The sequence below is a fragment of the Sutterella sp. AM11-39 genome, assembly GCF_003472385.1.
GTDB lineage: Bacteria > Pseudomonadota > Gammaproteobacteria > Burkholderiales > Burkholderiaceae_F > Duodenibacillus > Duodenibacillus intestinigallinarum.
The window spans coordinates 1-57,671 of sequence record NZ_QRLV01000008.1; the positions used below are offsets into that span (position 1 = coordinate 1).

Consider the following 57,671-nt stretch of genomic DNA (forward strand, 5'->3'; position numbering starts at 1 on the left):
ATCGGATCTTTGGACTTCCCGCGGCAGTGCTGGCAAACGTGTCCGTCTCGGAAAAGTACGTATTCCCGCACGTTCCAGAATCCGAGCTGTTCGCCTTGTTGGTACGCCGCTTCGGCAATGTCCGGGTTCTTCAGCAGTTGCGTGTCAAACGCCGCTGTTTCGACGGTTATGGCAGTCACCGGCAAGACCCGCATGACCGCTTCTACGCGCGACATGTGCGCCGCAATGCAGTTTTCCACCGAAGGAGCTAGCCAGCCTTCGCGCTTGCTTGCTACCCTGTTGTCGAAACGAGGCGCACGGTAGCGCGTCTTGCGGCTGCGGCGAGAGCAGCGCAGGGCAAGACGGGCAGACAAAAGATCCGTGATGTCTTGACGCAGTTCTACTTCCGAAGCATAGAGTTCGGCCTTTTCGGTTGTGGCCGAAAGACCAATGTGCTTGTAGCCGGAATCCACGCCAAGCGCTACAGGCTGCTTTGCTTCGCCCGTTGCGATCGTAAGTTGAATCGTAAAAGGCGTGCGTCTTTTGACGATTGCTTTCTTCTCTTTGAGAAGCAGCCTTGCTTTTGCCGGTGAGCACGGCATCAACGGTTGCCCTCGTTTGTTTAAAACAAATACTCTCAAGATTTGACTCCTCGGTCTTGCGACCGGTTGAAATCCTTCGCCAATGTTGGAAGGGGTTTACCTGTTCACGGCACCGCTCCTACCTCTCAGAGCTTTTAACCGCGAACCGCAGAGCGCGGGACTAGGATTGACATCCCGCGGTGCCTATGCATTCCCATTCAACGTAGCCCGCCTTTGGGGCGGCCTGAGGCTAGTCAACCAAGGCTTTTATCAAGCCTCGCTCTTTAGAGCGGGGTAGTTGACTTACTTTTCTTTGCGTACGGAAATTTGGCCTTGACCTTTTCAAGCATGCGTCCTGCTGCTTCCTGTTCGGCCACTCGACGACTCTTACCCTCTCCCACTTCTTCAAGTTCGGCCTTGGGTACGGAACAGGCACAGACAAAATGCTGGCAGTGCGCCGCGCCCGTCACCTTGATGATTCGGTAGGAAGGAACCGGAAGTCGACGCGCCTGCAGAAATTCCTGAAGCAGCGTCTTGTGGTCCTTAGCAAGACGTTCGCCCGACATCGCCTTCGCGGAAAGAATCGGCTCGTACAGACGCAAAATGACGTGCTGAGCCTCTTCGAAGCCGCCGTCAAGAAACACCGCGCCGAAAACCGCTTCGCAGGCGTCGGCAAGAATAGAGGGGCGATCGGCGCCGCCCGTCTTGAGTTCGCCCTCGCCGAGATAGATGAACTGCCCGATCTGAATCTGCGCGGCGATCTCGTCGAGCGCCTTTTCACAAACCAGATTGGAACGCACGCGCGATAGCACGCCTTCGGTGAAGTGACGATCGCGTAGGAAAAGCGCGTGACCGATGACGCAGTTCAAAACCGAGTCGCCCAGAAATTCAAGGCGTTCGTTGTGCTCGGAAGCAAAACTGCGGTGTGTGAGTGCTCGCTTTAGTAGCGCCTTGTTTTTGAACTGATACCCGATGCGAGATTCGAGTTCTTCGGCCGGCAGAAGCACACGTGTAACCTGAGCTGACATAGTTCTTCTCGCCTTATTTGATCGAACCGACGCGGCTCATGTCGCTGAAGTTGGCCCAGATGAGAACGGCTTTGCCTACGATCATGTCGTCGGTCACAAAGCCCCAGTAGCGGCTGTCCTCACTGTTGTCGCGGTTGTCTCCAAGCACGAAATACTGATCCTGCGGCACCTTGCAGGTAAACCCGTTGCTGAAGTAACGGCAAGCGTTGCCCACGCGCGGATAGGGCTGACCGCGCAGTCCCGCCGGATAGCGGTTGTCAACGGCTAAACGATGTTCGTGTTCGCCGAGCTTTTCCGTACGTTCCTGCAGAGTCACCATCGAGAACGGATCAACCCAATCACCCACAAGCGTCTGCTTGACCACTTCGCCGTTGATGCGCAGTTCCTTGTTGACGTAGGACACGGTATCGCCGGGCAGTCCCACGACACGCTTGATGTAATCCATCGATTCATCCATCGGATAGCGGAACACCATCACGTCGCCTCGCTGCGGGGTGCCGACGTCAATGATCTTTGTGTTGGCAACCGGCAGACGAACGCCGTATGTGTACTTATTCACCAGAATGAAGTCGCCGATGTAAAGGGTCGGCAACATAGATCCCGAAGGAATGCGGAAGGGTTCAAAAAGGAAGGAACGCAACAGGAACACGATCAGAATCACCGGGAAGAGTCCTGCCGTGTAATCCAGCCACCAGGGCATGCGTGTGTCACGCGCATACATATCGTTGCGCGCCTTGATGACGCTTGTCTCACCGCGATCGATGGCTTCGCGGTTGGCGGTCTCAAATTCCCGTGCCTTGGCATCGGCCTCAGCTCGGCGGCGCGGACGGAAGTAAAACTTCTCGGCAATCCACATCACGCCGGTAAAGACCGTCAGAAGAAACAAAATCAGTGCAAAGTTCATTTTTTCGAGCTTTCGAAAGCGATCTGCCGCAAGCGGTCAAGCACCCCGGCAGAATGATTTGAATTCTGAACAAAAGCCGGCCAACGATGTAAACGCACCGTTGCCGGCCTACCTTTTTATTTGTCGTCGACCTGAAGAATGGCAAGGAAGGCTTCCTGCGGAATTTCCACGCTGCCCACCTGTTTCATGCGCTTCTTACCAGCCTTCTGCTTTTCCAAGAGCTTCTTCTTACGCGTAATGTCGCCACCGTAACACTTGGCAAGCACGTTCTTTCTTAAGGCCTTCACATTTTCGCGAGCAATGATGTTTGCGCCAATGGCTGCCTGAATCGCCACGTCGTACATCTGGCGCGGAATGAGACTGCGCAGGCGGCTAACGATCTCGCGGCCGCGAAACTGTGCGTTCGTGCGGTGAATGATGGTGCTCAACGCATCCACGCGATCGCCGTTGATGAGCATATCGACCTTGACGACGTCGCTTGCGCGGTACTCTTTAAACTCGTAGTCCATGGAGGCGTAACCGCGGGTTATTGACTTCATACGGTCAAAGAAGTCGAGCACGATTTCAGCCAGCGGCAGTTCGTAGGTCAGGTGAACCTGACGTCCGTGGTAGGCCATGTTGATCTGCACGCCGCGCTTTTCCTGACACAGCTTCATCACCGCGCCCACGTAGTCGTTAGGCACAAAAATCGTCACAGTGTCGATCGGCTCGCGAATCTCGGCAATCTTGTCAACCGGAGGCAGCTTGCTCGGGTTTTCCACGCGCACGACTTCGCCGTTGGTCATCAACACTTCGTAGACCACGCTCGGTGCCGTCGTAATGAGGTCCATGTCGTATTCGCGCTCGAGACGCTCCTGCACAATGTCCATGTGCAACAGCCCGAGGAAGCCCGCGCGGAAACCGAAGCCCAGGGCCTGAGAGACTTCAGGCTCAAACTGAAGCGCCGCATCGTTGAGCTGCAGCTTCAGAAGCGCTTCGCGCAACGCGTCGTATTGATTGGACTCCACCGGATACAGACCGGCAAACACCTGGGGCTTGACTTCCTTAAAACCGGGAAGCGGCGCCGAAGCAGGATTTTGAGCGTGCGTAAACGTATCGCCCACGCGCGCTTCCTTGAGTTCCTTGATGCCTGAAACCACAAAGCCCACTTCGCCGGGCTTGAGGCAGTCGCGCACCTGCGCCTTGGGCGTAAAAACGCCGACCTGCTCGACGAGGTGAGTGGCGCCGGAAGCCATCAGCATCACCTTGTCCTTCGGACGGATGACGCCGTTGACGACTCGAACGAGCGTGACGATGCCCACGTAGTTGTCAAACCAGCTGTCGATGATGAGCGCCTGCAGCGGAGCATTTTCGTCGCCTTTGGGAGGCGGCACGTCGCGCACGATGCGCTCGAGAATATCGTCGATGCCCATGCCGGTCTTGGCCGAGCATTCCACCGCGTCGGTGGCATCAATGCCGATGACGTCCTCGATTTCTTCCTTGGCGGCGTCGGGATTGGCGCTTGCCAAGTCCATCTTGTTGAGAACCGGCACGACTTCAACACCCAGATCGATAGCCGTATAGCAGTTGGCCACCGTCTGCGCTTCCACGCCCTGAGTAGCGTCGACCACCAAAAGAGCTCCTTCGCAGGCCGACAGAGAGCGGCTCACCTCATAGGAGAAGTCGACGTGCCCCGGGGTGTCGATCAAATTGAGTTCGTAAATCTGACCGTCCTTGGCCTTGTACTTAAGACTGGCCGTCTGAGCCTTAATCGTGATGCCGCGTTCGCGCTCGAGATCCATGCTGTCGAGCACCTGTTCGCTCATCTCTCGATCGCTCAGACCACCGCAACGCTGAATCAAACGGTCAGCCAGCGTCGACTTGCCATGATCGATATGGGCAATGATGGAAAAATTACGGATATTGTCCATTGAAAATTACGTTGGGTTTATCGTGGGATACAGGCCGATCGATCGAGCATTTCCAAGGACTCGTGAGACGATCCTTTCGCGCGCAAAGCCAAAGGCGCACCGTCACACCAAGCCTCGCGACCGACCTTTTGGGAAATGTTGGCGCATTTTATCATGCGGCTTCATACGAAAAAGACGCAAAACCAACGTCCGAAACGCTTGTTACGAGAAGCTTTCGGTTTGTTTCTGAAAAAGATTTTCGAGCACCGGCATCTTTGTTTTTGGGGGCTATTGCGCTAGACTCAGTTTCCTTTTCATTTCCGCTTCTAATTTTTTGACCGTGAGCTCAGAAATCCGTCTCGACAATGTCCGCAACGAACTCATCCGTGTGATGAGCGTGTTGGTGCAGTGCACCTCGCATATGCAGGCGCAACCCCATGAGGCTCGCCTCAGAGAACTGTGCGATGCCGTTCTCACTGAAGGCGAAGACGGCGACATTGAGGCGGCGCTCGCTCACTTCAAGGCCGAAGAGCCCGGCGGATACGGCTATGAGAAGCTTCTTACCATTGCGGAAGACTGCGCGGAAGCCGTTGTCGACGAGCGCGGTAGCGCCCTGCTTTTGCTGATTCCGATCATGGCCTGGAGCCGCTACCGCAACTATCACGGCGTGCTCGACGAAGATGTGCTCGAAAAAATCGCCGATTGTGTGCGCAAGAGCTTTTCCTCACCTAAGGCAAACGTCGTGATGGGTTCGCACATGCTCTCGGCCGATCATCTCCCGGAAGCGTTTCGCGATGTGCGCGGCCTTCTCGAACGGATGCGCCGCCTCAACCACGGCGACGTATACGACATCAGTTCTTTGGTGCGCGAAGTGCCGCCGCCCGACTTTGCCGACAGCCGCTACATCCTTTGCTCCGTCTCAGCTCAGAACACAACCGACCTGTTCCGCAGCACCGACGACGGCCTCGTTGAGGTAGCCCGCGGCATGATGGATTTTTGCCTGCAGGTGCACGAACTGCTCGAGCTCACCATGATCGGTTCTGTCTTCGAAGTGCAGCCCGTCGGCGGTTTTTATCAGAGCTGGCGCGAATCTGAAACCACGATGCGTTCCTGGGGCCTGAAGTCGCTCGTTGACTTTGCGGGCAGCATGGGTTACGAACCCAACCAGCTGATCGCTACGCTCGGCCTATTCGTTCCCAATTCGCGCGAACAGGACAAGATGAGCGAACTGCGCATCGGCCTTACCCCCAAAAACGAGCGCGATCACGTCATCTGCGGCGTCGCCTGGCCCGTGATTCCTGAAGAAGTCGATGCATTTTCAGGTACGGCGCGCGACATCCTCGAGAGCAAAGGTCTGAAGTACATCGTCGAGCATGAACAAAGTTTCTCGCTTGAGTGGTGCGAAGACTGCGGCTCCCCTCTTTACGCCACCCCCGACGGTCTGGTGGTGCATGTGGAATTGTCCGGAGCAGACGCCGTTTCCGAGTTTGCGCCCACGCTCAACTAAAACAACTTCAACCGACAGAAAAAAGCCTGAAGGCGAGGTTTGTCCCGCATTCAGGCTTTTGTGATCGGCCGACAGTCTCGTCGGCCGTCGTTGCAGCGATTTAGGCCTTTTCGACCTTGAACTCGAATCCGTTCTCGCCGTAGTCGCACACCACCTTGTCCTTAGGTGCCGCGCGGCCCTCGAGAAGAAGTCGAGCCACCGGGTTTTCAAGCTTGTCCTGTACGGCGCGCTTGAGCGGTCGAGCACCGTAGACCGGATCAAAACCGGCCTGGGCGATCGCCTCGAGCGCCGCGGGCGTCACTTCGAAGGTGATGTCCTGCGCGGCGATCCGTTCGGCAAGCTTTGCCACCTGAATTTTGGCAATCGACTTGATGGCTTCGTCGTCAAGAGCATTGAAGACCACAATTTCATCAATACGGTTGATGAATTCGGGACGGAAATGCGCCTTGACTTGTTCCATCACGGCTTCCTTGATCGCTTCCGGCTGAGCGTTCGCCTGCATCTGCTGGATTTCGCCCGAGCCGAGGTTGGATGTCATCACGATGACCGTGTTCTTGAAGTCCACCGTGCGGCCCTGTCCGTCGGTCATGCGGCCATCGTCAAGAACCTGCAGCAAGACGTTGAACACGTCGGGATGCGCCTTTTCGACCTCGTCGAGCAAAATCACGCTGTAGGGCTTGCGGCGCACGGCTTCCGTCAGGTAGCCGCCCTCTTCATAACCCACATATCCGGGAGGCGCACCGATCAGACGAGCCACCGAGTGCTTTTCCATGAATTCGCTCATGTCAATTCGCACCATCGCCTCATCGCTATCAAAGAGGAAGTTGGCTAGCGCCTTCGTGAGTTCTGTCTTGCCCACGCCCGTAGGGCCGAGGAACAGGAACGAACCGTAGGGACGGTTGGGATCCGAAAGTCCGGCACGACTCCTGAGAATCGTATCGGTCACGCAACGCACGGCCTGGGACTGTCCCACGACACGCTTGGAGAGAGCCTCGTCCATGTGCAAAAGCTTCTGACGTTCGCCCTGCATCATCTTGCTCACCGGAATGCCGGTGGCGCGACTCACGACTTCGGCAATCTCTTCGGCGCCCACGCTCGTGCGCAACAGCTTGGGCTGCGTCTCAAGCGTCTTTTTCTCGGTGCTTTCGGCTTTCTTGAGTTTTTCCTCGAGCTTGGGCAGAACGGCGTACTGCAGTTCGGCCAGACGTTCGTAACGGGCCTCGCGGCGGCAGGCGTCCATTTCACGGCGCACGCGGTCAATCTCGTCGCGCACGTCCTTTTCGCCGAGAGCCTGGCTCTTTTCAGCCTTCCAGATTTCTTCGAGATCGGAATACTTGCGCGAAAGCTCTTCGATTTCCTTTTCAATGGCGCTCAGGCGCTGACGGCTCGCGTCGTCGGTTTCTTTTTTCATCGCCTCGCGTTCGATCTTGAGCTGTATCAAGCGGCGTTCGAGCTTATCAAGCGCTTCGGGCTTGGAGTCGATTTCCATCTTGACACGGCTGGCAGCCTCGTCAATTAAGTCGATGGCCTTATCGGGCAGGTAGCGATCCGTGATATAGCGGTGCGAGAGCTCGGCGGCCGCCACAATGGCCGGGTCGGTGATTTCAACGCCGTGGTGCGCTTCGTACTTTTCCTGCAGGCCGCGCAAAATGGCAATCGTATCTTCCACGCTCGGCTCGTCGACGAGCACTTTCTGGAAACGGCGTTCTAGAGCCGCGTCCTTTTCGACGTACTTACGGTACTCATCGAGCGTCGTCGCTCCGATCACGTGCAGTTCGCCGCGCGCCAGAGCGGGCTTGAGCATATTGCCTGCGTCCATGGAGCCTTCAGTCTTGCCCGCACCCACCATTGTGTGCAGCTCGTCGATGAAGAGAATGATGCGGCCTTCGGCAGCTGTGATTTCCTTCAGAAGCTTCTTTAGGCGCTCTTCGAACTCGCCGCGGTACTTGGCGCCGGCAATAAGGCCCGCCATGTCAAGCGAGAGCACAGCCTTACCCTTCAGACCATCGGGCACTTCGCCGTTGACGATACGCTGCGCCAAACCTTCAACCACAGCCGTCTTGCCGACGCCGGGCTCGCCGATCAGCACCGGGTTATTTTTCGTGCGGCGCTGAAGAATCTGCATCGTGCGGCGGATCTCGTCGTCGCGTCCGATAACGGGATCGAGCTTACCCAAACGAGCGCGCTCAGTGAGGTCAACCGTATACTTCTTGATGGCATCGCGCCCGGTTTCACCTTCGGCGTCCGTGACGCTCTCGCCGCCGCGCACGGCTTCAATGGCTGCTTCGAGAAGCTTTTTGGTGACACCGGCCGAAGCCAGAATGCGAGAAGCTTCCATATCGGCGCCGGCCAAAGCAAGCAGGAACATTTCCGTCGAAATGAACTGGTCGCCGCGCTGCATCGCCTCCTTTTCCGTGAGATTCAAGGCGCGGATCAAGTCGCGGCTGACCTGTACGTCGCCCGACGTGCCCGTCACCTTCGGAAGGCGCTCCACCGCAGCTTGGGCCTCATCGCGCACACGCTTGGCGTTGCCGCCCGAGCGCTCGATCAAGCTCGAGGCACTGCCTTCCTGATCGTTCATCACGGCCAGCAGCAAATGCACCGGCTCGATGTACTGGTTGTCGTGAGCAAGCGCCAAGGACTGAGCTTCACCCAGGGCCTGCTGAAATTTCGTTGTCAGTTTGTCTTGTCTCATCTAATCCAATTCCTTACTTCTGTCGAGACTTCATCACCTCGACGTTAATGGCTATGTGGGGTTGGTTTTTCCTCATTTCAAGGAATGCAATTCCGAAAAAGTTTCTGAATTTTTCTCGGTTTCTTACCCTAATACTGTGCACAGGCCTTTGGCGGGGCTACAATGGATGGCAGTTTTTCCAATTTGTATAAAAAGATCGGCCAATCGCGCGTCACTGCGAGGGGCTGTTCGCTCATTACGAAAGGAAGATGAAGTGACTGTCAATCGTCGTACTTTGATCGGCACCGTCTGTGCCATCTCCGTTTTCGGTGTTCCGCTGATTTCCTCGGCCCAGACCGGAACCCGCTCCAATCCCATCAAGATCGTCGTTCCCTACCCGCCCGGAGGCCCTCTGGACGTTTCGGCACGCGCCATTGCCGAAGCAGTGCACGCTGACCTGGGCAACGTCATCGTCGACAACCGCCCGGGCGCCGGCGGCAACCGCGGCGTGACCTATCTCGCGCAGCAAAAGCCCGACGGCATGACGTTGTGCGTCGGAGCCGTTGCCACACACGCCGTCAACCCGAACTTGTTCAAGAAGCTTCCCTACGACCCGATCAAAGACTTTGAGCCGGTTACGCTCATCGCTCACGTTCCCAATGTGCTTGTCGTCACACCGGAATTTCAGCAACGTACCGGCATCAAATCCGTCAAAGATTTGATTGCCTACTGCAAGGCAAATCCCGACAAGCTCAACTACGCCTCCGGCGGAAACGGTTCGGCCGGTCACATGGCAGGCGAACTTCTCAAAGCCAAAGCCGGCATCAAGATGGTGCACGTGCCCTATGCCGGTGCCTCGGCCGCTCAACTTTCCGTTCTTGCCGGCCAAACCGACCTCATTTTCGACAACCTCTCGTCGGCCTCCGCCAACATTCAAGCCGGCAAACTGGTTCCGCTTGCCGTCACCACCACCAAACGCGCAGAAGCACTTCCCGATGTGCCCACTATGGTCGAAGCCGGCGTGGCAGGATTTGACATCTCGACTTGGTACGGTTTGTTCGTGCCAGCCAAGACGCCTCGCGACATTGTCATGCACCTCAATAGCGTAATTACCAAGGCGCTTGCGAGCGACGACATGAAGAAACGTCTGGCACGTCTGGGGGGCGAATCTGCACCATGCAAACCCGAAGAGTTTGCCGCTTTGATCAAGACGGAATTGGCGAAATACGCCGAAATCGTCAAAGCCTCCGGAGCTCGCGTCGACTGATCAAAAGTTCACGGAGCATCCCGGCCGGCGTTTGATTGTCGTCGGCCGGGCATATGTGCGCGGGCGCCGTACGTCATAGAAAAACAAAACGGCGCCTTTCCTCGGTCACTTCAAGCACTTTTATGGTTGTAGGGAATCGCAAAGACTTCTGGTCGGGCATCCTTTTTGCTCTACTCGGCGTCTTTTTCATCGTATTTGCCCAAGAGCACGAACTCGGTCAAGCATCCCGCATGGGGCCCGCCTACTTTCCGACGGTTTTGGGCATTCTGCTGGCAGCTATCGGACTTATCGTCGCTCTTCTCGGTTATTTTCGTAAAGCCCCCATCACGGAAACCGGCGAAGACACCGGCGAGATCATGCCGTTTCGTTGGAATGTTCTGTTTTTGATTCTGGGCTCCATTCTGGTCTTTGGGCTAGCTTTGAATACTTTCGGACTGATGCTCTCATTGGCGGCCATGATTTTGATCGCCGGACTTGCATCACCCGACTTTCGTTTCAAAGAAACACTCGCCATCATCCTTGTAATGGATCTGTTGGCATGGCTTATTTTCGTCTACGGCGTCGGGATGCTTGTGCCCGTCTGGCCCGTCTTCATGTAAGTAGGAGCCGGAAATGGATCTGGGACTCATCTCGAATCTGATGTTGGGCTTTGACACCGCCCTTTCACTTCAGAACATCCTCTACTGCACGATCGGCGTGACCATCGGCACGTTGATCGGAGTGCTGCCCGGCATGGGACCGGTTGCAACGGTAGCCATGCTGCTTCCGGCAACGTACGCTCTCCCGCCAACTTCAGCATTGATCATGCTCGCCGGCATTTATTACGGTGCTTCCTATGGCGGGTCAACCACCGCTATTCTGGTCAACATTCCCGGCGAAGCATCTGCCGTCGTCACCTGCCTGGACGGACATATGATGGCCAAACGGGGACGCGCAGGTTCTGCGCTTGGCATCGCTGCACTCGGCAGCTTCTTTGCCGGGTGCGTGGCCACGCTTCTGATTGCCGCTTTTGCGCCCCCTCTAACCGAGCTCGCCTTTCAGTTCGGACCGGCCGAATACTTCAGTCTGATGGTTCTCGGTCTCGTAAGTGCTACGGTACTTGCCACAGGTTCGCTGCTCAAGGCCATCTGTATGGTGTTGCTGGGCTTGCTTTTAGGGTTAATTGGCACAGACGTCAATTCCGGAGCTTTCCGTTTCACCTTCGGTCTGGATGAACTGCAAGACGGCATTGATTTCGTACCATTGAGCATGGGCTTGTTCGGCTTTGCTGAAATCATGCGCAATTTGGAAGGCGATATGAGCAGATCGCTCGTACCGAACAAAGTGAAGAATATCCTTCCGTCCTGGCAAGAAATCAAAGTATCCATGGGTCCCATTGTTCGCGGTACCGCTCTGGGGTCCATTCTGGGAGTACTGCCGGGAGGCGGCGCTCTTCTGAGTTCTTTTGCAAGTTACACGGCTGAAAAGAAACTCGCTGGCGACAAAGCAGATCCTCCGTTCGGCTACGGCAACATCCGCGGCGTTGCCGGTCCCGAATCAGCCAACAATGCTGGTGCACAAACGTCGTTTGTCCCCATGCTCACGCTCGGCATCCCTTCCAACGCCGTAATGGCTCTGATGATCGGCGCCATGATGATTCACGACATTGTGCCCGGACCTCAGGTTATGCAGTCTGACCCGGGGCTTTTTTGGGGCTTGATCATTTCCATGTGGATCGGCAATCTGATCCTCGTGGTTCTAAACCTTCCGATGATCGGAGTGTGGGTACAGTTGCTGCGTGTGCCTTACCGCTGGCTCTTTCCTGCAATTCTGGTCTTCTGCTGCATCGGCGTGTATTCCATTAACAACAACGTATGGGATGTTTGGATCGCCATCTTCTTCGGTTTCGCGGGTTACGTTTTCGGTAAGCTCGGCTGTGAAACCGCGCCATTGGTTCTGGGCTTTATTTTGGGACCGATGATGGAAGAAAATCTCCGCCGCGCCATGCTTTTGTCTCGCGGAGATCCCTCTGTGTTTGTATCCAGTCCGATTTCGTGCGGACTGCTCATCGCTGCTGTCCTAATGGTCTTTTTGGTTGCTGCCCCGGCCTTCAGAAAGACCCGTGAAGTCGCATTTAAAGAAGACTGACGGCACAACCGCTGTATCAGACTTGAAGGTTGGAAAAGTTCTTCGCTTTTCCGACCTTTTCTTTTTTAGCGGAAGCAAAGGCTAGAATCCGCCTGCGTTCGATTTTTTTATCTTTTACTTCAATGTCTCCGCATTCTGCCTGCGTCTTCGAAATCACCTGCTCCCTACCCCTTGCGAGCGAATCCCTGCCCGATGCTTTTACACAGGCTCCCTGCGCACGCATGAAAGTCGCCAGACAATTCGTGGTGCAAAAGGGCATGATCCGCCAAGGCTTCAAGGGGCGTGCCGGCCTCGGCATTTTCGAAGAAAACGGTCGCACCTGGGGAATGCTGGTGTTGGAGCCAGCTGCGCCGCTTTTGTTTGCGCCTCCCGCTAAGCTGTCAGCCAAACGCCTGTGGCCCGGCATGCAAGAAGAAGATGTTCCCAATATCGAATTGATCAACGGCAAGGGCGAAGCTAAAGCTCTCAAGACACGACTGGACGAGATTTTCGAGCCGTTTCCGCAGCGAGACTATTTCAGGGGCGGACGCGAGCAGGCCGAACGTCGTGCGTTGTGGCGCCGTGTTTTGACCGATGCTCTCACGAGTCCCGTTGTGCGTATTGTCCAAGAACTCAACATTCGTCACCGCGACGCTCGACTGACGGAACTCAACGAATGGTGGTGCGGCAAAAGCCCTACGTTTGAATGCCGTTGGGATCAAACGTTCTATGCGCCGCGCTCAGGAGCTCGATTTCTGCTCGAGTGGATGCTCATCGGGCGTCCGCACTGCGAAAGCTCCCCCATGCAGACCGAGGAGTCCGCGCCGCGCCCCGTCGTTCTCTACAGCGACGACGACATTTTGGTAATCAATAAGCCTGCTCGTTTGAGTTCCGTTCCAGGCGTCCGCGAGAAAGTCTGCGCCAAGACCATGCTAGAACGCCAATACGGCGAACTGCACGTCGTGCATCGACTGGACCTAGACACCTCGGGCCTGCTCGTTTTCGCTCGTAACAAGCGATCGCTTGAACATCTCAACAAGTCGTTTCGCGAGCGTGACACGCACAAGATCTACGAGGCACGCCTCGAAGGAGTCATCAGCGAACAGCAGGGCCGCATCGAACTCCCTCTGGCACTCAATTGGCTCGATCGTCCGCGGCAATGCTCTCTCACTGAAGATGGCGGCGGAAAGGCGTCGGCCACAGAATTTGTCGTGATCGGCACGCAGCAGACTGCGGGAGGACTGAAAACTCTCGTGCGCTTGAGCCCTGTCACGGGCCGCACGCACCAGCTGCGTGTGCATTGCGCCAAAGGGCTCGGTTGCCCCATTGACGGCGACCCCTTTTACGGTCATCCGGGGCTTGAAGGCGAAACCGATGCCACACGCCTGTGTCTGCACGCCGCAGAGCTCACCTTCGTACATCCGACTTCCGGCGAACTGGTTACTTTCAAGGCGCCGGCCGATTTTCCGGATTTCTGACAGCCAAAAAGATGTGTTGCGCAAACAGATTCCCGCATCGAAAATTTTTGCTATCCGAGCGCCTGCGCTATGATTAGAAAACCGCCTGTCGGTCGAGCCTGTCAGTAACACGCTCACGCCGTCAGTCCTATCCTTTTTTGTAAGACAAGAATGTCAGATCAACCACATCCTGGACCGGAAACTTTTCTTTCCCGCAAGGAGCACATCTGATGCGCGCCGCTGTTGAACGTGTGCTGCACGATGTGTGGTCGCACCGCGGCATTGCCGCCTCTCTACTCTACCCTTTTTCGCTTGTCTACCTTGCCATCGCACGACGCCGGGCAGCTAGGACTACACCTGTTGAACTGCCGGTGCCCGTTGTCGTTGTCGGCAACATCTACGTCGGCGGCACGGGCAAGACTCCCATCACGATCGAGCTCGTCCGCGAACTGAAGGCCGCGGGCTTTACGCCCGGAGTCATCAGCCGCGGATACGGGCGCGCCAGCAAAGAGCAACACCTTGTCGAAGACGACTCTCCGGCAAGCACCGTCGGCGACGAACCGCTTTTGATTCGCCGCGCCACCGGGGTTCCTGTCGCCGTGGGACGCGACCGCGTGGCCGCAGGGCGTCTACTGATCCGGAGCAATCCGAGCGTTAATGTGATTGTCAGCGACGACGGTCTGCAGCATCGGCGCCTTGCGCGCGACGTTGAACTTGCCGTCGTCGGTGCTCGAGGGCTGGGCAACAGCTGGGCGCTTCCCGCAGGCCCCCTGCGCGAACTCCCCTCGCGTCTGGACTCTGTTGATGCCATCGTTCTGAGCGCTACCGAAGATACTATTGAAAGTCGTACGCCTCGCTTTGCCGCCACTTCCCAGCTCGGGGATGTCGTGCGTCTGTGCGACGGCCGCCGCCGCTCAATCGAGGACATTTCGCACCGCATCGCCGAAAAAGAAGCCAAGGTACTTGCTGCGGCCGGCATTGCCGCGCCCGATCGCTTCTTCAATATGCTTGCCGCTCACGACATCGTCGGCAAGAACTTGGGATTGGGCGATCACTTTGCCTTTGATACGAATCCGTTTGCGCAGTCCGACGCACGCTACATCTTCATCACCGGCAAGGACGCGGTCAAAGCCATGCAGAACGCTGATATCAAGAACGACCGCCGCATTTGGGTCGTCGAGTACCAAACACAACTTGACCCCTACCTCATCCAGTTCGTAGTGGAAAAGCTCACGGATGCGGCCGAACGCAAACACATTGACATCGTACCGCCCACGGAAGAAATCACGCACTGAATCAAACCATGAAACGCGCTTGCTTGAGTATCGGTCTTGCCGCCTGCTGTCTTCTGGCCGGCTGCTCCACGCAGTCAGTCCGGGCACCCGCGTACAACATCAAACCCGGCAACGTCTGCGTCATTCAAGATTCAAGCAACCGAAAGGTCGCCTACAACTCCGTCATCAAAGGTCTCAAGCGCAAGGGTTTTTCCGTGAAGCGCGTCGGCGCGGGACAAACGAAAAACTGTTCCCGCGTCTTTTCCTGTCAGTCGATTTCCCGCTGGCAGATCGCCAACTACACCTCCAACATTCATCTGCAATACTGGGAGCACGGCAAGCTTGTAAGCGAAGCCAAGTACGATGCGCCGACAAACGAAATCAACATCTCGAAATTCATCAGTACGGAAGATAAGATCTTTCAACTGCTCAATGAGATGCTTCCCGGCACACGCACTCTTCCGAGCAAATACAACTCCCGCTGACGAACGCTTCGTCAGCCGAACATTGAAACGACAATATTATGGACAGCCGCCTTACCGAAGTTTTGGTCTGCCCCGTCTGCAAGGGGCCTCTTCATTTTGATCAGCAGAAGTCTGAAATGCAGTGCGCCAAATGCGCGCTCGGCTTCCCGCTTGACGGAGAAATCCCGGTGATGCTCACCAAGGAAGCGCGAGAACTCACGCCCGAGGAACAAGAAGCCGCTCGTATCAAACCCGCCAACTAACGAAGGACTTGCCATGGGCTTTGTAGTAATCGTGCCGGCGCGCATGTCGTCTTCGCGCCTGAAGGAAAAGCCGCTTGCCGACATCTGCGGCAAGCCGATGGTTGTACGTACCGCCGAGCGCGCTCTCGGGTGCGGTGCCGATGCGGTTTTCGTCGCCTGCGACTCACCGGCCATCGTCAAGGCCTGCGAAGAACACGACATCAAGGCGCTTCTGACGGATCCGAACTGTCCGACCGGCACCGATCGTCTCGCCGAAGCCGCCGCGGCTCTGGGCCTAACCGACGACACGATCGTCGTCAATGTCCAGGGCGATGAACCTCTGATTCCCATCAATGTCATACGCGCCGTTGCCGAAGACCTTGAAAAGCACGACGATTGCGCCATTGCCACCGCTGCGCACCCGATATCCGACGCCGAGCACTTCTTCAATCCGAACGTAGTCAAGGTCGAAATTGACGCCAAGGGTCGAGCGCTTACCTTCTCCCGCGCGCCGCTTCCTTGGCCGCGCGACGCATTTCGTAGCGACAAGTCCGTGCTGCCCGAAGGTTTGCCCGCCTATCACCACATCGGGCTTTATGCCTACCGTGCAGGCTTTTTAAAGGCGTTTCCTAAGTTAGCTCCCGCCCCCATCGAAAAGTTTGAGTCGCTGGAACAGCTGCGAGCCCTCTGGCACGGGTATCGGATCAGCGTACTGATTCTCGACGAGAACCTGCCTTCGGGCGTGGACACCGCCGAAGATCTGGAGCGCGTACGTTCGGTGTACGCCGAATCTCTCAAAAACTAGTTTTTTTGGTTCCGAAAAGCCGCGTTTTGCCTCGTCCGAAAGATGTAACAAAGGTTTCGCTATTGTTTTGCAGAATGTTTCAATTACAATTTCCGCAGTGCAAGAAAAATTGTGAGCTTGTCGCGATGCGGCGGGCAAAACGGCGCGACCTTCGGGACTCGCCGAATTTTTCTTGAAAGAGTTTCCGACGTAAATCTGTCTTTTACTGGTTTTACGTTGAATTAATTGGAGATTTTTCATGCGTTTGATCCTGATCGGACCCCCCGGCGCCGGTAAAGGCACCCAGGCCAACTACATCAAAGAACACTTCGGCATTCCGCAGATCTCGACGGGCGACATGCTTCGCGCCGCCGTCAAGGCAGGTACCGAACTCGGCAAAGCCGCCAAGGTGATCATGGATCAGGGCGGCCTCGTGAGCGATGACATCATCATCGGGCTTGTCAAGGAACGTCTGCTTGCCGACGACTGCAAGAACGGCTTTCTTTTCGACGGCTTCCCGCGCACCATCCCGCAGGCTCAGGCTCTGCAGGACGCCGGCGTGCCGATCGACTTCGTGCTCGAAATCGCCGTGCCCGACTCCGAAATTGTCGAACGTATGTCCGGCCGCCGCGTGCACCCCGCTTCGGGTCGCAGCTACCACGTCAAGTACAACCCGCCCAAGGTTGCCGGCAAGGACGATGTGACGGGCGAAGACCTCGTACAGCGTGACGATGACCGCGAAGAAGTCGTGATGAAGCGTCTGTCTGTCTACCATGCTCAGACCGAAGCACTCGTCGACTTCTACAGCAAGCTCGCAGCGTCCGGCGAACCCAACGTGCCGCAGTACCGTAAGGTCAACGGCGTCGGTTCGATTACGGACATCCGCGATGCGATCTTCGAGGCGCTGAAGTAAAAAATTAAAAGGGAACACGATGTGTGAAATCACCGTGTTCCCTTCTTTTTTTGTTTTTTCTTTAACACTTTTGGCGTCGGCTTGACCCTCCTCGGACGTTGAGTCGACACCCGGAGCTTTCAACATCATGACTACAGCTTTGTGGCTCGCCATTGCCGCGGGCATCATCGCCGTGATTTTCGGTCTTGTCTCCCGTAGCTGGATTCTGGCCCGCGATCCCGGCAATCCCCGCATGCAGGAAATCTCGCACGCCATTCAGCAGGGTGCAACGGCCTATCTGACCAAGCAGTACACGACCATCGCCATCGTCGGCGTGGTTCTTTTCCTTATCATCGCCTTCGTTCCCGCACTGGGCTTTAAGACGGCAGGCGGCTTTGCCGTCGGCGCCATTCTTTCCGGCGCTTGCGGCTTCATCGGCATGAACGTTTCCGTCAAGGCCAACGTTCGCACCGCTCAGGCAGCCAGCCAGGGCATCGCCGAAGCTCTCAACGTCGCCTTCAAGGGCGGCGCCATCACGGGCATGCTCGTGGTCGGTCTGGGCCTTCTCGGCGTGGCCGGCTACATGGCTGTGCTGATCGGCACGGCTGCTCCCGACGCCAACCTCTACGACACGATCAAGCCGTTGATCGGTCTGGCTTTCGGTTCGAGCCTGATTTCCATCTTCGCTCGTCTGGGCGGCGGCATCTTCACCAAGGGCGCCGACGTCGGTGCCGACCTTGTGGGTAAGGTTGAAGCCGGCATTCCCGAAGACGACCCCCGCAACCCCGCCGTGATCGCCGACAACGTGGGCGACAACGTGGGCGACTGCGCCGGTATGGCTGCCGACTTGTTCGAAACCTACGCCGTGACCATCGTGGCCACCATGATGATCGGCGCGCTTTCGGCAACGGGCGACACCATGCGCATGGTTGAATACCCGCTCGTCTTGGGTGCTGTCTCGATCGTCGCTTCCATCATCGGTACGTTCTTCGTGAAGTACCTGCCCGGCAAGAAGATCATGACGGCACTGTACCGCGGCCTTATCGTCGCCGGCGTCATCGCCGCCGTTGCCTTCTGGTTCGTCGGCGACTTCGTCTTCTCCGATCCCAAGATGCTGCCCGAAGGCGTGACGACCACGCACCTGTTCGGTTCCGCTCTGATCGGCCTCGTTCTGACTGCCTTGATGGTCGTGATCACCGAGTACTACACCGGTACGGAATACAAGCCCGTGCAGACGGTTGCCGAAGCTTCCACCACCGGTCACGGCACCAACATCATCGCCGGTCTGGCCGTCTCCATGAAGGCCACCGCTCTTCCGGTTCTCGCCGTGGTTATCGCCATTCTCGTGAGCTTCTCGCTTGCCGGTCTTTACGGTGTTGCCATCGCCGCAACCTCGATGCTGACTATGGCCGGCATCATCGTTGCTCTCGACGCCTATGGCCCGATCACGGACAACGCCGGCGGTATTGCCGAAATGTCCGAACTCGATGAAAAGGTCCGCAACGTGACCGACCCGCTTGACGCAGTCGGCAACACGACCAAGGCCGTCACCAAGGGCTACGCCATCGGTTCGGCCGGTCTGGCCGCTCTGGTGCTCTTTGCCGACTACACGCACGCTCTGAAGCAGCAGTTCAACATTGACTTCCAGTTTGACCTTTCCGACCCGTACGTGATTGCCGGTTTGATCATCGGCGGTCTGATTCCCTACCTCTTCGGCGCAATGGCTATGGAAGCCGTCGGCCGCGCTGCCGGCTCCGTGGTGATTGAAGTCCGTCGCCAGTTCAAGGAAATCAAGGGCATCATGGAAGGCAAGGCCAAGCCCGATTATTCCAAGGCCGTCGGCATGCTCACCGGCGCTGCCATTAAGGAAATGATCATCCCGTCCGTTCTCCCGGTCATCGTCCCGATCCTCGTCGGCCTCATCCTCGGCCCGAAGGCTCTCGGCGGCGTGCTGATGGGTACGATCGTCACCGGTATCTTCGTGGCCATCTCCATGACCACGGGCGGCGGCGCTTGGGATAACGCCAAGAAGTACATCGAAGACGGTCACTTCGGCGGCAAGGGCAGCGAATCTCACAAGGCTGCCGTGACGGGCGACACCGTCGGCGACCCCTACAAGGACACCGCCGGCCCCGCCGTCAACCCGCTCATCAAGATCATCAACATCGTGGCTCTGCTCATCGTGCCGCTGCTGACGATCTAATCTCCGTCTTCTGACGTCGATTCACAGGCGCTCCTTTCTTCGAAGGAGCGCCTGTTTTGTTTGTACGTATTTCTCAAGACAAACGTACGGTCGGCGCCGCGTAAACTATGTCTCGTTTCGATTTCTCGGAAAAAACATGGCTTCGCTTCTGTCCGACCTTCAGGCGTGTCTCGGCTCCGATCGCGTTCTCACCGACGCAATGGCCCTAGCTCCGCTTTTGCTTGATAATCGCGGCCGCTGGCAGGGCCGCGCGCTGTGTGCCGTCTTCCCCTCCACAACCGAAGAAGTCTCGGAAATCATGCGCATCGCCTGCCGACACAATGCGCTCGTGTTTGCTCAAGGCGGCAACACGGGCAACGCCGCGGCGGCTACCCCCGTCGTGAACGACACGGATGTCTCGCGAACCGTTTTGCTCTCGACAACCCGTCTGCGCCGCATCGAGAAAATCGACACCGTCAACGACTCGGTCGTCGTACAAACAGGTGTTCCGGTCGCAGCCGTCAGAGAAACGGCCGCTCTGCAAAAGCGTCTTTTTGCACTCAGCCTTGCCAGCGACGGAACGGCTACCGTGGGAGGCGTTCTTGCGACCAACGCGGGCGGCGTACATGTTCTGCGATACGGCAACGCCAGAGACCTATGTCTGGGACTTGAAGTCGTTCTTTGCGATGGACGCGTGCTCGACCTGATGCGAGGCCTGCGCAAGGACAACACCGGCTACGACTTAAAGTCGCTTTTCATCGGAAGCGAAGGAACGCTTGGCATCATCACAAAGGCAGTACTGAAACTGCATCCGCTTCCGGCTTCGCGCAAGGTGCTTTGGCTGTCGCTGGATTCTCTGCGCAAAATCGAACCGCTTTTCTGCGCCTTTCAAAAACAGGCAGGTCATGCCCTGAGCGCCTTTGAAATCGTTCATCAAACGCCGCTGCAGCGTGTTGCGCAGGTCTTTCCCGAGAAAGTCAAAACCATCGATACACACTCGCCCTGGTCGGTTCTCGTTGAACTTTCCTATTCCGACACCCAAGATGAAACTCAAAGTGCCGACCTTCTCGAGTCGCTGCTTGAAGGACTTCTTGAACAAGGAATCATCACCGACGCCGTTCTCTCGCAAAGCGAGATCCAATGCGAGGCGCTTTGGGCAGTGCGCGAAGCAGTCCCTGAAGCGCACAAGAAGACCGGAGGCAACGTCAAGCACGACATCAGCGTGCCGCGAAGCCGCCTTGCGGAGTTCGTCGAACAAACCAATGCAGCGCTCGCAAAGCGTTTTTCCTGGATCGAACCGAGTGTTTTCGGTCATTTCGGAGACGGCAATCTCCACTACAATATGGGCGTCGTTCCGGGGCAGGATCCCCGGCTTTGTTTTGCCTTTGAAAAGGAAATCAACGCCATCGTCTACGAACATGTAGCGCGATTTAACGGCTCGGTTGCCGCCGAGCACGGCATCGGGCGCATGAAACGCGACCTTATTGAGCAAACAAAACCGGCAGATGAACTGCAGTTGATGCGCAAATTAAAGCGCATTTTCGACCCCGACAACCGACTCAATCCGGGCGCCGTTGTGTCGCCCTAAAACTGATCTTGCTACGGAGCGCGAAGAAAAATGAAGACGTCTCGCCTTTTTCTGAAAGCCACTTCCGCTGCATTTGCCGCAGCCGTCCTGTTGAGCGGTTGCGCGACGCATACTGTTGACTACCAGCCCAAAGCCAACTACAAGGAATTCACCGACGCAACGTGGCGCCCCGAATCGAACATTCGTCCGCCCTTCCGCAGCACGGAAATTCCCGTTGACTCCGTTGCAGCCCTGCAGGAAGGCATCTACGCCTTCTACGACACGCACCGCAGTTTCTTTCAACTGCAACCCGCTCAAACGGGCAGCTGGACCGTCAGTGAAACCGTAACGCAGGCCGGGGAACGCTGCTTTACCTGGGGCCAGGGCGCCGTGCAGCTCATCCGTAACTCCAGAGTGCTCAACAACGAAGGACCAATGGTTGCCTCCCGTCTGCCCGACGGCCGCATCCTTCTGCAGAATTCCGGTCAGGCGGTCTTTAACCTTGCCGTTGAACTTCGCGCCTACAACATCTCAGGCAAACCCATCCGTCACTTCCTTCGCAACGGCAACAACCAACCTGATTCGCTCGCCTGGTTTGTGCCGGCCGACGCCAAGTTCCCGCAGGGCTCCGTAGCGTATCTCGCCACCTACTGGCTCGGCGACGATGAAATCGTGCAGCCGTCGCGCTCGGCCTTTACGGGCGCCCGCAATCTCGAAAGCATGATTGCGCGCTACACGGCCAAGACTACGCCCTACTGCATGAGCTACGTGAGCCATTTGGAAGCAACGCCCTACGGTCTGTCCTTTGAGCGTCCCGTGCGCGAGCGCGGCAAGAACCGTGCGTCGGCTCCTCAAGGACGCTTCATTCTTTCACAGGTTCAGCGCAGCAATATGTTCTGCGAACGACTGTCCAACGGCGCACAAAAGGGCGGCTCCTGGAAGATAAGCCGCATTCAGGGAACGCGTGTTCTTGAACTCACCGAAGACGCCGACGTGCCAAGTTCCGACATCGGCATTCAGCCGATCAACAACGACGGCATTGACGTGGGCTTTGCCGAAATCGTGCGCGGCAACAAAGGCCAGTCACGCATGCATGTGGTTCCTGTTCGCATCGTGCGCAACAACCAACCGGTCACCGACTTCCGCCTGAAATTCAACGCCGCAGCCGCTCAGGCGATCGCTGAGGTACTGCCCGAAGCCGATGCTTCCCGCCGCGCTCATGATGAGAGGAACAAGCTTACCGGCAAACGCTAACCGAATCTCAACATCGGGCGGTCGCAAGACCGCTCGCTTTTTTAGGAAATTTCGTCTATGTCAGCACAAATCCTCGACGGCAAGGCTCTTGCCGCTGAAATCCGCTCCGAAGTGAAAACACAGGTTGCCGCGCTTGCCGAAAAGGGCGTTTCCACGGCGCTGGCCGTGATTCTCGTCGGCGACGATTCCGCCAGCCAGGTTTATGTGCGCAACAAAATCAAGGCTTGCGCGGATACGGGCATCCGTTCGCTCGAATTTCGAATGCCTGCCGAAACGACGCAGCAGCAGCTTCTGGCAAAGATTGCCGAGCTCAACGCCGACGAAAGCGTCGACGGCATCCTGGTTCAGCTGCCGCTGCCCAAGCAGATCAACGCCGACGCTGTGATCGCGGCAATTGACCCTGCCAAAGACGTCGACGGCTTTCACGTAGCCAATGCGGGTGCTCTCATCACCGGCAAACAGGGCTTTGTCCCGTGCACGCCGTTCGGTGTGATGCGTTTGATTGAAAAATCGGGCGTCAATCCCCGCGGCAAATCCGCCGTCATTGTCGGACGCAGCAACATCGTGGGCAAACCCATGGCCTTGCTGCTTCTGGCTGCCGACGCCACCGTCACTGTCGCGCACAGCCGCACGCCCGATCTGAGCGCCGTCACACGCAACGCAGACATTCTGGTGGCCGCCGTAGGCCGCGCCAAGCTCATCAAGGCCGATATGGTCAAGCCCGGCGCCGTCGTGATTGACGTCGGCATGAACCGCGATGAAAACGGAAAGCTTTGCGGAGACGTGGATTTTGCTGAAGTAAAAGAAATCGCCGGCAGCATCACCCCCGTACCGGGCGGCGTCGGTCCCATGACGATTGCCATGCTGATGCAAAACACGGTGCTCGCCGCTCAGATGCGCCGCGGCATTTCTTTGTCTTGATGTTCCTTTAGCCTTTTTTCAGTTGTCATGACCAATCCCTTGATCGATCAGGGCTCTCTTTTAAACTGGCCCGCCATCAAAACCGAACACATAACGCCGGCTTTGGACGAGCTGCTCGCCAAGGCAAACGAAGCCGTTGCCAAGGTCACGGCGCCCGAGACGCCCGCCACCTGGAGCGACGTCGTCGATCCGCTCGAACAGGCGCTTGAAAAGCTCTCGCGCGCCTGGTCGGCCGTGGGCCACCTCTCGGGCGTCATGGACAGTGAAGCGTTGCGAGAGGCATATAACGCCAACCTGCCGCGCATGACGCAGTTTTATATCGAGCTCTCCCAAAACGAAGCTCTCTTTGCCAAATACAAAGCGATTGAGAGCTCGGAAGGCTTTGCAGCCTTGAGTGAAGGATGTCAGCGCATCATCAAGCGTGAAATCCGTGACTTCCGTCTTTCGGGTGCGGAACTTGCCCCCGAACCTAAGGCTCGCCTCAAAGCTCTCGGCCAACAGGACGCGGCCGACAGCCAGAAGTTCAGCGAAAACCTCCTTGACGCCACCAACGCCTTTGCGCTGGACATAGAGGATGTTTCCGAACTCGATGGCATTCCGTCGGATGTCGTCGACATGTACGCCGCCGCAGCCAAAGCCGCGGGACTTGAAGGCAAGTGGCGCATTTCGCTGCATATGCCCAGTTATTTGCCCGCCATGCAGTACGCCAACAACGCCGCACTGCGTGAAAAGCTTCACCGCGCCTATTCGACTCGCGCCTCTGAATACGGCCCGGCTGAGCGCGACAACACGCCGCTTATCCGATCCCTACTCAAAAACCGCCGCGAAGAAGCGCTGTTGCTGGGATTTAAGAACTACGCCGAAGTCTCGCTCGTTCCCAAGATGGCTGATTCTCCGGCCGCAGTTGAGGCGTTCTTGACGGAACTCGCTCAGAAGGCCCGCGCCAAGGGCGAGGCCGACTGGGAAGAAGTCAAAACGTTTGCCAAAGAAAAGCTGGGGCTCAACGAAGTGCATCCGTGGGACGCCGCTTGGGTGTCCGAGTCACTTCGCCGAGCCAAATACGCCTACAGCGATCACGAAGTGAAGCGCTATTTCACGCTGCCGGCCGTCTTCAGCGGCATGTTCCGTTTGGTCGAAAAGCTCTTTGACGTGCGCATCAGCAAAGACTCGGCTCCGGTTTGGCACGACGACGTCAAGCTGTGGCGGATTTCAGACGCTTCCGGCAATCTCATCGCGCGTTTTTACACCGACCTCTACGCTCGCGCCAGCAAACGCGGCGGCGCCTGGATGGACAGCGACACCACCTATTGCGTGCTACCCGACGGGACAGTGAGAACTCCGGTTGCTTACCTCGTATGCAACTTCTCGCAGCCCGTCGGCGACAAGCCGGCGCTTCTCACGCACGACGACGTCACGACGCTCTTTCACGAATTCGGCCACGGTCTGCATCACATGCTCTCGCGCGTACCGCAGGCGCAACTTTCAGGCATTAACGGCGTGGAATGGGATGCCGTAGAAATGCCGAGCCAGTTCATGGAAAACTGGGCATGGAACTACGACACCTTAAAGACGCTTTCCGCGCACGTTGATACGGGCGAGGTACTGCCCAAGGAACTTTTTGACAAGATGCTGGCGGCCAAGAATTTCCAAAGCGGCATGTTCTGCCTGCGTCAGCTTGAGTTTGCTCTCTTTGATCTGCGCATTCACGATGATGACTCCACGGATCACGCAGATGACTTCCAGTCCGTTTTGGATAACGTGCGCAAGGAAGTCGCCGTGGTGCCGGCTGCCGAATATTCCCGCTTCGCACAGAGCTTTGCCCACATCTTTGCGGGCGGCTACAGTGCAGGCTACTACAGCTACAAGTGGGCCGAAGTGCTCTCAGCCGACGCCTTCAGTGCGTTTAAGGAGGAAGGGCTCTTTAATCCGGCCACCGGCAAGCGCTGGGTCGAAGAGGTGTTAAGCCGCGGCTCTTCGCGCGACGCAATCGAAAACTTCCGTGCTTTCCGCGGACGCGATCCGTCAATCGAACCGCTGCTGCGTCACAGCGGCATTGTCTGAGCGTCTGAAAAAAACGGCGGCAACCTCCCGGGATGCCGCTGTTTTGCTTGATCAAGGCTGCGGAGCGTCGGTTCCGAACACGTCCTGCCAGAGCTTAAGAACCGCTCGGCGTTCATCGGCCACACTTTCCGGATCCACACGGCAGCGGACGTCTTCGCCGTGGGCAAGACGGATTTCGCGTTGGATGTTGCGGTAGTGACGATAAGCCTTGACGGCTTGCTCCGCCGTTGCTTCATCGAGCAGTCCCAGTCGCGCGGCCATTTCCGTGAGGTGAATCGTACCGAAGTTGTTGACGAGTTCCGGGAAAACGGAACTCTTGGCAAGCACCAGATACTGCACGATGAATTCCAGGTCCACCATGCCTCCGCGGTCGTGCTTCACGTCAAAGAGATCAGTGCGGTTCGGGTGCCCGTCGAGCATTTTGCCTCGCATCTCGATGACGTCCTTTGCCACCTGTGCGGCATCGCGCTCAAGCGTAAGGATGTAGCGGCGTTCGTCCTCAAACTGCTGCCCCACCTGCGGATCGCCCGCACAGAAACGGGCGCGCGTGAGCGCCTGATGCTCCCAAGGCCAGGCTCCGTGTCCGTCGGCGTTGCGCTGATACTTGCGGAACATTTCGATGTTAGAAGCAATCAGCCCGTCCTGTCCGTTGGGACGAAGGCGCATGTCAACATCAAACAGAATGCCCGAACTCGTCTGCAGCGTGAGCCAGCTCAGCATGCGCTTGACGAGCTTCACGTAGTTGCTCTCCGACTCCGGCGCATCGTCGTCGTATAGGAAAATCAAGTCGAGGTCGGACGCGTAGCCGAGCTCCTTGCCGCCCAACTTGCCGTAGCCGATCACGGCAAACTTGGGATACTCGCGGTGCCGCGTTGCAATGGAGTCCCAGGCAAGTTCAATCACCACCGCAAGCACGGCATCGGCCAGCGCCGAAAGATGGTCTGCGAGGCGCTCCACCGTAAGACGGCCTTCCAGATCGGCTGTGAGCAGCTGAAACAGCGCACTGTGGTGAGCGTCGCGCAGATGATTGAGCTGACGCTCCCGATCGCCGTCTGCCGAGCGCATTTGCGCACGCAATTCTTCCAACCACCGGCTGCGATCCACCGGTGTGTAATCGTCGATCACTCGATTGCGCGCATCGACCAGTTCGTCGAGTACCAAAGGATGCGCGGCGATGTAGTCGGCCGCCCAGCGGGACACGGCAAGCATCCGTCCGACACGTTCGGCCGCGTCAGGATACTGGTTGAGCAGCGCGATATAGGTTGCGCGCCCGAGCACCATCTCCAAGATGGTCAGGTAGCGCTCCATCACCTCATCGGCCGAAACGCAGCTTTCGCGCAGCCGCGCCCAACCGGCTGCCTTTTGAGCAACCTTGGGCACAAAACGCGCCAACTGTTCGCGCGTCTGTTGCGTACGCGCGTTCAAATAGCGCGAACGCATCATCTTAAGAATGCGGCCGGCGAGCTTGTTGGCCTCAATAAAGCCGATGTCGGCAAGCGCATCGGTGAGTTCACTTTCAAGAGCCGGATCGCCCGTCGACCACCCGACAGGCCAGTTGCTCACGCGATCGGTGGGCGCCTTGGTATGGAAAACACCGTCAAAGGTCGTCGTCACAAACGCTCTGATCTCGGCGACTTCGGCATCGAGCTCGGCAAGCGTCATTCCCATCATCTTGGCAACGCGTGCGCGCTCTGCATCGTCCTTAGGCAAGACCTGCGTCTGCTTGTCATCGACATACTGCAGGCAATGTTCAAGATTGCGCAAGAACACATAGTTGCGATTGAGCCGTTCGGCCGTCTGCTCATCAATGCAGCCGCTTGCGGCACAGGCAGCAAGCATGGGACCCGTGGTCTTGCCTCGAAGTTCAGCTTCGCGGCCTCCGCGGATGATTTGGAAAGTCTGGCAAATGAATTCGATTTCCCGAATGCCGCCGCTTCCGAGCTTAATGTTGGTGCCGCGGTCCTTGACGGCTTCCTTGCGGGCCGTTTCCGCACGGATCATCTCGTGAATCTTCGCAAGAGCACTGATGGCGCCGAAGTCAACGTACTTGCGAAACACGAACGGCCGCACCAGAGAACTGAGGTTGCGAACAGCCTGCGCAAAGTTTTCTTCACCCGCAAAAACGCTGCGGTTGACAACGCGTCCTTTGAGCCAGGCAAAGCGCTCCCAGTCGCGACCTTCGCTGTAGAGATACTCTTCGAGCATTGCCGAGGAAATCACCAATGGACCGCTGTCGCCGAAGGGGCGCAGACGCATGTCGACGCGAAACACAAAACCGGTACCGTCGATTTCGTTAATAGAAGCAATCACACGTCGAGCCAGACGGTCAAAGAACTCGTGGTTCGTCACCTGACGGCGTGCCGAAGCGAACTCTCCGATTGCCTGCGTTTCGCCGCCTTCGTCGTAAACGAAGACCAGATCAATGTCGGAACTGACGTTAAGTTCCTCCCCGCCGAGTTTGCCCATGCCGACGACAAGCAGATCCTGCGGTTCACCCGAGACACCCACCGGCACGCCGAAGCGCTGCGCAAGCTTTCGGGAGTGCACCCGCACGGCCGCCGAAACGGTTTCTTCGGCCAACGCTGTCACCGTGCCCACGACTTCATGAAAATCGGCGTGAGCGGTCAGGTCACGAACGATCAGCGTCGTCATCACTTCCCGGCGCAACTGACGCATGACCATGTCGAGCATTTCCGGATCATCGATTTTTTCGAGACGGCTTCGCATCGCCTCGCGCGTCACAGGTTCCTTCTGAAACCGCTCGATTAAATCCTGAACGCTGGTCCCGCTCTGCAGCGCCATGGCATTGAGCGAGCGCGCGGCATATTGTGAAAATTGAGGAACTTCCTGCGGAGTCAAACGCGGCTTGGTTGAATTCAGTTCGCCCATGACATAAAAACTGCGTAAAAAAGTTGTTTCAAATCGAGACCAATTTGCGGCGAGATACAAAATCGCCCGAGTTGTCCGCAACGAGCTTTGCTATATTGCCTTGTGTGAATTTTTCGTTTCATTTGCGTGACAGCTCGACCGGTTTTCGGCGCTTGCCTGTTCGGCTCATTTTAGCTGTGTGAGCAATCGCGCTGAGTCGTTTTTTCCTCCTAGGTCCGTGATCTTCGCAATTCCTGCGGCATGAGTTCGACGTTTTCCATACTCCCGGTCAGATTCAGAGCCTACCTGCGCCACCCCAAAGTACGCGCGGCGTGGATCTCTTTTTTTTGGGGCGTCGTTCTCTTCTACTTCCTCTTTTGTGCTCTTGTGCTCACAACGCGCTGGGTTCTGCTGCCTCAGGTCGACAAGTACAAGGACGACATAGCGCATTTTCTGAGCGAGTCGCTGCACGCCGAAGTCAGCATCGGGCGTGTCTCGCCGCGGTGGGATACGTTCTGGCCGCAGCTTTCCCTGCGCGATGTCGTGATTCAACGTCCCGACCCACGTTCACGCGATGCCAACATCCTGCATTTGCCGCAGGTTGAGGCGAGTTTTTACTGGCGCTCCGTCTTCGGACAGCCTCTTTTCAGAAAGCTTGAAGTTCCCAACGCCGAAATCACCGTTCGACGCGTTGATCACGGCGTCTTTGACATTGCGGGCTTTATCATCAATTTCAACGATACGGCCCGACGCGATGCGCAAAGCGGTTCGGCCGTCACAGACTGGCTCCTGCGCCAGGGCCGCATTGACGTTACGTCCTGCAAGCTTCGCTTTCAGGATCTGATTGCCAAGCCTCGCGCCCGCACGACCACGATCGAAAACATCAACTTTACGTTTGAAAAGAACGTGAGCGATTATCGAGCGGGCATTCATGGCGAACTCGCCGGGCGGCATGAAAACCGCATCGACATCCGCACGCGGTTCACCGCTCCGCTTTTCGGTGACCGCAGCTGGAAGACATGGTCGGGCGAACTTTATCTCGGCGCCGACAATCTTGACGTCGCCCGCCTGACGCGTCCCATTCCGGACGCCCGCAAACTTTTGAAGTCAGGACGCGGCAGCACGCGGACCTGGCTCAAATTCCAGGACGGAACCCCGAGTGAACTGACCAGTTACCTCGGCCTGTCGGACGTGTTGCTCACTTTCTCGCCCGATTCCGAACCGCTGCAGGTAAAGACGCTTTCGACGCGTCTGACGGAAACCTTTACCGAAGGCGAACTGCACGCCAAAGCTGAAAATCTCGATTTCGAATTGAGCGATGGCACCGAAGCTCACGACCTGCTTTTGCAGACCGTCGTGCACACGGCTGCAACACCGGACGCCGAAACGCATCGCTCCGGCTTCAGCATCGCACGGCTTGACGTTGAAACGCTCAAAAAACTCCTTCCGTCCGTGCCCTTTCCAAAGTCGGCAGCCGATCTGATTCACCAGCATGAAGCCTCCGGCACCATCTCCAACTTCGAGGTTTCCTGGCTGGGCTCTCCCGGAAAGACACAGGACTGGCGCATCAAGACCGATTTCTCCGGCCTGACGGTTGCCCATAACTCGCCCGAAAACGAAAAGGTTTTCTTCTCCGGCGTTGAGAACCTTTCCGGCTCTCTGGAAGTCGCCGCCAAGCGCGGGCGCGTGACTTTCGCCACCCAAAAAGGCGCCGTGTCAATTCCCGGCGTCTTTGAAAATCCCCGCCTGCCTCTTGATTCACTCACGGGCGCCGTGAGCTGGCAGCTTTCCCAAGCTTCCGAGACTGACAACGAAAAGGTTGCGATAACCTTTGACAACGTGGCCGTTTCCAACGAAGACCTGTCTGTGTCCGCGCAGGGTTCCTGGCAGCAAAACGACACGGTGGCCGGTCACATCAATCTCACGGGCCGCATCGAGCACCTGCAAGCCAACCGCGCCTGGCGCTATATGCCGCTGGCGGTCTCAGAAAACGTTCGCGAATGGCTGCAGGGCGGCCTCGTTTCCGGACAGGCGCAAAACGGCACGTTCGAGCTGCGCGGCGACCTCGTGAAATACCCCTGGGTCGGACCGAACAAGGACAAAGGGCACTTTATCGTTTCGGCAGAACTCAAGGATGCCGCCATCGACTATGTTCCTTCCATGAAGGTGCTCGAAGACGGCAATTTTGAGCGCGCCGCCTTGTGGCCGCTTCTCACCGACATTCAGGGGCGCCTCATCTTTGAAGGCGCCTCCATGACGGTGCTTGCCGATTCGGCCAAGACCAACGGCGCCACGGTGACGAAAACGCGCGCCGACATCCCGAATCTGAGCGCCGGAGACAACACTCGCCTAATCATCAACGGCAACGCCGACGCCGAACTGCAAAAGTTCTTCGACTACGTGCAAGCAAGCCCCGTCACGGAGTTTGTCTCGGGCGCGTTCACAGGCACCAAGGCAAAAGGTCAGGGTCATCTGGATTTGTACCTCGACATTCCACTCATGGAACCCTCCGGAACAAAGGTAACAGGAGCCATCTCCATGCAGAAGGCCGACATTGCCATGGGCTGGCCCAAGCCGCCGCTCAACGATGTCGAAGGCACCGTGCACTTCTCTGAAAAAGGAGCAACGGCAAGCAACGTGCACGCACGTCCATTCGGATCGGGCGACGCGTCCGTGTCGGTTCACACCACGGCTGACGGTGCGATCGTGATCAGTGCTTCGGGTTCCACCGACGTTTCACACCTGACCTGGTTTGCGCAGAACCCCTATTTCGATCCGGTCGCCAAACGCATGTCCGGCATGTTGCCCTTTGTTTCCACGGTAGTCGTGAAAAAAAACCAAGGGGTCACCGTCTCGGCGCGCTCTTCGCTTCAGGGCGTAGCTATCAACCTGCCGGCACCGTTAAAGAAAACCCCGACGGAAATCTGGGATACTGCCTTCAGCTTCACACCCGTTACCATCAACCGTCAACCGGGCTACATGATCAAGGTGGGCTCCGGCAGTCGCTTCGACGTCCTGCTGCAGCTGCCCACGGAAGGATCCAAACTTGCGGCTCTGGGCAACATCGCCGTAGGACACCGCGCGGGTCTTCCCGCCCGCGGCATCGCCGTAACGATTCAGGCCAAAGAACTGAACCTCGTCGACTGGCAGCCCTTCGTGCGCACCATGACCGATACGGCCTCCGCGCAGATTCCGAAAAAGAACGCCGAGAGCAACCCGCTTCCGGTGTCGGGTGCCGCGCGAGCAGGACTTTCTCGCATAGAAGTGACCGCCGATCAGCTTTTGCTCGGCAGCGGCCCGATCCACAAGACGCATTCCATTCTGGAATTCGACGACGCCAACAATGTCTCGATTGATTTATCTTCCGACGAAATTCTCGGCAAACTGCGCTACGAACCTGCCGGCCGAGGCAATATCACCGGCAGCTTTGATCGCCTGAAGATTGCCGCCAAGGACGTCACGACAATTCGCCGCTTCCTCGAAGGTGAACAGGTCGATGTCGTGCTCACGCCGCGCCCGACCATCCTGCCGAGCCTGGATCTCGTCGTCGACGAACTCTCATACGCTGACAAGAAAATCGGTCGCATGGTGCTGCAGGCCGAGGCTTCCGGGACGGCCGATGAAGAAACGCTTCGCATCACTAACTTTGCCGTATTCTCCGACGTTTCGGCTCTGAACGGAACCGGCTTCTGGACACAGGGCAAAAAGCTCACGCAGCAACATCCGGGCGAGACGCAGTTCACGCTGAAATTCTCAACGAAAGATCTCGGACAGACGCTCTCGGATCTGGGATACCCCGGTGTGATCGAAAACTCGACCGGCACGGCCGAAGGACACTTCAAATTCGACGGTATTCCCTGGTCGCCCAAGCTCGATACGCTTGCGGGTACTTACGCAATCGATTTCCGCAAGGGCACCATCGCCAAGGTCGATACCGGTGCGGGCGGTCTGCTTTTGTCCTTTGTCTCGATGCAGTCGCTCTTCAAGCGTCTGATGCTTGATTTTTCCGACTTCAAGAGCGGCTTCTCGTTTGACACTTTCTCCGGAAGTTCGATTGTGACAAACGGCGTGTTTTCAACCGACAACACTAAGATTGTCGGCACGCACGGCACGATTCTGCTATCGGGCAACGTAAATGTGGCCGAGGGCAGCGTTGACAGTCGCGCCATTGTATTGCCGGAAATCAATGCCGGAAACGCCAGCCTTGCGCTGGCATTCGTCAACCCGGCTGTGGGCATCGGCTCGTTCCTCGCGCAGCTTCTGCCGCGCACGCCCTTGAGTCACCTCTTTAAGGTCGAATATTCCATCAAGGGACCGTGGGAGAACCCCGTCATCACGAAGGTGTCATCGGGGACGGAAGAAAAGCCGACGCAAGAGAATTGATGCGGCTCTGGTGAGAGCGCCGCTGCGGGCGCTCTGTCGCACCGTCGCCGATTAATTGCGCCGCTGATCGTGCTGTTGCAGATGCGGCCAGGCGGCAGACATATAGACGCACATCGAATAGATGGTCAGAATCGCCGCAATGTAGATGAGCACGGTCCCGATCCATGCAATCGGCAGACCGAAGATCGGATCGAAATAAAGAAGCATCGGGATGGCGGTCATCTGCGCGATAGTCTTGATCTTGCCGAACCAGTTGACCTTGACGCTGGCTGCCGCCCCGATCTTTGCCATCCATTCGCGCAATGCCGTCACCGCGATCTCGCGGCCGACGATGATGAGCGCGACCAGCATGTCTACACGGTCAAACGCAAGCAGCACGACGATGGCCGAGCACACCACCAGCTTGTCGGCCACGCTGTCGAGGAATGCCCCCATATTGGTCATCATGTTGTAGCGACGTGCGATGTATCCGTCAAGGGCGTCGGTAATAGCGGCCACAACGAACATCACACACGCCAAAAGATTCTTGACATGCGGGCTCAGTATGACGTCGGGCACATAAAAGACGCCGACGATCAGCGGAATAAAGGCAATGCGCGCCCACGTGAGCGCCATCGGAATGTTGAAGCGTTTGTCAGGCACAATCTGACCCATGGAGTTGTGAATAGATCTGTTCGGCAAGTTTGCGCGAAATGCCGTCAATTTTAGCGATATCTTCCACGCTCGCATTCTTCAGCGCCTTCATGCCGCCGAAATGCGTGAGCAATCTGCGACGCCTCACGGGACCGATTCCTTCGATATCCTCGAGTCGGCTTGTCTGCCGAGTCTTGCTGCGCTTGGCGCGCATACCCGTGATGGCAAAGCGGTGCGCTTCGTCTCGGATCATCGCAATGAGCATCAGTGCGGGGCTTGCCGCTCCGAGCACCAACGGTTCTCGGCCGTCGGCAAAGACGAGCGTTTCCAAGCCCGTCTTGCGTCCCTCGCCTTTGGCCACGCCGACGATCACGGATATATCAAGTCCGAGTTCGTGAAAGACGTCCTTGGCCATATGCACCTGACCGCGCCCGCCGTCAACGAGCACGAGCGTCGGAAGCTTGGCTTCGCCGCGGGCCACGGGCGCATAGCGGCGCTCGAGCACCTGCCGCATGGCCGCGTAGTCATCGCCGCCTGTGACGCCTTCGATGTTAAAGCGCCGATAGAGCGCGCTGTTCATGCGCGTTCCCTCAAAGACCACGCAGGAGGCCTGCGTGGCTTCGCCTGCGGTGTGCGAAATGTCAAAGCACTCGATGCGCAATTCGGAGCGCTCCTGCTCGGTGAGTTCGAGCGAAAGAACGTTGATGAGATCGTCAATGCGCTTGGATTCGCCGGCGCTTTCGGCAATGTGCCGATCCAAGGCGATCATGGCATTGGTAACCGCCATTTCGTACCACTTGCGGCGCGTGAGCTGCGGCTCGTGCACGAAGACAATCTTGCGGCCGGCTAACGCCGAAAGTAGCTGACCGGTTGCCGTCGGATCGTCCGCGGCCTGAGAAATCACCGCATCCGGAACGGGAACGTTGCAGTAGTGATGCGAGATGAAAGCTTCAAACACTTCACTTTCGGTGAGATCGTCACCCAAACTGCGAGCAAAATCCGGGAAATAGGCGTGATCTCCAAGATGACGCCCTCCTCGCACCACGGCCAGGTTGACACAGACGGCACCGTTTTTGATCAGCACCGCAATGATGTCCGCATCGGTGTCCCCGCCCGTCGTTTCGACGGCCTGCTGGTGCATGACGTCGCGCAACAAGCTGATGCGGTCGCGCAAGACGGCCGCCTCTTCGTAGCGGCGATCCTCCGCAGCGTTCATCATGGCGTCAGTCAGCCCCTGCATGATTTCTTCGGTCTTGCCATGCAAAAAAGCGCAGGCGTCCTCCACATCGCGCGCGTACTCCTCGGCGGTCACTTTGCCGATGCAGGGCGACGAGCAGCGCCCCATCTGCCCCATCAGGCAGGGACGGGTACGGTAACGAAACACGGCCTCCTCGCAGGTCCTCAAATGAAAGACCTTCTGCAGCACGCCGATTGCCTCGCGTACGGCCGAACCGTTTGGATACGGCCCGAAGTAACGGCTTTTGCGATCAACCGCTCCTCGGTAGTAGCTCACGCGGGCAAAAGGACCCGCGGAAATTTTCAAATACGGGTAGCTTTTGTCGTCCCGAAAGAGAATGTTGTATTTCGGGTTGAGCGTCTTGATGAGGTTGTTTTCCAGAAGAAGCGCTTCGGCTTCGGTGCGCACGACGGTTGTTTCGAGCCTCGCGATTTTCTGCACCATCAAGGCAATGCGAGGACTCTGCCCGGTCTTGCGAAAATAGCTTGAAACGCGGCGCTTGAGGTCGCGCGCCTTGCCGACGTACAAACACGTACCGGCTTCATCAAAATAGCGGTACACGCCGGGCAAACTTGGCAGGCCGGCAAGAACTTCCTTATTGTTGTCGGCGCTGATAGCTGACATCATCTGTCTTTTTCAACCGTTGTGAATTTTTCTCGTTCAAGGAGAGTTTCGACATGCGCACCTGCGACATGTTCTGCCGCGTCATCGACAACTACGGCGACGCCGGGGTGTCCTGGCGTCTGGCTCAAATGCTGGCCAAGGAGTACGACTGGGCGGTGCGCCTAATCATAGACGATGCGGCCGTGCTCTCGGCAATCGTTCCGACCGCAAAAGCAGAAGTCGCTCCTGTCAAAGCAGGATCGGTCACGGTCTGTGACTGGATCGAAGACGGCTCCGACGTTCCTTTCAGACCATGGGACGGACAGGCGGCCGACGTGGTGATCGAGCTTTTCTCCTGCCGTCTGCCCGACGCTTACGAAGCGGCGATTGCCCGACGTTTCGAAACGTCGCCTTGCGCCGTCTTCGCGCTCGACTACCTCACGGCGGAAAAATATGCCGAAGAAGGCAACGGTCTACCGAGTCCTCACCCTCGCTACGGTTACGACAAAACCTTCTTGTTCCCGGGCTTTTCGGAAAAAACCTGCGGCATCAACCGAGAGCGCAATTTGCAGCAGATCTTCAACCCCGCACGCAAAGAAAGCGTACGCAAGCGTCTGTTTGCAGAATTCGGAGCCGACCCGGAGCATCCCTTTACGCTCTATTTCTTCACCTATCCGGAAATGCCAGTTGAAGGGTTTGCTCAGTGTCTCGCGCAAGACCCGCGCCCCGTGCAAGTGCTCGCCGCTCCCGGAGCGGCCTCCGCACGCCTGAAGCGCGCGCTGGAATCCTTAGAGGCGCCGCATATTTGTTTCGTACAGGCTTCGATGGTGGCGCAGGACGTCTTTGACGATGTGCTTCTGAGTTGCGACGCCGCACTCATTCGCGGTGAAGACAGCGTGCTGCGCGCGCAGCTTGCAGGCATTCCGATGATTTGGACGCTTTACCCGCAGCAAGAGGACACGCATCTCACCAAACTTGCCGCCTTTGCTTCGCTCTACACGCAAGCGTTGCCGCAGACGGCCCGGCAGGCGTGGCTCGAAATCGAAGACTACGTCAACAACGGCCCCGTGCATGAACACGTCTGGAAAAACTGGCGCGACCGCATCGAAGAGCTGCAAGCGGGCGCAACCGTCTGGCAGAAAACCCTTTTTTCGCTTCCGACTTTGGCCGAGAGCATTTCCAAATTAGCTGAAAAAAAGCTAAAATTTTGAGTTCACAAAAATTTGAAAGCCCGGCGCGCTGAATTTTTATGCGTTCTTTTCGGGCGTGCGTCAAAACTTTTTATCAAGGAAAACACACATTATGAAGACCGCGCAAGAGCTGCGTTCCGGCAACGTGTTCATGGTCGGCAAGGATCCGATGGTTGTCCTGAAGTCCGAATACTCCAAGGGTGGCCGCGGTGCCTCCACCGTCAAGATGAAGATGAAGAATCTTCTCAACGGTGCCGTGACCGAAACGGTTTACCGTGCCGACGACAAGTTCGAAGACATCATTCTCGAACGCAAGGAAGTGACCTACTCCTACTTCGCTGACCCGCACTACGTCTGGATGGACGAAGAATACAACCAGTACGAAGTCGACGAAGACACGATGGAAGACGCCAAGAAGTACCTGCAGGACGACCTGACTGCTGAAGCCGTCTTCTACGAAGGCCGCGTGATCGGTATCGAACTGCCGACCATGCTCGTTCGCGAAGTCGTCTACACCGAACCCGCCGTCAAGGGCGACACGTCCGGCAAGGTGATGAAGCCCGCCCGTCTGGCCACCGGCTTCACCCTCGACGTTCCCGCTTTCGTGAACACGGGCGACAAGATCGAAATCGATACCCGTACGAACGAATACCGCAGCCGCATCAAGTAATTTTTGCTTGAACGGCTTGCTAAACGCCAGATAGGTTTGCGCCATCTGGCGTTTTTTTTGGGAATTTTCTTGTCATTTCAAAAAGAAAGAGAGCTAAGATTGAACCTGTTTAGATGAAAGATCGCTCGGTACTGGAAATATCGTGGTACCGTCTTGGCAAATGCTTTCTGTGATCATCTATTCTGCTTACAACACCAATCAAGGAAAAGCAATGTTTACCCCCCCCCAGACAAATCACTCCTTCTAAAGTTTCTTTAACTTCTCCTGCCCATCGCACCCGCACAGATATCAGTCTTGCAGTTGCAGTTGCCCTGCTTACAGTGCATGGCTCGACTTTTGCTGCTCACTTATGGTGGCAGACAGACGTTCGGGATCCTGTTCACACCACTACAGAAGGTACCTACATTCATGATGGCAACAGAGCTGTCATATGGAATGCCGGTCCTGACTCTTCGCTCACCATTGACGCAAACCTCATTGACATCGAAGCCAACGAACGGGCTCTTTATGCAGACTATTTCTCAACTGTTTCGATTGTCAGTGACAGTTCCGTATTGTTAAAAGCCGGTAGCGAAAACCAATCAGAAAAAAGTCCTGATGCGCTATACCTTGATCGCGGAGCTGTGGCATCCATTAAAGGCTCAACTATCGACATTCAAGCTACCAGTGCAAATAACCTCGCAGCGAGAGGAATTTTCGTTGGTCAGACAGTCAAAGAATTTCATTCTGCTGCTGAGATAGGTTCGGAAGACACTCAGAAAATCACCATTTCTGCAACCGGCAATGCAAATAGCTATGGCATCTCAAACATTGGCGGAGCCGTCACACTTACAGCCGATGAAGTTACCATCAATTCCTCCGGTATCGGCATCCACGTCGGAAACAACACGGAATCTTCGACAATTCCCGAAGATACTGCCAAAACCGTAATCAACGCTAATCGCACCACAATCAATGCCGATGGATACGGCATTCTGTCTTTTTCCAATGGGGTGACAGAAATCTCCGGAGATCTGAAAGTCAACGCGCCAATTGCCATCGCCGCGCGAGGTCACTCCTCTACTTCCATTAACGCAAATGGTGATGCAACGGTTGTCATCAAAGGAGACATCAGTTTCGAAACTCCCGGTAGTGCCCACAACAGCGGCAATGTCATTGATGCCGACATTTCGTTGAACCTTTCCGGAGAAGCATCTTCGTGGACTGGAAATGTAACCAAAGAAGTGCCTAAAGGCCATTCAGAAGAAGACTCTACCGTTTCCGGGCTCAAGGTAGCATTGAGCAATGGCGCTCAATGGAATCCCACCAAGATCAATACAGCCAATTCCGATTACGATGGCACTACGCTAGTCAAATCGGCTGAAAAACTGAATCACCTCACCTTGAATCAAGGTGTGATCAACATCCAAAACACCGATCAAACAGTAGAGGTGGAAGAAATTTCCGGAACCGGAGGCACGATCAATCTTAAGACTGCAATCAATCAAGAACACGGCACGATAACCTCCGGAAAATTTGTTGCAGAATCAGTAAATACATCAGATGGTACGCCGACGCTATCCGTAAACTTCACCGACGTAACCTCGGATAAAGTGGGGCCCGAGGCATTCGCAGCACTGGCCGATAGCGTCTCTGCGGATGGCGCCACCCAAATTCGAACAATCGCCCAAGGCGCCGTAAAAGGTGCCCTAGTCGAAACAATTGACCAGAACGGAAAATCACTGGGAGTCACTCAATACCAGAACACTCGATTGGGCGCATACGGTTCAATTGCTGCGCTGGGTGTTTTGCAATGGCGTCATGACATGAATGACCTGACGAAACGCATGGGAGAGCTCCGTACAAGTCCTGCAAGTGTCGGCACTTGGGCTCGCTTGTACGGATCCGAGCAGGAATACGGTAAACAAAGTGTCACCGCCAAAAACACCTCCATTCAAGTCGGTGCAGACTACGATGTCGGTGCAGGTTGGAAAGTGGGCGCTGCCTTCACTTATACGGATGGCTCCGCAACTTATGACTTAGGCAATTCCGACAATAAATCCTATGGCCTAGCCTTGTACGGCTCATGGTTTGCCGAAAACGGGCAATTTGTTGATTTGATCGCCAAATACAGTCGTCTTGACACTGACTTTAACCTGGAAGGCATGGACGGATCGTTCGACAATAATGCATACAGTTTCAGTGTCGAGTATGGTTGGAACTTTAGGTTAGGCGATCTCGCATTTATTGAGCCTCAGGCTGAACTCACCTACGGTATGGTCAGCGGAGACACCTTTGACACGAACAATGACGTTCGCATCGAACAAGACGATTTTGAGTCCCTTGTCGGTCGCATTGGCGTGCGTTCTGGTTTTGTGTTCCCCGAGAACAAAGGTACTATCTACGCTCGAGTTTCTGTGTTGCACGACTTCAAAGGTGATCTGGATTCCAATGCTTATTTGATCTCAGATAGTCGCGTTTCCGATCCAGTGCATGATGATCTTGGCGGTACGTGGTACGAATTCGGAATCGGGGCAAACTTCAACCTGACCGATCGTACGTATACCTACGTAGATTTGGAGAAAAATACGGGAGGCGAAGTCAAAGAAAACTGGCGCTGGAACATCGGTTTACGCCATGTTTGGTAATTTTCTGACGATTCGGCAATAGTTCGAGGTAATGATGTCTCGAAATTGACACTGATCGTTCTCTGCGAAATTCCCATATCGTTCAATCCTACTAAGGATTAGGATGATATGGGATTCGTTTCTGCAACCGACGCAACTATCCCATGGCCTCTTTTTAACGACTAAACTTCCTGGTTGGTTCTGCCATCGATAAAGTTGCAAAACAAATGATTTCCAGCCAAAGTACGCAACGCCCCATGCGGCGCAAAGATCGAGAGCTCTCGCGTGAAGAAACGCTCACCGTCATCAGGCACACGCCGCACTGCGTCATTGCGACAGTCGACGAATCCGGCACGCCCTATGCCACGCCGATCACGGCTGTGCTCTTTGAAGACGCCGTTTACTTCCACAGCTCAAGTGATGTCACCGGTCGGCGCTACCAGAACGCGCTGCAAAATGACAAAGTCTCGATTGTCTGGATCGGCCGCGGAGAAACAGCCGCCGATGAACTGCCGAAAGACTTTTCGGTGAACTACGCCTCGGCCATCGTCGAGGGGCGCATTTCTCTTGTCACCGATGAAGGAGAAAAAAAGCGCGTTGCCAAGGCATTCTGCCTGCGACACGTACCTCAGGCAGGGGAGGAAGCAATTGACAAGTATTACGCCGCCGGTGGCAAATATGTCGTGTTCTGGAAAGTTACGATCGATTCACTGAGCGGCAAGGCACGCAACAAGCAGGGCTACTTCAACCGCATTTTGGCCGTATAGCAAAAAGCGCTCCGTTTCGGGTGATTGTCGCCGAAACAAAGCGCTTTTGCATCCTTTTGCGAGGCCCGATTTTTAGCCGATCTTCTTGAGCTTTTCCTGCACAAACATCAGCTTCAGGCTCTTTGTCTTTTCCGAACCGTTGAAAGCAATTTCGAGGTTCGTTTCGGCAGGCTTTTCCGGATAGTGAATAGCCACGATCTTTCCTTGACCGAGCGTCGGATGGCTTACCGTGTCCCCCACGGAAAAGCCGCCGGTCGTCACCGTCTTCTTCTTGGCGAGCAATTCGCTTGCCTTCATCAAACCGGCCTTCTTCCAGGAGTCGGAGTGAAGATTGCGAGCTGCGCTGCCGCTCGGCGCGCGGCTAAACGACGTCGAAGATCCTGAAGATCTCGCGCCGCTTGCATAAGAAGAGACGTTACGCGAACCCCAACCGTTGTTGCGGCCGTATCCGCCCGAGCTCGACTGGCGAGAATATCCGCCGCCGAAACTGCGCGAGCCCCAACGCTGATCGGCATCGTCCCAATCGTCGTCGGCATCCTCTTCGCTGTATAGCTTTTGCACGTGCTCGGAGGGAATTTCGTCGATGAACTGCGAAGCCTGCTGCATGCGGGTTTCGCCCCACATCATGCGCTGACGCGACCAGCTGATCCAGAGATTGCGGCGGGCGCGTGTCATGGCCACGTACATCAGACGACGCTCTTCGGACAACTGAAATTCCGGATTTTCGTCTTCGCGGATGTAGTGCGGAAAAAGATCCTGCTCCAAGCCCGTCAGATATACGTACGGAAACTCAAGGCCCTTGGAGGCGTGCACGGTCATCAGGCGCACGGCGTCGGGATCTTCTTCGGCATTCTTGTCATCGGGTTCAAGCGCGGCCTGCGACAGGAATCCGTCCAGAGGCGACATGGTGCCGCCGGGCACGGGCTCAAGCGCCGGAGCGTCTTCATCGATGCCGTTTTCTTCGCAGTAGCCCACGGCGGCATTGACAAGTTCACCGAGGTTTTCAAGGCGCACATCGGCGTCCTGCTGCTTCTGATAGAACGCTTCCAGCCCCGACTTCTGCGACACCAGCGTGATGAGTTCGGGCAGACTCTTGCCTTCGGCTTCGGCACTGATTTCTTCAAGCAGCGTCACAAATGCATGCGCTCGCCGAATTTCAGGAACGGAGTCCGCTTCAGCCAGAATTTCCCAAATCGTAACTCCGGCGTCGCTAGCCATCGTCGTCGCACGTTCAACCGTCGTTGCGCCGATCCCGCGCGGCGGCTGATTGATGATGCGAAGAAGGCTCGTGTCGTCGGCATTGGCAAGCACGCGCAGATAGGCCACCACGTCCTTGACTTCCGGGCGATCGAAAAAGCGCAGGCCGCCGTAGACGCGGTAAGGAATGCTGTTGGCCGAAAGCATGCGTTCGAAATTGCGCGACAAGTTGTTGTTGCGGTACAGAATCGCAAAGTCGCTGTACTTTTTGCCGCGGCGCTTCTCAACCATAATGTCCTGTACGACCGCTCGAGCTTCCTGCATGTCGGCCTCGGCGCGATAAAGACGAATCGGTTCTCCCGCCCCCGCATCCGTCCACAGGTTCTTGCCCATGCGATCCTTGTTGTTGGCGATGACCGCATTGGCCCCATCAAGAATGTGCGAGGTCGAACGGTAGTTCTGTTCGAGCTTGATGATCTTTTCGACCTTGTAGTCCTTGACGAAGTCGGACATATTGCCCACCTTGGCGCCGCGAAAGGCGTAGATTGACTGGTCGTCGTCGCCCACGCAGAACACGCAGGCGTTAGATTGCTTGGGAGGGCACAGCGCCTTGATCAGGCGAAACTGCAGTGAGTCCGTATCCTGGAATTCGTCGACGAGAACATACTTGAAGCGATCGTTGTAGTGCTCGCGCACAAGCTGATTGCCCTCAAGGAGCTCGACGCAGCGCAGCATCAATTCGGCAAAATCCACAAGCCCTTCGCGCTGACAGCGTGCTTCATAGGTCTCATAGAGCGTCACGCGCGTCTTGTCTTCCTCTCTGGCAGCCACGGCTCCGGCACGCAGCCCCTGTTCCTTGTAGCTGTTGATCGCCCACTGCACGGTCTTGGGGTCGCGCAGTTTGGGATCAATGCCCGCCTCCTTCATGATGCGGCGGATGAGCGAGAGCTGATCGGACGTATCGATGATTTGGAACGTGGGCGGCAGATTAGCTTCCTGTGCGTGCGCGCGAAGGATGCGATGAGCCGTACCGTGGAAGGTTCCCATCCACAAATGACGCAGGTCGCAGGAGACCATGGCCGACAGTCGGTCGCGCATTTCGCGCGCGGCCTTGTTCGTGAAGGTCACGGCAAGAATCTGCGAGGGGCGCGCCATTGCACGCGACAGCAGCAAGGCGATGCGCGTCGTGAGCACCTTGGTCTTGCCGGAACCTGCGCCGGCAAGCACCAGAGCGTTTTCACAGCCGAGTTCGGCAGCCTTGCGCTGCATGGGATTGAGAGAATTCAGAAAGTCATCAAGCATCGGTACGGTCTCGTGGCAAATCTCAAAATCGCGATACGCCGCGCGTAGCCCTTTCCTCGGGCAACGTCGGCACTCCATATGCAAACAAAAATAGCGAGCGGCGATTGTAGCCTGAAAGCCACCCTAACACACGGATGATCCTCAGACGACGATGCCCTCGGAATTCGCTCCGAAAGCGCGCCGTTATTGACTTTCCGACTCTCAAACAAGGGGCAAAAGGCCTTATACTTGTGGGTCGAATTTTTCCTTCAAACACAACAACAAAAGGCGCCCCATGCGCGAAACCTACAATCCTCAGGAAATCGAATCTCAGGTCCAGGAACAGTGGCGACAAAACGATGTCTACCGCGCCGTCGAACACGCCCTCGGCCCTGACGGCAAGGAAAAGCCCAAGTTCTATGTGTGCTCCATGTTGCCCTACCCCTCCGGCAAGCTGCACATGGGCCATGTCCGCAACTACACCCTCAACGACGTGCTTTACCGCTATCGCCGCATGAAGGGCTACAACGTGATGACGCCGATGGGCTGGGACAGCTTCGGTCTGCCCGCAGAAAACGCCGCTTTGACCAAGAAGGTCGCTCCGGCCGAATGGACCTACCGCAACATCGCCGACATGAAGGAGCAGATGCTCCCGCTCGGCCTGGCTTTCGACTGGTCGCGCGAAGTGGCCACCTGCAAGCCCGAGTACTACCGCTGGAATCAGTGGATGTTCTTGAAGATGCTCGAACGCGGCATCTGCTACCGCAAGACCCAGATCGTGAATTGGGACCCGGTCGACAAGACGGTTCTGGCCAACGAACAGGTCATCGACGGCCGCGGCTGGCGTTCCGGCGCTCTCGTTGAAAAGCGCGAAATCCCGGGTTACTACTTCGGCATCACGCAGTACGCCGAAGAACTGCTCGAAGACCTTAAGAAGCTCGACGGCTGGCCCGAACAGGTGCGCCGCATGCAGGAACACTGGATCGGCAAGTCTATCGGCGTCAACTTCGGCTTCCCGTATGAAATCGACGGCGAAAAGAAGCTTCTGAAGGTCTACACGACGCGCGCCGACACCATCATGGGCGTGACCTTCGTGGCAATCGCTGCCGAACATCCGCTTGCCAAGCGTCTGGCTAAGGACAAGCCCGAACTGCAGGCCTTCATCGAAGAATGCGCCAAGGGCTCCGTTACCGAAGCTGACATGGCCACGATGGAAAAGAAGGGCATCTTTACGGGCTTTTACGTCACGCATCCTTTGAACGGCCGTCAGGTTCAGGTGTGGATCGGCAACTACGTTCTGATGAACTACGGCGAAGGCGCCGTGATGGCCGTGCCCGCTCACGACGAACGCGACTTTGCCTTTGCCAAGAAGTACGGCATTGACATCATTCAGTCCGTGGCCGTCGAAGGCAAAACCTTCTCGACGGACGCCTGGCAGGAATGGTACGGCGACAAGACGCTCAATCCCTATTGCGTCAACTCCGGCAAGTACGACGGTCTGCACATCCACGAGGCGATCGAAGCCGTTGCCAAGGATCTCAAGGAAATGGGCCTGGGCGATCGCCAGACGATGTTCCGCCTGCGCGACTGGGGCATTTCCCGTCAGCGCTACTGGGGCACACCGATTCCGATCATCAACTGCCCGAAGTGCGGTCCCGTTCCGGTTCCGGAAAAGGATCTGCCCGTGCTGCTGCCCGAAAACCTGATTCCGGACGGCACCGGCAATCCGCTCAACAAGTGCGAAGAATTCCTCGCCTGCAAGTGTCCGAAGTGCGGTGCCGATGCTCGCCGTGAAACGGACACGATGGACACATTCGTCGACAGTTCCTGGTACTACATGCGCTATTGCTCGCCGGACTCCGACAAGGCCATGGTTGACGAGCGCAATGACTATTGGAGCCCGATGGATCAGTACATCGGCGGCATCGAACACGCCGTACTGCATCTGCTCTACGCCCGCTTCTGGACTAAGGTCATGCGCGACCTCGGCCTGGTGAAGTTCGACGAACCCTTCAAGCGGCTCTTTACCCAGGGCATGCTCACGGCCGAATGCTTCTACCGCGAACAGCCCGACGGCAGCAAGCGTTGGTACTACCCGTATGAAATCAACATCGAATACGATGAAAAGGGTCGTCCGTGCCGTGTGACCGCCAAGGACGACGGTCTGCCCGTTGTCTCCGGCGGCATCGAGAAGATGAGCAAGAGCAAGAACAACGTGGTGGAACCGCGCGACATCATCAAGCAGTTCGGCGCCGACACGGCCCGTACCTTCGTGATGTTTGCCGGTCCCCCCGATCAGTCCGCCGCCTGGTCCAACTCCGGCGCCGAAGGCTGCTACCGCTTCCTGCGTCGTCTTTGGAACTGGTGCTACGCCCGCCACGACGAAATCCACGCCAGCGCCTGCAAGGTTGATATTTCCACCGCGCCCAAGCACGTCAAGGACATGCTGCGCGAGGTCTATCAGACTCTGCAGCAGGCCGAAAGCGACTTCGATCGCATGCAGTTCAACACAGTCGTGTCGGCTGCCATGAAGATGATGAATGCGCTCGACGGCTTTGAAGGCACTGACGAAGTGTCGGCCTGCGCCCGCAAGCTCGCTTTGTCGCTGCTGTTGCGCGTGCTCTATCCGCTCGCACCGCACATCACGACCGCGCTCTGGCAGGAACTCGGCTTTGTGAAGGACTTCGGCGTCGAAATCATCGATGCACCGTGGCCTGAAGTCTGCAAGGAAGCTCTCGTCGCAGACGAAATCAAGCTGATGATCCAGGTCAACGGCAAGCTGCGCGGTCAGATCATGGTGCCCGCTCAGGCCAGCCGCGAAGAAATCGAGCAAGCCGTGCTCGCTCACCCCGATACGATTCGCTTCGTCGGTGAAGCTACGGTCCGCAAAGTCATTGTGGTGCCCGGCAAACTCGTTAACGTCGTCGCGAAATAATTCGCTTTTTGCGGCTTAACAAAAACCGCCGGATTGAAATGGTCTCTCTCACGAAGCCATTTCAGTCCGGCGGTCTCTTTTTGCCGTCAGGATCGGCTAAGGCACCATTGGGTTGTTCGAATCGCCTCAGTTCGAGCGGCTCAGGAACTGGGCGTCAAGCGATCCCGCGCGCATCTTCATGAGATTGATACGGCAGGCAAGAATAGCGTCACCCGAACCGGTACCGGCACCGTAGCTTGCCTCCACCCACTTGCATTCGGCGTCCAGATAACGGGCAAATGCCTTGTTGGATTCCTCAAACGCCTTGGCCGCGCCCTTGCGCTTCTGGATGCGGTCCAGATCGCGGGCGTTGGCAAGCACACGATCGACGATGTCGTCATAGAACTTTTCCGTTTCGGCCAGTTCCTTCTTCAGGCATGCCTGCACTTCCAGGCGGTTGTCAGCCGTGCGGTAACATTCAGACAATGCGTCGGCCGCCACCGCAGATGTGCTCACGGCAGCCGTCGCCAGAATCAACATACTTGCCACGCTTTTGCGCATACCTCTCTCCTCAAAAACTTCCTTCGTCAGGCCGTCAGTTGCCGAACCAGCGCAAAACCCACCGCAGTTGCGGCAAACGAACCGAACAAATGCAGGCAGCTGTGCGCCAATGCGCGCATCCAGTCGCCGGCCATCATCATCTGCACGCCCTCGGCCGAAAAAGTTGAAAAAGTCGTCAGACCTCCCAAAAGGCCCGTCACGAGAAAGAGCCTCCACATGGGAGAAACCTGCAGATGCGTTGAAAACCAAGCCGTGAGCGCTCCGATCAACAGGCCGCCCAACAGATTGCACAGCAACGTCCCGAGCGGCAGCAGCGCAATACGGCTATTGAAGACGTAACTCAACGCCCAACGGCCGCAGGCGCCCAGTGCTGCCCCGGTACCAACGGCAAGCAACACGGCCCACAGGGCTCCGTCACGCGTCACCATCGTCACTCACCCCAGCGATTCTTAGCGAGTTCATCGCTTTCGCGGGCATCCACCCAACGGCCGCCCTGCGGGGTGACTTCCTTTTTCCAGAAGGGCGCTTCAGTCTTGAGCCAATCCATGATGAACTCGCTGGCTTCAAATGCTTCGCGGCGGTGTGCGGATGTCACGACCGTCAGAACAATGCGGTCACCCGCCTTGAGTTCCCCCACGCGATGAATGACCACCGCGTCTTCGATGTCCCAACGCTCACGTGCTTTTTCGACAATGCGCGCAAGACTCTTTTCGGTCATCTCCGGATAGTGCTCAAGGTGCATTGCCGTCACACCATCGTCGCTGCGCACAACGCCGGTGAAAGTCACCACGGCGCCCGCATTGCGTCCCTCTCGCTCGAGGGCAGCGATTTCCTCGGATACGTCGAAATCATCGTGACTGACACGAATCTTCGTAATGGGAGCCATGGCGTTAGCCTCCGGTTACGGGCGGAAAAAAAGCCACGACATCGCCATCCTTGACTTCCGCCGTCATCGGCGCCATTTCACCGTTGACAGCAGCGCGGATGCGTTTGACGGTTTCAAAGGCCGTACGGCGAGAAGGATCTTCGCAGAGCTTTTCGCGCACGTCGTTGACGGTCGCTGCGGCAGCTTCCAGTTCGATCGTTTCGCTGTCAACTGCCACGGCTTCGCGCAACAGCGCAAAGTATTTCACTTCAATTTTCACTTTTTATTCTTTACTTAAAGAGGTCCCCAAACGGGTAATAGAGCACCACGTCGCCCTTCTTCACGGTCGAGCCGGCGGGAATATCCACCAGACCGTCGGCCCAGGCGCAGCTCGTGAGCACCTGGCTGTTTTGCGTGTGGTAGAGATCGAGGCCGCCCTTGTCGTTGCGACGTACACGAACGAACTCTTCACGAGCGCCGGGTTTGGTCCAATCGAAATCCGCCCGAATCTGAGCTGGCATCGCCTGCACGTCCTTGCGTCCCTGAAGCTTCAGAAGATACGGACGCGCCAAGAGCAGGAACGTCACAAAACTCGACACGGGGTTGCCGGGAAGACCGATGAAAGGCTTGCCCAGCACTTCACCCAAGGCAACGGGTTTTCCGGGCTTCAACGCCACTCGCCACATGTCGATGCGACCGAGCGATTCGACGGCGGGCTTAATATGATCTTCCTCACCCACGCTCATGCCGCCGGAGCTGATGATGACGTCAGCCGTCTTGGCGGCGCGCTCAAACGCTTCGCGCGTGGCCTGCAGCGTATCGGGAATGCTGCCGAGGTCATAGACCTCGCAGTCAAGGCGCTTCAAAAGAGCGCGGATCGTATAGCGGTTGGAGTTGTAGATGCCGCCTTCGGGCAGAGGTTCACCCGGCGCCACCAGTTCGGAACCTGAAAAGAACACGCCGACGCGCAGATGACGGTAAACCTTGACGTAACCGCATCCGACGCTTGCCACAAGACCGAGCACGGCCGGTTCCAGCACACGGCCGGCTTCTGCAACCACGCTTCCCGAAGCAATGTCGCATGCGCGGCGACGCACCCACGTGCCGGGCACCACGGGCTTTGTGAAACGAATGGAGCCGTCTTCGTTGACGGTCACGTCTTCCTGAGCCACCACCGCATCAGCCTGAGCGGGAATCGGCGCACCGGTAAAGATACGAGCCGTCGTACCGCGACAGAGCGCCTGACCGGATGTGCCGGCAGGAATACGCTGCGAGACGGGCAGATCAACAGGCGTCTCGGACGAAGCTTTGGCAAGATCGTCGCTAAAGACCGCGTAGCCGTCCATCTGCGAATTGTCCCAGGCGGGAACGTCAATGGAACTCACTACGTCTTCGGCAAGAACACGGCCTTCGGCGTAGAGCGTCGGCACCGTTTCCGTGCCGACAGCCACACGAGCGTGGTTTAAAAAGAGTTGGAGCGCTTCGTTATAGGTGATCACGATTAGCCTTCAGAGAAACGACAAAATTGGCAACGGCAACGGGGTTGTTCACATCAAGTTTGGCGATGCCTTCAGGCAGAGCGAGCGAATCATCGTCGGTAGCAACTGCCACAACGCTTGATGTCAAGACGGGCGCTTGCAAACCGGCGTCCTTGCGATGCACCAGAATGTGCGGAATGTTTTCTTCGCTCTTATAGCCTTCGACGAGAACGATGTCGACCGGAGACAAGCGCGAAAGAATTTCCTTGAGCGACACCGGCTCTTCGGTCTCTCGCATCAGAGCCCAGCGTTGATCACTCACCAGAACCACTTCCTGAGCGCCGGCTTGGCGAAAGCGATAACTGTCTTTGCCCGGTACGTCAATATCGGTGCCGTGATGGCTGCTTTTGATCGCCGACACTTTGCGATCGCGCGAGATCAATGCCTCAAGCACTTTCTCAATCAGTGTGGTTTTGCCCGACCCTGAATGGCCGGTAAATCCGACAACCAACATGATTCTCCCCCATGTTTACCGGCCGGCCTATGAACAGGCGACCATTGATATGCACTGCGATTGTAGCGAAGCAAGCCGCATCTACGGCCTCTCGGGACGGTTCTGATGAGAAATTTTTCGTTTTTTTGCAGATGCAAAAAAGCCCCGCAAAGCAAATCACTTCACGAGGCTTTCCAAAGGCGGACGAGGCCGCCTTCATTTCGTGTGTCCGGCTGAAATTATTCAGCAGCAGCCTGCACGTTTTCCTTGCGGACGAGGAGTTCGCGGATGCGAGCAGCCTTGCCGGAACGTTCGCGCAGGTAGTAGAGCTTGGCACGACGCACATCGCCGCGGCGCTTGACTTCGATGGAAGCAATCGTCGGCGAGTAGAGCTGGAACGTACGTTCAACACCTTCGCCGCTCGAAATCTTACGAACGATGAAGGAGCTGTTGAGACCACGGTTGCGCTTGGCGATAACCACGCCTTCGTAGGCCTGAGTACGCTTGCGGGAACCTTCGATCACGTTCACGAGAACGTTGACGGTGTCGCCTGCGCGGAATTCAGGGATGGTCTTGCCAGCGGACAGGCGAGCGATCTCTTCCTGTTCCAGGGTGTGAATGATGTTCATTTTTAACTCCGTGACCATCATGCGGCGGCATCTTTTCAGTTGTTTCTGCAGCCGTCCAGAGGATGGAACCTTTATATGTCTCAAACGAGACGATTGACCAAAAAAGCGTTCCAAGGTGAGCAGAAAGCACCAAGGAACGCGTGATTATATTGAATTGATTAGGAAAATTCCACTCTTGCCAAAATTCATTTCTCAGCAAAGCCTCACTTCTCACCGAGGTGCTTGAGCTCGAGCATTGCTTCACGTATAGCCTCCGAGGAGGCCTCGTCGATCTGCCAGATCAGGCTTTTGCGAATCGTCGTCGACACCAGTTCGAGCCAACGCTCTAACTCCGTTCGATCACAACTTCTTTTTCTCAGACGAACGTTTGCGAAATAGATCTCCGCACACCATCGGTTGTGACGGTACTTGCCGCCTTTGGAGGATTTGTCGTAGTAGATGTAACCCTTTGGCATCCTGCGTCCCTGTGACACTTGCGCCAAAACCGCCACCTCCTTTGAAAAAAAAGCGGGACACACGCTCAAGTTAGTCTCTCGCGTATGCTCCCGCCCAAAGTTTCAAGCTTCGCCGCAAGGCTCATGCACGAGGCATGAACCCTGCGATGGCCAAAATGCTCTTCCGATTAGAAGAGATAGGAAGCCTTCAGGTTGAACGTATTGTTCGAACGACCGTCGTTGCCAAAGCCATACTTGTAGCTCAGGCCGAAGCGAACGGCGTCCGTACCGGCGTTCACGCCGATCGACGCGTTGTAGACGTTGTCGATGACGTCCACGTCGCCGATGATCGTTTCAACTTCGGTGTCGCCGATCTGCGGAGCAGCCGTGAAGTCGATTTCCGGAGCAACCTGCCAACCGGAAGCCGTTTCAAAGACGCCCTTGATCGTCACACCGATCGGCATTTCGATCACGTTCATCTTGTCCATGCTCAGACCGCGGTAGTCATCCACGTCAATGGATGCCCAACGGACACCGGCGTGCGGAACAACCTGCAGAACCTTGCCTTCGTATGCCTTCCAGTCGGCGCGAACACCGAGCGAGAAGACCGTGGAATCGAGCGACTCGGAAGCAGAAGCACCTGCAACAGAACCGCCGATATCGTTGTCAAGCCACAGGTAGGACATATCGCCCGTGAAGGTCAAACCGCCAAAGTCCTTGCCGGCGTACACGGACAGACCCCAGAAGTCGGAATCGGTCGAGTACTTGGAAACGGAATCTTCGCTGTCGCCGTCGCCGCTACCGATCGAGAGAGCAGCACCGACGCGAGCGCCTTCACCGAAGCCGAAGTCAACGCCGAGCATGCCGCCGTAGATATCGGAGCTGTAGCCGGAATCACCGTAGAGCGAATCGGACTCGTTGGAGCCGTAGAAGACATCAGCCCAAACACCGAGGCCCTTCTTGGCATCCAGATTACGCTGGATCAACGCGTTGGAAATCAATTCCATCGAGTCGTAGGCCATGTTGTAGGTACCGGCCGTAACAGGAGCAACCATGTATTCCTTAGTTGCACGGACACCGTCGTTCGTGAGCTTCTGGTCGTTGCCTTCCCCAACAACGAATCCGGAGGAAGAGCTACCGATAGCAGCAAGAACCTTCTGGTTGTCACGGTTTGCACCCTCAGCAAGCACACTGCCGAGAGCTCCCCTGAGGTCTGCATCCGTGGTTACGTCGTCATTGATGGATACAACAAGATCCGTGCGTTCGGACGTGCCGGCTTCAGGATCAGCTGCAACGTCTTTGAATTGCACATCCAAGAATGCATTTGAAGACTTAAAGACTGCCTTGGTATTTCCGGGGGCTTCCAGCGTGCCATCAACCCAAGTCAGTGTCTTGGTGGAATAAAGATTTGCCAAAACACCCGTGCCTTTAGGATTGAATACCACCTTCTCAGCCTGGAAGACAACATCTCCAGAGGAGAAGGCATCCATATTGACAACGGTAACCACATCGCTACCTACAGCAATACCTTTGCCACGCGGACCAACCTGGCCAATCTCGATGTAACCGGTGTCTCCAACACTAACGGTCTTGTCCACATAGAAGCCATTTAAGGCTTCTGTGTCTTCGCCGAACTTGCCGTCGTTGATAGCACCGCGCAATGCTTCTCCTGCAGCATGATTCGTCGTCAGGATGTTATCGTTGCCACTGGCGCCACCAATGATCACCTTACCATTGACTTGGGGTTGATCAACGTCGGCACGTGCATTGGGATTCTGTGGAGGAACGGTACCCAGAACCAACGTAGCATCTTTCGTCAAAGTAACATCAGATTCAATCAGTCCAACCTTCAGGACACCCGCATCAACTGTCGTGGTACCTTCACCGGACAAAGTCTGGACATCCAAACCACCCGTAACGGTTGCATTGGCATCGGCATTCAACAAAATGTTCTGAGCGGTGTAATTACCCATAACATTCAGCGTACCCGAGACCTCGAGCGTCTCAACGTTGACGTTGCCGGAAGAAGACGCTGACGAACCAAGTTGAACATCCGTCGCCTTGACGGCGTTAACCTTGGATTCAGGATCGAAGTGGAAGATGTCCGAACCATTGCCCTCAAGCGTCAAGAGCTTGCCTTCGCCAGCACCGGAAACCGAGGCAGTTTCGGAGTTACCGAAATTAATGCTGCCGAGAGTGGTTTCGTCCGTAACCGTGAAGGAGCCATTTCCAGCCTGACCCACTTGATCAGCAAGGTAGAAACCGCTGGCCTTGGTATCGGTCAGATCTTCGCCCTCAAGGTTAAGCGTTCCTTCGGACAGAGAAACTTGCATTCCTTCGCCAAACAGGTCCTGGATTTGCTTCAACCGTTCGAGAGTGTAGCTTTCCGTGAAACCGGTAAGGTCCAATACGCCAGTACCGCCAACAAGGTCAATATTGCTGTCCTCTGGGGTCCAACCTTGTCCGTCTTCCGTACGATTGAAAAAGTTCTTGTAGTCGAGCTTCAGGATGCCATCGTTTGTCAAAGCACCCTCGGCTGCACCACCGGCAGTCAACGATCCATTAATGTTCAGTGAGCCACCGTTTTCAACAGTAACCTTGCCTTCATTGTTCTCCTTACCTGCGGAGAATGCGAGATCAGTGACGTTAAGTTCCCCGCCTTGAACATTAACGGTACCCTTCTTTGCTACTTCCAAAGTCGAGTAGGTGTACGAACCCGAGACGATGTTCAACGTACCAGAAGTCGCTGCCGTGCCAACCTTGAGCTTATCCTGATAATTTGAACCGGCAACCCAAAGCTCGCCACCGTTGAGGTTGTAGACAGATTCAAAGGCCAGCAATAACGTGTGATGCGGAGTCACACCTTCTTGATTGTGCTCCTGATCCTCGGTGCCACCAGCATTCAGATCCTGAATATTAAAAATGCCGTCTTCATTGACAGTGACATTCTTAAACTCGTTGTCATCCTGCCAAATGGATGCATTGAGGCGACCATCATCAATGTTAACCTGACCATAAGTCGAAGCATTACCGTTCTTGAGGGTAATGTTTGCACCATTACGAATATCAAGTTCCAGATCTTCTGCTTCCGAATCAAGGTCGATCGTATCTACTGCACCGTCAGCTATAAGTTTCGAGTCCTCCACGGTGTTCGAGAAATGGATTTTTCCGAGAACCTTGGAAGTCGAGCCAAGAATTACCGTGGCACGATCTGCATCACCCTTAACTTCGATAGCAGAAGCATTTTCACCTTCTGCAGAGATCGTGCCATTGTTTTCGAACGTGTTGTCACTGGTATTGATCAAAACGCCGTGACCAAAGATGAGGTTGTCGCGTACTTCTGTGATTTCACCAACATTGATCGTGCCATTGTTAACTGCAGTCGAGCCCGAAGCTCCACCAAGTTCAATACCGGCCCCCTGATCTAAAACGGTGATCGTACCGTTAACGCCATTCTCGATGTGACTGGCAACACCCGTCTCAACAGTCATGCCATAGGCATTCTTAGCGACAATGTCACCCTCGTTGACGACAGTAGCACCGCCCCCGGCCATCATGCCTTTTTGGGACCAGGACTTAGCGTCTTTACCGGCCTGGATATAAATCTTGCCGGTATTGGTCAACTTAACGCCCGTTCCTTTGGCGTTCAACGCGTGAGACTGAGTACCACTACCAGTTGCCGTTACCCAAATTTCCTTCCCCTCGATGACGTGATCACCTTCGGTGGAAATCGATACAAAACCAGTCTTACCTTCACTCTGAACATAGTTGTACTGGCTCTGCGTCAAGTCCTCAACTGTCTTATAGCGATCCGTGGTCTCTTCAATCCCCTCAGGATCGGCCCAGCCCTGAGCCATAACCGTACCCATTGCGAGTGCGGCCGCTGCGGCGATCACAATCTTGGCAGCCTTTTTGTGGGGAGTTGCAGCTGCTTCGCTGGCAACAACCATCGTGCCGCGAACCTTGCTGAACACAACTTTAAACGTCCGATTCATTCGTAACTCCTTGGTTAGGTTGGACTAAAGTTGTGCAACAGGCTACCCCCCCCGTTTGCCGTTTGTCAAGATGTTCTCAGGAAAACGCCAACTGTGGTATCCGTCCCACAATCAGGACAATTTCAATTAAGTAGCTGATTTTTAAAGAGTTTTTGATTTGTTTGGAAATAAACGCCCGTGTCGCTGATGCTTTTTTGCAACGCAAAAAAGCGGCTTTCCTGCTATTTTTCTGACGTCAGCGACAAGAGGATTTTTTCGTCGTTCTTGGTCAAAAGCCCTTGCGACCTAGCTTTCCCAATGAGCTCTGGTCTGTTTTTAACCGTTGCTTCCAGACTCTTTTCACGACGCCACTTTTCGATGTTGGCATGGTGTCCCGTGAGCAACACATCAGGCACACGCATGCCGTGCCACTCTTCGGGGCGGGTGTAGTGCGGCGCGTCCAGAAGCCCCGTTGAAAACGACTCGTCAGAGGCCGACAAATCCTTGATTGCGCCAGGCAGCTGACGCACGATGGCGTCAATCAATGCGCAGGCGGCCAGTTCTGCTCCTGAAAGCACAAAGTCACCCAGACTGATGAGTTCATCAACACAAGTGTTCAGGAAACGCTCGTCAATGCCCTCGTAACGACCGCAAATCAGCACCAGCTGCAAATCGTCACACGTGGAAAACGCGCGTACGCGTGCGTCCGTCAAATGCGCTGCCGACGGAGCAAAAGCGAGCACGCGGCCGTTGTTGCCCGAAGCGCGAATGCACTGCAGCGTTTGATACAGCGGTTCGGCCATCATCACCATGCCGGGACCGCCCCCGAAAGGACGATCGTCAACGGTGCGATGCACGTCGGTCGTCACATCGCGCGGATTCCAGAAATGCACGTTCCAGAGTCCCCGTTTCATGGCTCGGGACGTGATGCCGAAATCTTTCACCGCCGTGAAGATTTCCGGGAAAAGCGTAATGACGTCAAAGCGCGCTGCCACGATTCAATTTCCTCGTTAAATCCAGGACGGATCCCAATCGACGCGCACGACGCCTTCATCGAGATCCACTTCCAGCACGTATTGCTCGACGTCGGGAATCAGGTACACGGCGTCCTTGCCGTTCACCTTCGGACCACCTTCGACCTTGAAGATGTCCTGCACGGTGTTGGTACCGATTTCGGTCACGCGTCCGAGTTCAACGCCTTGCTGATTGACGACGGGCAGCCCGATCACGTCTGCAGCCCACACTTCGCCTTCGCCGGCTTCCGGGAAGTCTTCACGCAGCACGCCGATGCGGCCGCGCAAAGCATCGGCGTCTTCCTTGTTGAGAACGCCAGTGATGCGGGCAATGAGCATCTGGCCGTGAACCTTGAGTTCCTCGACTTCGAGCGTCTTGGTGTTGCCGCGGATGTCAGTCAGGAACCAGCGCTTGGTCGCGGCAAGAATTTCCGGTTCTTCAAAAGGCACCACGCGAACCCAGCCGCGTACGCCGTAAGCGCCGTTGGTACGGCCCACTGTCAGGATTTTGTTGTCGGACATAAAACCAAAATCGGAAATTAAAAAAGCGGCCTCTCCGTTTTCCGGAAAGACCGCCTTCGGCGTTGGTGAGACGTCACTATTCTTGATCAGGAAACCGCCGGGTACTGCGAGTTAGATACCGAACCCATCTCAAAGAGGATAGCCGTCGGCGCATTCGGGTGTGCTTGGACACGAGAGGCACGGCACCGAAGCAGCGAGGTTCGCAGGCAGTCCGTCTGACGGTCGGGTTAATTTTCCTTCGTTTGAAAGTTCCGTCTTACGTCGTCTTGTCGCTGATTAGGCGGCAGCCTTCTTGGCACCCTTGAGGATGCGGGCGACGGTGTCGCTCATCTGAGCGCCGTTCTTGACCCAGTGAGCCACGCGTTCTTCATTGAACGTCAGGCGCTGCGGGCCTTCGGCGATCATCGGGTTGTAGAAGCCCAGACGTTCGTTGAAGCGGCCGTCACGACGATTGCGGGAATCGGTCACGACGATGTTGTAGAAGGGACGCTTCTTGGAGCCCGAGCGGGACAGACGAATGATAACCATTGTATTTTTCCTCTTTTAAATCAATGCGCCCGTACCAGGCGCTTTCAAAATTTGCCGTCTTGCCAACCGGCAAGTACGGGACGCAAAACCGCCGCACGCAGCCGCTTTGCGAAAGGCGCAATTTTACGCGCAAATTTCCTAAAAAATCAAGCCTTAGAAGAGAGATCCAGTCTCTCCGATCGCCAATTCCCGCGCGGTCTCGGTTTCGGTCGTTTTTTCTTTTGCATCAGACACTTGCTCAGATTGCCCGACACCCGGTCCGATCATCTGCAAGAAGCGCGCTTCGTCAATTACAGTCACTCCGAGCGCCTGCGCTTTTTCCAACTTGCTTCCGGCAGCCTCTCCGGCCAAAACGTAATCGGTTTTCTTGGAAACGGATCCCGAAACCTTGCCGCCCAACGACAGGATCATGTCTTTGGCCTTGTCTCGCGAAAGCGTCGGAAGCGTTCCGGTGAGCACGAACGTTTTTCCGGCGACCTCGGGATTGACCTGCACTTCTTCCTGTTTCCAGTGAACCCCCTCGGCAATGAGTTCGTCCACCACGGCGTTGTTGTGCGGCTCATCGAAAAACGCGCGGATTGACTCCGCGAGAACCTCGCCCACATCATGCACCTGCATGAGGTCTTCGACCGTGGCGCTGCGCAAGGCGTCGAGCGTTCTGAAAAAGAGCGCCAAATCGCGGGCGCTTGCTTCGCCCACGTGACGAATGCCAAGCGCAAACACAAAGCGCGCAAGCGTCGTTTCCTTGCTCTTTTCGATTGCTTCGATGAGATTGGCGGCGCTCTTTTGCCCCATGCGTTCGAGTTCCGTCAGCTGCTCCACCGTCAATCGATAAATGTCGGCCGGCGTCTTGAGGAGCTCTTTTTCAACGAGCATGTCGACCATCTTTTCGCCCAGCCCATCGATACCCATGGCACGGCGCTGCGCAAAGTGCACCAAAGAGAGCTTTCGCTGCGCGGGACAAACCAGTCCGCCCGTGCACCGCGAATCCTTCTCCTCCTCGTCACGCACCACGGCAGAGCCGCAGATTGGGCAGACGGACGGCATGACGAAGGGCTGTGCGTTTTCCGGGCGCTTGTCGATCACCACACGCACAATTTCCGGAATCACATCTCCGGCGCGGCGCACCACAACCGTATCCCCGATCAAAAGCCCCAATTCCTTGATGTGGTCTTCATTGTGCAGCGTAGCGTTACTCACGGTCACGCCGCCTACAAAGACGGGTACAAGACGCGCCACCGGCGTCACGCGTCCCGTGCGTCCGACCTGAACATCAATGGCCTGCACAACCGACAACGCTTCTTCAGGAGGATATTTGTGCGCGCAGGCCCAACGCGGTTCACGGGCCACGAATCCGAGTGCTCTCTGCTGGCTGTACGAGTCGACCTTGTAGACGACGCCATCGATTTCAAACGGCAGTTCAGCGCGGTGCGCCAACACGTCGCGATGAAACTCGGCAAGCGCCTGCGCGCCGCGAACCGTGCGGCGCTGTTCGGCTACCGGAAAGCCCAGCTCTGTGAGCTTTGCAAAAAGTTCGGTCATGGACTGAGCGAATTCTGCGTCGCTCACCTCCCCCGTACCGTAGGCGTAGAAATGAAGCGGACGCTGCGCCGTGATGCGGCTGTCAAGCTGACGCAAGGCACCGGCTGCGGCATTGCGGGGATTGACGAACGTTTTTTCTCCAAGTTCCTTTTGCTTTTCGTTGAGCTTTTCAAAGTCATCTTTGTGCATGATGACTTCGCCGCGCACCTCGAGCACTGCGGGCGCAAGCTTCGGATCGATTCGCAGCGGA

At 56.4% G+C, this 57,671-nt stretch carries 44 protein-coding genes (1 of these 44 running past the window's edge); 21 read left to right on the forward strand and 23 right to left on the reverse strand.

Translation table 11 applies throughout. The features are described from left to right. From iscB to lepA, 4 genes are all read right to left on the reverse strand, one after another. Positions 1-581 (reverse strand): RNA-guided endonuclease IscB (gene iscB / locus DW133_RS07270; protein WP_199588849.1); only part of this gene is annotated, 581 nt, incomplete at its 3' end. Between the two features lie 263 nt (positions 582-844). After that, positions 845-1,588, reverse strand: a complete 744-nt coding sequence (gene rnc / locus DW133_RS07275; protein ID WP_118275992.1) for a ribonuclease III — start codon at positions 1,586-1,588, stop codon at positions 845-847. 13 nt (positions 1,589-1,601) lie between these two features. Beyond that, positions 1,602-2,492 carry a signal peptidase I gene (gene lepB / locus DW133_RS07280; RefSeq protein WP_118275993.1) on the reverse strand — a complete coding sequence of 297 codons (891 nt, stop codon included), beginning with the start codon at positions 2,490-2,492 and terminating at the stop codon, positions 1,602-1,604. 116 nt (positions 2,493-2,608) lie between these two features. Continuing rightward, positions 2,609-4,402, reverse strand: a complete 1,794-nt coding sequence (lepA, locus tag DW133_RS07285) for a translation elongation factor 4 (protein WP_118275994.1) — start codon at positions 4,400-4,402, stop codon at positions 2,609-2,611. Positions 4,403-4,721: 319 nt separating this feature from the next. Between lepA and DW133_RS07290 the strand changes: the two genes are divergently transcribed. Continuing rightward, the gene (locus DW133_RS07290) at positions 4,722-5,888 is read left to right on the forward strand and encodes a DUF2863 family protein (protein WP_147408897.1); all 1,167 of its coding nucleotides are present in this window, start codon (positions 4,722-4,724) and stop codon (positions 5,886-5,888) included. A 100-nt stretch (positions 5,889-5,988) separates the two neighbouring features. Here DW133_RS07290 and clpB read toward each other — a convergent pair whose 3' ends face one another. Next, on the reverse strand, positions 5,989-8,583 hold the full coding sequence (clpB, locus tag DW133_RS07295; protein ID WP_118275996.1) for an ATP-dependent chaperone ClpB: 2,595 nt from the start codon (positions 8,581-8,583) through the stop codon (positions 5,989-5,991). A 295-nt stretch (positions 8,584-8,878) separates the two neighbouring features. Between clpB and DW133_RS07300 the strand changes: the two genes are divergently transcribed. The 3 genes from DW133_RS07300 to DW133_RS07310 all read left to right on the forward strand — a co-directional run bounded on the left by DW133_RS07300 (position 8,879) and on the right by DW133_RS07310 (position 11,956). After that, complete coding sequence (locus DW133_RS07300) at positions 8,879-9,829, forward strand: tripartite tricarboxylate transporter substrate binding protein (protein WP_233542144.1); 951 nt, start codon at positions 8,879-8,881, stop codon at positions 9,827-9,829. Positions 9,830-9,951: 122 nt separating this feature from the next. Further along, entirely contained in the window at positions 9,952-10,428 is a 477-nt protein-coding gene (locus tag DW133_RS07305; RefSeq protein WP_158571150.1) for a tripartite tricarboxylate transporter TctB family protein, read from the forward strand. Positions 10,429-10,447: 19 nt separating this feature from the next. After that, entirely contained in the window at positions 10,448-11,956 is a 1,509-nt protein-coding gene (locus tag DW133_RS07310; RefSeq protein ID WP_118276062.1) for a tripartite tricarboxylate transporter permease, read from the forward strand. 16 nt (positions 11,957-11,972) lie between these two features. On the opposite strand, the gene DW133_RS10045 is transcribed toward DW133_RS07310, so the two are convergent. After that, positions 11,973-12,179, reverse strand: a complete 207-nt coding sequence (locus DW133_RS10045; RefSeq protein WP_158571151.1) for a hypothetical protein — start codon at positions 12,177-12,179, stop codon at positions 11,973-11,975. Here DW133_RS10045 and DW133_RS07315 point away from each other — a divergent pair. The 11 genes from DW133_RS07315 (at position 12,178) to DW133_RS07365 (ending at position 25,033) form a co-directional block, all read left to right on the forward strand. After that, positions 12,178-13,413, forward strand: coding sequence for an RluA family pseudouridine synthase (locus tag DW133_RS07315; RefSeq protein ID WP_158571152.1), 1,236 nt, complete (start codon positions 12,178-12,180; stop codon positions 13,411-13,413). The genes DW133_RS10045 and DW133_RS07315 overlap by 2 nt on opposite strands. A gap of 209 nt (positions 13,414-13,622) precedes the next feature. Next, positions 13,623-14,687 (forward strand): tetraacyldisaccharide 4'-kinase, encoded by a 1,065-nt coding sequence (gene lpxK, locus DW133_RS07320; protein WP_118276000.1) that lies wholly within the window; start codon positions 13,623-13,625, stop codon positions 14,685-14,687. Between the two features lie 8 nt (positions 14,688-14,695). Further along, the gene (locus tag DW133_RS07325) at positions 14,696-15,151 is read left to right on the forward strand and encodes a hypothetical protein (protein ID WP_147408898.1); all 456 of its coding nucleotides are present in this window, start codon (positions 14,696-14,698) and stop codon (positions 15,149-15,151) included. A 38-nt stretch (positions 15,152-15,189) separates the two neighbouring features. Next, complete coding sequence (locus DW133_RS07330) at positions 15,190-15,393, forward strand: Trm112 family protein (protein ID WP_118276002.1); 204 nt, start codon at positions 15,190-15,192, stop codon at positions 15,391-15,393. Positions 15,394-15,406: 13 nt separating this feature from the next. Further along, complete coding sequence (kdsB, locus tag DW133_RS07335; RefSeq protein WP_118276003.1) at positions 15,407-16,177, forward strand: 3-deoxy-manno-octulosonate cytidylyltransferase; 771 nt, start codon at positions 15,407-15,409, stop codon at positions 16,175-16,177. 238 nt (positions 16,178-16,415) lie between these two features. Further along, positions 16,416-17,069, forward strand: a complete 654-nt coding sequence (adk, locus tag DW133_RS07340; RefSeq protein WP_118276004.1) for an adenylate kinase — start codon at positions 16,416-16,418, stop codon at positions 17,067-17,069. 127 nt (positions 17,070-17,196) lie between these two features. Then, positions 17,197-19,251, forward strand: a complete 2,055-nt coding sequence (locus DW133_RS07345) for a sodium-translocating pyrophosphatase (RefSeq protein ID WP_118276005.1) — start codon at positions 17,197-17,199, stop codon at positions 19,249-19,251. 136 nt (positions 19,252-19,387) lie between these two features. Then, the gene (locus tag DW133_RS07350; RefSeq protein ID WP_118276006.1) at positions 19,388-20,818 is read left to right on the forward strand and encodes an FAD-binding oxidoreductase; all 1,431 of its coding nucleotides are present in this window, start codon (positions 19,388-19,390) and stop codon (positions 20,816-20,818) included. A 30-nt stretch (positions 20,819-20,848) separates the two neighbouring features. After that, positions 20,849-22,051, forward strand: coding sequence for a hypothetical protein (locus tag DW133_RS07355; protein ID WP_118276007.1), 1,203 nt, complete (start codon positions 20,849-20,851; stop codon positions 22,049-22,051). A gap of 57 nt (positions 22,052-22,108) precedes the next feature. Beyond that, positions 22,109-22,972: a bifunctional methylenetetrahydrofolate dehydrogenase/methenyltetrahydrofolate cyclohydrolase FolD gene (folD, locus tag DW133_RS07360; protein WP_118276008.1), complete on the forward strand. Its 864-nt coding sequence runs from the start codon at positions 22,109-22,111 to the stop codon at positions 22,970-22,972. 27 nt (positions 22,973-22,999) lie between these two features. Next, positions 23,000-25,033: a M3 family metallopeptidase gene (locus DW133_RS07365; protein WP_118276009.1), complete on the forward strand. Its 2,034-nt coding sequence runs from the start codon at positions 23,000-23,002 to the stop codon at positions 25,031-25,033. 51 nt (positions 25,034-25,084) lie between these two features. Here DW133_RS07365 and glnE read toward each other — a convergent pair whose 3' ends face one another. Then, positions 25,085-27,922, reverse strand: a complete 2,838-nt coding sequence (gene glnE, locus DW133_RS07370; RefSeq protein ID WP_118276010.1) for a bifunctional [glutamate--ammonia ligase]-adenylyl-L-tyrosine phosphorylase/[glutamate--ammonia-ligase] adenylyltransferase — start codon at positions 27,920-27,922, stop codon at positions 25,085-25,087. Positions 27,923-28,162: 240 nt separating this feature from the next. Between glnE and DW133_RS07375 the strand changes: the two genes are divergently transcribed. Then, positions 28,163-32,284 carry a YhdP family protein gene (locus DW133_RS07375; RefSeq protein WP_118276011.1) on the forward strand — a complete coding sequence of 1,374 codons (4,122 nt, stop codon included), beginning with the start codon at positions 28,163-28,165 and terminating at the stop codon, positions 32,282-32,284. A gap of 51 nt (positions 32,285-32,335) precedes the next feature. Here DW133_RS07375 and pgsA read toward each other — a convergent pair whose 3' ends face one another. Together pgsA and uvrC are read right to left on the reverse strand one after the other, a co-directional pair. Further along, entirely contained in the window at positions 32,336-32,938 is a 603-nt protein-coding gene (gene pgsA / locus DW133_RS07380) for a CDP-diacylglycerol--glycerol-3-phosphate 3-phosphatidyltransferase (protein ID WP_118276012.1), read from the reverse strand. Beyond that, positions 32,919-34,781 carry an excinuclease ABC subunit UvrC gene (uvrC, locus tag DW133_RS07385; RefSeq protein ID WP_118276013.1) on the reverse strand — a complete coding sequence of 621 codons (1,863 nt, stop codon included), beginning with the start codon at positions 34,779-34,781 and terminating at the stop codon, positions 32,919-32,921. The genes pgsA and uvrC overlap by 20 nt, the downstream gene beginning before the upstream one ends. Before the next feature lie 50 nt (positions 34,782-34,831). On the opposite strand from uvrC, the gene earP reads away from it, so the two are divergent. The 4 genes from earP (at position 34,832) to DW133_RS07405 (ending at position 39,990) form a co-directional block, all read left to right on the forward strand. Beyond that, complete coding sequence (gene earP / locus DW133_RS07390) at positions 34,832-35,968, forward strand: elongation factor P maturation arginine rhamnosyltransferase EarP (RefSeq protein WP_118276014.1); 1,137 nt, start codon at positions 34,832-34,834, stop codon at positions 35,966-35,968. A 91-nt stretch (positions 35,969-36,059) separates the two neighbouring features. Further along, positions 36,060-36,617, forward strand: a complete 558-nt coding sequence (gene efp, locus DW133_RS07395) for an elongation factor P (RefSeq protein ID WP_118276015.1) — start codon at positions 36,060-36,062, stop codon at positions 36,615-36,617. A gap of 320 nt (positions 36,618-36,937) precedes the next feature. Further along, positions 36,938-39,244: an autotransporter outer membrane beta-barrel domain-containing protein gene (locus DW133_RS07400; protein WP_158571153.1), complete on the forward strand. Its 2,307-nt coding sequence runs from the start codon at positions 36,938-36,940 to the stop codon at positions 39,242-39,244. 206 nt (positions 39,245-39,450) lie between these two features. Further along, a complete protein-coding gene (locus DW133_RS07405) occupies positions 39,451-39,990 on the forward strand; it encodes a pyridoxamine 5'-phosphate oxidase family protein (RefSeq protein WP_118276017.1) in 540 nt (179 codons plus the stop codon). A gap of 72 nt (positions 39,991-40,062) precedes the next feature. Here the strand turns inward: DW133_RS07405 and DW133_RS07410 are convergent, their stop codons facing one another. After that, positions 40,063-42,489, reverse strand: a complete 2,427-nt coding sequence (locus DW133_RS07410) for an ATP-dependent helicase (RefSeq protein ID WP_158571154.1) — start codon at positions 42,487-42,489, stop codon at positions 40,063-40,065. Between the two features lie 274 nt (positions 42,490-42,763). On the opposite strand from DW133_RS07410, the gene leuS reads away from it, so the two are divergent. Then, positions 42,764-45,403, forward strand: coding sequence for a leucine--tRNA ligase (gene leuS, locus DW133_RS07415; RefSeq protein ID WP_118276019.1), 2,640 nt, complete (start codon positions 42,764-42,766; stop codon positions 45,401-45,403). A 126-nt stretch (positions 45,404-45,529) separates the two neighbouring features. On the opposite strand, the gene DW133_RS07420 is transcribed toward leuS, so the two are convergent. From DW133_RS07420 to ligA, 13 genes are all read right to left on the reverse strand, one after another. Next, positions 45,530-45,943, reverse strand: a complete 414-nt coding sequence (locus tag DW133_RS07420; protein WP_118276020.1) for a lysozyme inhibitor LprI family protein — start codon at positions 45,941-45,943, stop codon at positions 45,530-45,532. Between the two features lie 26 nt (positions 45,944-45,969). Continuing rightward, a complete protein-coding gene (gene crcB / locus DW133_RS07425) occupies positions 45,970-46,371 on the reverse strand; it encodes a fluoride efflux transporter CrcB (protein WP_118276021.1) in 402 nt (133 codons plus the stop codon). 2 nt (positions 46,372-46,373) lie between these two features. Next, on the reverse strand, positions 46,374-46,829 hold the full coding sequence (moaE, locus tag DW133_RS07430; protein WP_118276022.1) for a molybdopterin synthase catalytic subunit MoaE: 456 nt from the start codon (positions 46,827-46,829) through the stop codon (positions 46,374-46,376). A 4-nt stretch (positions 46,830-46,833) separates the two neighbouring features. Beyond that, positions 46,834-47,088, reverse strand: a complete 255-nt coding sequence (gene moaD, locus DW133_RS07435) for a molybdopterin converting factor subunit 1 (RefSeq protein ID WP_118276023.1) — start codon at positions 47,086-47,088, stop codon at positions 46,834-46,836. Between the two features lie 10 nt (positions 47,089-47,098). Continuing rightward, positions 47,099-48,307: a gephyrin-like molybdotransferase Glp gene (gene glp, locus DW133_RS07440; protein ID WP_118276024.1), complete on the reverse strand. Its 1,209-nt coding sequence runs from the start codon at positions 48,305-48,307 to the stop codon at positions 47,099-47,101. Beyond that, complete coding sequence (mobB, locus tag DW133_RS07445; RefSeq protein ID WP_118276025.1) at positions 48,294-48,800, reverse strand: molybdopterin-guanine dinucleotide biosynthesis protein B; 507 nt, start codon at positions 48,798-48,800, stop codon at positions 48,294-48,296. Before mobB ends, glp begins: the two co-directional genes overlap by 14 nt. Before the next feature lie 218 nt (positions 48,801-49,018). Then, the gene (gene rplS, locus DW133_RS07450) at positions 49,019-49,408 is read right to left on the reverse strand and encodes a 50S ribosomal protein L19 (RefSeq protein WP_118276026.1); all 390 of its coding nucleotides are present in this window, start codon (positions 49,406-49,408) and stop codon (positions 49,019-49,021) included. 203 nt (positions 49,409-49,611) lie between these two features. Beyond that, positions 49,612-49,863, reverse strand: a complete 252-nt coding sequence (locus tag DW133_RS07455; RefSeq protein ID WP_118276027.1) for a hypothetical protein — start codon at positions 49,861-49,863, stop codon at positions 49,612-49,614. 167 nt (positions 49,864-50,030) lie between these two features. Beyond that, entirely contained in the window at positions 50,031-53,837 is a 3,807-nt protein-coding gene (locus DW133_RS07460) for an autotransporter domain-containing protein (RefSeq protein ID WP_118276028.1), read from the reverse strand. 221 nt (positions 53,838-54,058) lie between these two features. After that, complete coding sequence (trmD, locus tag DW133_RS07465; protein WP_118276029.1) at positions 54,059-54,811, reverse strand: tRNA (guanosine(37)-N1)-methyltransferase TrmD; 753 nt, start codon at positions 54,809-54,811, stop codon at positions 54,059-54,061. A 15-nt stretch (positions 54,812-54,826) separates the two neighbouring features. Beyond that, positions 54,827-55,351 (reverse strand): ribosome maturation factor RimM, encoded by a 525-nt coding sequence (gene rimM, locus DW133_RS07470; protein ID WP_118276030.1) that lies wholly within the window; start codon positions 55,349-55,351, stop codon positions 54,827-54,829. A 276-nt stretch (positions 55,352-55,627) separates the two neighbouring features. Further along, complete coding sequence (rpsP, locus tag DW133_RS07475; RefSeq protein WP_118276031.1) at positions 55,628-55,879, reverse strand: 30S ribosomal protein S16; 252 nt, start codon at positions 55,877-55,879, stop codon at positions 55,628-55,630. A 153-nt stretch (positions 55,880-56,032) separates the two neighbouring features. Beyond that, on the reverse strand, positions 56,033-57,671 hold the 3' portion of the coding sequence (gene ligA / locus DW133_RS07480; protein ID WP_369907945.1) for an NAD-dependent DNA ligase LigA. Its footprint extends 506 nt past the window's final position; only the last 1,639 of its 2,145 coding nucleotides appear in the window; its start codon lies off the right edge, out of view — the gene reads right to left on this strand; it ends in the stop codon at positions 56,033-56,035.

Coding starts and splice junctions, on each gene's coding strand:
- rnc (WP_118275992.1), bottom strand. CDS start 1,588: ATGTCAGCTCAGGTTACACGTGTGCTTCTGCCGGCCGAAGAACTCGAA.
- lepB (WP_118275993.1), bottom strand. CDS start 2,492: ATGAACTTTGCACTGATTTTGTTTCTTCTGACGGTCTTTACCGGCGTG.
- lepA (WP_118275994.1), bottom strand. CDS start 4,402: ATGGACAATATCCGTAATTTTTCCATCATTGCCCATATCGATCATGGC.
- clpB (WP_118275996.1), bottom strand. CDS start 8,583: ATGAGACAAGACAAACTGACAACGAAATTTCAGCAGGCCCTGGGTGAA.
- DW133_RS07305 (WP_158571150.1), top strand. CDS start 9,952: ATGGTTGTAGGGAATCGCAAAGACTTCTGGTCGGGCATCCTTTTTGCT.
- DW133_RS07315 (WP_158571152.1), top strand. CDS start 12,178: ATGAAAGTCGCCAGACAATTCGTGGTGCAAAAGGGCATGATCCGCCAA.
- DW133_RS10045 (WP_158571151.1), bottom strand. CDS start 12,179: ATGCGTGCGCAGGGAGCCTGTGTAAAAGCATCGGGCAGGGATTCGCTC.
- lpxK (WP_118276000.1), top strand. CDS start 13,623: ATGCGCGCCGCTGTTGAACGTGTGCTGCACGATGTGTGGTCGCACCGC.
- DW133_RS07325 (WP_147408898.1), top strand. CDS start 14,696: ATGAAACGCGCTTGCTTGAGTATCGGTCTTGCCGCCTGCTGTCTTCTG.
- DW133_RS07330 (WP_118276002.1), top strand. CDS start 15,190: ATGGACAGCCGCCTTACCGAAGTTTTGGTCTGCCCCGTCTGCAAGGGG.
- kdsB (WP_118276003.1), top strand. CDS start 15,407: ATGGGCTTTGTAGTAATCGTGCCGGCGCGCATGTCGTCTTCGCGCCTG.
- adk (WP_118276004.1), top strand. CDS start 16,416: ATGCGTTTGATCCTGATCGGACCCCCCGGCGCCGGTAAAGGCACCCAG.
- DW133_RS07345 (WP_118276005.1), top strand. CDS start 17,197: ATGACTACAGCTTTGTGGCTCGCCATTGCCGCGGGCATCATCGCCGTG.
- DW133_RS07350 (WP_118276006.1), top strand. CDS start 19,388: ATGGCTTCGCTTCTGTCCGACCTTCAGGCGTGTCTCGGCTCCGATCGC.
- DW133_RS07355 (WP_118276007.1), top strand. CDS start 20,849: ATGAAGACGTCTCGCCTTTTTCTGAAAGCCACTTCCGCTGCATTTGCC.
- folD (WP_118276008.1), top strand. CDS start 22,109: ATGTCAGCACAAATCCTCGACGGCAAGGCTCTTGCCGCTGAAATCCGC.
- DW133_RS07365 (WP_118276009.1), top strand. CDS start 23,000: ATGACCAATCCCTTGATCGATCAGGGCTCTCTTTTAAACTGGCCCGCC.
- glnE (WP_118276010.1), bottom strand. CDS start 27,922: ATGGGCGAACTGAATTCAACCAAGCCGCGTTTGACTCCGCAGGAAGTT.
- DW133_RS07375 (WP_118276011.1), top strand. CDS start 28,163: ATGAGTTCGACGTTTTCCATACTCCCGGTCAGATTCAGAGCCTACCTG.
- pgsA (WP_118276012.1), bottom strand. CDS start 32,938: ATGGGTCAGATTGTGCCTGACAAACGCTTCAACATTCCGATGGCGCTC.
- uvrC (WP_118276013.1), bottom strand. CDS start 34,781: ATGATGTCAGCTATCAGCGCCGACAACAATAAGGAAGTTCTTGCCGGC.
- earP (WP_118276014.1), top strand. CDS start 34,832: ATGCGCACCTGCGACATGTTCTGCCGCGTCATCGACAACTACGGCGAC.
- efp (WP_118276015.1), top strand. CDS start 36,060: ATGAAGACCGCGCAAGAGCTGCGTTCCGGCAACGTGTTCATGGTCGGC.
- DW133_RS07405 (WP_118276017.1), top strand. CDS start 39,451: ATGATTTCCAGCCAAAGTACGCAACGCCCCATGCGGCGCAAAGATCGA.
- DW133_RS07410 (WP_158571154.1), bottom strand. CDS start 42,489: ATGCTTGATGACTTTCTGAATTCTCTCAATCCCATGCAGCGCAAGGCT.
- leuS (WP_118276019.1), top strand. CDS start 42,764: ATGCGCGAAACCTACAATCCTCAGGAAATCGAATCTCAGGTCCAGGAA.
- DW133_RS07420 (WP_118276020.1), bottom strand. CDS start 45,943: ATGCGCAAAAGCGTGGCAAGTATGTTGATTCTGGCGACGGCTGCCGTG.
- crcB (WP_118276021.1), bottom strand. CDS start 46,371: ATGGTGACGCGTGACGGAGCCCTGTGGGCCGTGTTGCTTGCCGTTGGT.
- moaE (WP_118276022.1), bottom strand. CDS start 46,829: ATGGCTCCCATTACGAAGATTCGTGTCAGTCACGATGATTTCGACGTA.
- mobB (WP_118276025.1), bottom strand. CDS start 48,800: ATGTTGGTTGTCGGATTTACCGGCCATTCAGGGTCGGGCAAAACCACA.
- rplS (WP_118276026.1), bottom strand. CDS start 49,408: ATGAACATCATTCACACCCTGGAACAGGAAGAGATCGCTCGCCTGTCC.
- DW133_RS07455 (WP_118276027.1), bottom strand. CDS start 49,863: ATGCCAAAGGGTTACATCTACTACGACAAATCCTCCAAAGGCGGCAAG.
- DW133_RS07460 (WP_118276028.1), bottom strand. CDS start 53,837: ATGAATCGGACGTTTAAAGTTGTGTTCAGCAAGGTTCGCGGCACGATG.
- rimM (WP_118276030.1), bottom strand. CDS start 55,351: ATGTCCGACAACAAAATCCTGACAGTGGGCCGTACCAACGGCGCTTAC.
- rpsP (WP_118276031.1), bottom strand. CDS start 55,879: ATGGTTATCATTCGTCTGTCCCGCTCGGGCTCCAAGAAGCGTCCCTTC.